This window comes from Clavibacter michiganensis, from assembly GCF_002151125.1.
GTDB classification, from domain to species: Bacteria; Actinomycetota; Actinomycetes; order Actinomycetales; family Microbacteriaceae; genus Clavibacter; species Clavibacter michiganensis_C.
The window spans coordinates 1-56,768 of sequence record NZ_MDJZ01000018.1; the positions used below are offsets into that span (position 1 = coordinate 1).

General features: G+C 74.0%; 53 protein-coding genes (1 of these 53 running past the window's edge). 35 read left to right on the top strand and 18 right to left on the bottom strand.

All coding sequences use genetic code 11. The features are described from left to right. From BFL37_RS14195 to BFL37_RS14205, 3 genes are all read left to right on the top strand, one after another. Positions 1-808: trypsin-like serine peptidase (locus BFL37_RS14195; RefSeq protein WP_143331617.1), on the top strand; the 808-nt coding region annotated here is incomplete at its 5' end. Positions 809-918: 110 nt separating this feature from the next. Next, positions 919-3,000, top strand: a complete 2,082-nt coding sequence (glgX, locus tag BFL37_RS14200; protein WP_086515754.1) for a glycogen debranching protein GlgX — start codon at positions 919-921, stop codon at positions 2,998-3,000. Between the two features lie 126 nt (positions 3,001-3,126). After that, a complete protein-coding gene (locus BFL37_RS14205) occupies positions 3,127-4,185 on the top strand; it encodes an FUSC family protein (protein ID WP_086515755.1) in 1,059 nt (352 codons plus the stop codon). Here BFL37_RS14205 and BFL37_RS14210 read toward each other — a convergent pair. Further along, positions 4,182-4,580, bottom strand: coding sequence for a hypothetical protein (locus tag BFL37_RS14210; RefSeq protein WP_086515756.1), 399 nt, complete (start codon positions 4,578-4,580; stop codon positions 4,182-4,184). The genes BFL37_RS14205 and BFL37_RS14210 overlap by 4 nt on opposite strands. 17 nt (positions 4,581-4,597) lie before the next feature. Further along, complete coding sequence (locus BFL37_RS14215; RefSeq protein WP_086515757.1) at positions 4,598-4,996, bottom strand: DUF2256 and DUF3253 domain-containing protein; 399 nt, start codon at positions 4,994-4,996, stop codon at positions 4,598-4,600. Positions 4,997-5,184: 188 nt separating this feature from the next. Between BFL37_RS14215 and BFL37_RS14220 the strand changes: the two genes are divergently transcribed. The 8 genes from BFL37_RS14220 (at position 5,185) to BFL37_RS14255 (ending at position 14,885) form a co-directional block, all read left to right on the top strand. Continuing rightward, complete coding sequence (locus BFL37_RS14220; protein ID WP_086515799.1) at positions 5,185-8,439, top strand: efflux RND transporter permease subunit; 3,255 nt, start codon at positions 5,185-5,187, stop codon at positions 8,437-8,439. 319 nt (positions 8,440-8,758) lie between these two features. Then, complete coding sequence (locus tag BFL37_RS14225) at positions 8,759-10,981, top strand: DEAD/DEAH box helicase (RefSeq protein WP_086515758.1); 2,223 nt, start codon at positions 8,759-8,761, stop codon at positions 10,979-10,981. Between the two features lie 89 nt (positions 10,982-11,070). Continuing rightward, complete coding sequence (locus BFL37_RS14230; RefSeq protein ID WP_241534103.1) at positions 11,071-11,601, top strand: GNAT family N-acetyltransferase; 531 nt, start codon at positions 11,071-11,073, stop codon at positions 11,599-11,601. A 30-nt stretch (positions 11,602-11,631) separates the two neighbouring features. Beyond that, a complete protein-coding gene (locus BFL37_RS14235) occupies positions 11,632-12,123 on the top strand; it encodes a GNAT family N-acetyltransferase (RefSeq protein WP_086515759.1) in 492 nt (163 codons plus the stop codon). A 94-nt stretch (positions 12,124-12,217) separates the two neighbouring features. After that, positions 12,218-13,195 carry a sugar phosphate isomerase/epimerase family protein gene (locus BFL37_RS14240; RefSeq protein ID WP_086515760.1) on the top strand — a complete coding sequence of 326 codons (978 nt, stop codon included), beginning with the start codon at positions 12,218-12,220 and terminating at the stop codon, positions 13,193-13,195. Then, the gene (locus BFL37_RS14245) at positions 13,192-14,142 is read left to right on the top strand and encodes a 3-hydroxyacyl-CoA dehydrogenase family protein (RefSeq protein ID WP_086515761.1); all 951 of its coding nucleotides are present in this window, start codon (positions 13,192-13,194) and stop codon (positions 14,140-14,142) included. The genes BFL37_RS14240 and BFL37_RS14245 overlap by 4 nt, the downstream gene beginning before the upstream one ends. Before the next feature lie 78 nt (positions 14,143-14,220). Beyond that, the gene (locus BFL37_RS14250; RefSeq protein WP_086515762.1) at positions 14,221-14,574 is read left to right on the top strand and encodes a hypothetical protein; all 354 of its coding nucleotides are present in this window, start codon (positions 14,221-14,223) and stop codon (positions 14,572-14,574) included. Positions 14,575-14,576: 2 nt separating this feature from the next. Next, entirely contained in the window at positions 14,577-14,885 is a 309-nt protein-coding gene (locus BFL37_RS14255; RefSeq protein WP_086515763.1) for an ATP-dependent DNA ligase, read from the top strand. Positions 14,886-14,938: 53 nt separating this feature from the next. On the opposite strand, the gene BFL37_RS14260 is transcribed toward BFL37_RS14255, so the two are convergent. Beyond that, complete coding sequence (locus BFL37_RS14260) at positions 14,939-15,313, bottom strand: hypothetical protein (protein WP_086515764.1); 375 nt, start codon at positions 15,311-15,313, stop codon at positions 14,939-14,941. A gap of 631 nt (positions 15,314-15,944) precedes the next feature. Here BFL37_RS14260 and BFL37_RS14265 point away from each other — a divergent pair. Continuing rightward, positions 15,945-16,649, top strand: a complete 705-nt coding sequence (locus BFL37_RS14265; RefSeq protein WP_086515765.1) for a GAF and ANTAR domain-containing protein — start codon at positions 15,945-15,947, stop codon at positions 16,647-16,649. A 37-nt stretch (positions 16,650-16,686) separates the two neighbouring features. Continuing rightward, complete coding sequence (locus BFL37_RS14270) at positions 16,687-17,427, top strand: GAF and ANTAR domain-containing protein (RefSeq protein WP_086515766.1); 741 nt, start codon at positions 16,687-16,689, stop codon at positions 17,425-17,427. Here the strand turns inward: BFL37_RS14270 and BFL37_RS14275 are convergent. Then, complete coding sequence (locus tag BFL37_RS14275; RefSeq protein ID WP_086515767.1) at positions 17,424-17,840, bottom strand: hypothetical protein; 417 nt, start codon at positions 17,838-17,840, stop codon at positions 17,424-17,426. The genes BFL37_RS14270 and BFL37_RS14275 overlap by 4 nt on opposite strands. Further along, positions 17,837-18,169, bottom strand: coding sequence for an ATP-dependent DNA ligase (locus BFL37_RS14280; RefSeq protein WP_086515768.1), 333 nt, complete (start codon positions 18,167-18,169; stop codon positions 17,837-17,839). Before BFL37_RS14280 ends, BFL37_RS14275 begins: the two co-directional genes overlap by 4 nt. Before the next feature lie 239 nt (positions 18,170-18,408). Between BFL37_RS14280 and BFL37_RS14285 the strand changes: the two genes are divergently transcribed. Then, on the top strand, positions 18,409-18,738 hold the full coding sequence (locus BFL37_RS14285; protein WP_143331618.1) for a hypothetical protein: 330 nt from the start codon (positions 18,409-18,411) through the stop codon (positions 18,736-18,738). Between the two features lie 220 nt (positions 18,739-18,958). Further along, complete coding sequence (locus tag BFL37_RS14290; RefSeq protein ID WP_086515770.1) at positions 18,959-19,234, top strand: hypothetical protein; 276 nt, start codon at positions 18,959-18,961, stop codon at positions 19,232-19,234. A 454-nt stretch (positions 19,235-19,688) separates the two neighbouring features. Here BFL37_RS14290 and BFL37_RS14295 read toward each other — a convergent pair whose 3' ends face one another. The 9 genes from BFL37_RS14295 to BFL37_RS14335 all read right to left on the bottom strand — a co-directional run bounded on the left by BFL37_RS14295 (position 19,689) and on the right by BFL37_RS14335 (position 28,067). Continuing rightward, complete coding sequence (locus BFL37_RS14295) at positions 19,689-20,372, bottom strand: DUF4166 domain-containing protein (RefSeq protein ID WP_086515771.1); 684 nt, start codon at positions 20,370-20,372, stop codon at positions 19,689-19,691. Beyond that, the gene (locus BFL37_RS14300) at positions 20,369-21,001 is read right to left on the bottom strand and encodes an SRPBCC family protein (RefSeq protein ID WP_086515772.1); all 633 of its coding nucleotides are present in this window, start codon (positions 20,999-21,001) and stop codon (positions 20,369-20,371) included. The genes BFL37_RS14295 and BFL37_RS14300 overlap by 4 nt, the downstream gene beginning before the upstream one ends. Further along, the gene (locus BFL37_RS14305) at positions 20,998-21,717 is read right to left on the bottom strand and encodes a GntR family transcriptional regulator (RefSeq protein ID WP_241534104.1); all 720 of its coding nucleotides are present in this window, start codon (positions 21,715-21,717) and stop codon (positions 20,998-21,000) included. The genes BFL37_RS14300 and BFL37_RS14305 overlap by 4 nt, the downstream gene beginning before the upstream one ends. Positions 21,718-21,732: 15 nt before the next feature. Beyond that, positions 21,733-22,542, bottom strand: a complete 810-nt coding sequence (locus BFL37_RS14310) for a triose-phosphate isomerase family protein (RefSeq protein WP_277620515.1) — start codon at positions 22,540-22,542, stop codon at positions 21,733-21,735. 4 nt (positions 22,543-22,546) lie between these two features. Continuing rightward, positions 22,547-23,008, bottom strand: a complete 462-nt coding sequence (locus BFL37_RS14315; RefSeq protein WP_086515773.1) for a ribose-5-phosphate isomerase — start codon at positions 23,006-23,008, stop codon at positions 22,547-22,549. Positions 23,009-23,068: 60 nt separating this feature from the next. Continuing rightward, positions 23,069-24,805: a dihydroxyacetone kinase family protein gene (locus tag BFL37_RS14320; protein ID WP_086515774.1), complete on the bottom strand. Its 1,737-nt coding sequence runs from the start codon at positions 24,803-24,805 to the stop codon at positions 23,069-23,071. 355 nt (positions 24,806-25,160) lie between these two features. After that, positions 25,161-25,979 carry an ATP-binding cassette domain-containing protein gene (locus BFL37_RS14325; protein ID WP_086515775.1) on the bottom strand — a complete coding sequence of 273 codons (819 nt, stop codon included), beginning with the start codon at positions 25,977-25,979 and terminating at the stop codon, positions 25,161-25,163. After that, positions 25,976-27,016, bottom strand: a complete 1,041-nt coding sequence (locus tag BFL37_RS14330) for an ABC transporter permease (protein ID WP_086515776.1) — start codon at positions 27,014-27,016, stop codon at positions 25,976-25,978. Before BFL37_RS14330 ends, BFL37_RS14325 begins: the two co-directional genes overlap by 4 nt. Positions 27,017-27,095: 79 nt before the next feature. Then, positions 27,096-28,067, bottom strand: coding sequence for a sugar ABC transporter substrate-binding protein (locus BFL37_RS14335; protein ID WP_086515777.1), 972 nt, complete (start codon positions 28,065-28,067; stop codon positions 27,096-27,098). 275 nt (positions 28,068-28,342) lie between these two features. Here BFL37_RS14335 and BFL37_RS14340 point away from each other — a divergent pair, with 275 nt between their 5' ends. The 19 genes from BFL37_RS14340 to BFL37_RS14430 all read left to right on the top strand — a co-directional run bounded on the left by BFL37_RS14340 (position 28,343) and on the right by BFL37_RS14430 (position 53,749). Further along, the gene (locus BFL37_RS14340; RefSeq protein ID WP_086515778.1) at positions 28,343-30,484 is read left to right on the top strand and encodes an ExeM/NucH family extracellular endonuclease; all 2,142 of its coding nucleotides are present in this window, start codon (positions 28,343-28,345) and stop codon (positions 30,482-30,484) included. An 86-nt stretch (positions 30,485-30,570) separates the two neighbouring features. Continuing rightward, positions 30,571-30,972 (top strand): thioredoxin, encoded by a 402-nt coding sequence (gene trxA / locus BFL37_RS14345; RefSeq protein WP_012037481.1) that lies wholly within the window; start codon positions 30,571-30,573, stop codon positions 30,970-30,972. 112 nt (positions 30,973-31,084) lie between these two features. After that, entirely contained in the window at positions 31,085-32,965 is a 1,881-nt protein-coding gene (recQ, locus tag BFL37_RS14350; RefSeq protein WP_086515779.1) for a DNA helicase RecQ, read from the top strand. 408 nt (positions 32,966-33,373) lie between these two features. Further along, positions 33,374-35,380, top strand: a complete 2,007-nt coding sequence (locus tag BFL37_RS14355) for a glycoside hydrolase family 127 protein (RefSeq protein WP_086515780.1) — start codon at positions 33,374-33,376, stop codon at positions 35,378-35,380. Between the two features lie 138 nt (positions 35,381-35,518). Continuing rightward, a complete protein-coding gene (locus BFL37_RS14360) occupies positions 35,519-37,204 on the top strand; it encodes an ABC transporter substrate-binding protein (protein WP_086515781.1) in 1,686 nt (561 codons plus the stop codon). 3 nt (positions 37,205-37,207) lie between these two features. After that, on the top strand, positions 37,208-38,170 hold the full coding sequence (locus BFL37_RS14365) for an ABC transporter permease (protein ID WP_086515782.1): 963 nt from the start codon (positions 37,208-37,210) through the stop codon (positions 38,168-38,170). After that, positions 38,167-39,159 carry an ABC transporter permease gene (locus BFL37_RS14370; protein WP_086515783.1) on the top strand — a complete coding sequence of 331 codons (993 nt, stop codon included), beginning with the start codon at positions 38,167-38,169 and terminating at the stop codon, positions 39,157-39,159. The genes BFL37_RS14365 and BFL37_RS14370 overlap by 4 nt, the downstream gene beginning before the upstream one ends. Continuing rightward, positions 39,156-40,022 carry an ABC transporter ATP-binding protein gene (locus tag BFL37_RS14375; RefSeq protein WP_086515784.1) on the top strand — a complete coding sequence of 289 codons (867 nt, stop codon included), beginning with the start codon at positions 39,156-39,158 and terminating at the stop codon, positions 40,020-40,022. Before BFL37_RS14370 ends, BFL37_RS14375 begins: the two co-directional genes overlap by 4 nt. Beyond that, the gene (locus tag BFL37_RS14380; protein ID WP_086515785.1) at positions 40,019-40,966 is read left to right on the top strand and encodes an ATP-binding cassette domain-containing protein; all 948 of its coding nucleotides are present in this window, start codon (positions 40,019-40,021) and stop codon (positions 40,964-40,966) included. The genes BFL37_RS14375 and BFL37_RS14380 overlap by 4 nt, the downstream gene beginning before the upstream one ends. Beyond that, positions 40,963-42,270 carry an alpha/beta fold hydrolase gene (locus BFL37_RS14385; protein ID WP_086515803.1) on the top strand — a complete coding sequence of 436 codons (1,308 nt, stop codon included), beginning with the start codon at positions 40,963-40,965 and terminating at the stop codon, positions 42,268-42,270. The genes BFL37_RS14380 and BFL37_RS14385 overlap by 4 nt, the downstream gene beginning before the upstream one ends. Next, the gene (locus tag BFL37_RS14390) at positions 42,267-43,724 is read left to right on the top strand and encodes an aminopeptidase P family protein (RefSeq protein ID WP_086515786.1); all 1,458 of its coding nucleotides are present in this window, start codon (positions 42,267-42,269) and stop codon (positions 43,722-43,724) included. Before BFL37_RS14385 ends, BFL37_RS14390 begins: the two co-directional genes overlap by 4 nt. A gap of 19 nt (positions 43,725-43,743) precedes the next feature. Beyond that, positions 43,744-44,469: a GntR family transcriptional regulator gene (locus tag BFL37_RS14395; RefSeq protein ID WP_206601282.1), complete on the top strand. Its 726-nt coding sequence runs from the start codon at positions 43,744-43,746 to the stop codon at positions 44,467-44,469. Between the two features lie 114 nt (positions 44,470-44,583). Next, the gene (locus tag BFL37_RS14400; protein ID WP_086515787.1) at positions 44,584-45,798 is read left to right on the top strand and encodes an NAD(P)/FAD-dependent oxidoreductase; all 1,215 of its coding nucleotides are present in this window, start codon (positions 44,584-44,586) and stop codon (positions 45,796-45,798) included. Continuing rightward, on the top strand, positions 45,795-46,166 hold the full coding sequence (locus BFL37_RS14405) for a (2Fe-2S)-binding protein (RefSeq protein WP_086515788.1): 372 nt from the start codon (positions 45,795-45,797) through the stop codon (positions 46,164-46,166). Before BFL37_RS14400 ends, BFL37_RS14405 begins: the two co-directional genes overlap by 4 nt. Beyond that, the gene (locus BFL37_RS14410; RefSeq protein WP_086515789.1) at positions 46,163-47,815 is read left to right on the top strand and encodes an NAD(P)/FAD-dependent oxidoreductase; all 1,653 of its coding nucleotides are present in this window, start codon (positions 46,163-46,165) and stop codon (positions 47,813-47,815) included. Before BFL37_RS14405 ends, BFL37_RS14410 begins: the two co-directional genes overlap by 4 nt. Next, a complete protein-coding gene (locus tag BFL37_RS14415; RefSeq protein WP_086515790.1) occupies positions 47,812-48,729 on the top strand; it encodes a dihydrodipicolinate synthase family protein in 918 nt (305 codons plus the stop codon). Before BFL37_RS14410 ends, BFL37_RS14415 begins: the two co-directional genes overlap by 4 nt. A gap of 7 nt (positions 48,730-48,736) precedes the next feature. Then, positions 48,737-49,738 carry a proline racemase family protein gene (locus BFL37_RS14420; RefSeq protein ID WP_086515791.1) on the top strand — a complete coding sequence of 334 codons (1,002 nt, stop codon included), beginning with the start codon at positions 48,737-48,739 and terminating at the stop codon, positions 49,736-49,738. 28 nt (positions 49,739-49,766) lie between these two features. After that, positions 49,767-51,275 carry an aldehyde dehydrogenase (NADP(+)) gene (locus BFL37_RS14425; RefSeq protein ID WP_086515792.1) on the top strand — a complete coding sequence of 503 codons (1,509 nt, stop codon included), beginning with the start codon at positions 49,767-49,769 and terminating at the stop codon, positions 51,273-51,275. Positions 51,276-51,490: 215 nt separating this feature from the next. Further along, positions 51,491-53,749: an acyl-CoA dehydrogenase gene (locus tag BFL37_RS14430; protein ID WP_086515793.1), complete on the top strand. Its 2,259-nt coding sequence runs from the start codon at positions 51,491-51,493 to the stop codon at positions 53,747-53,749. 13 nt (positions 53,750-53,762) lie between these two features. On the opposite strand, the gene BFL37_RS14435 is transcribed toward BFL37_RS14430, so the two are convergent. From BFL37_RS14435 to BFL37_RS14450, 4 genes are all read right to left on the bottom strand, one after another. Beyond that, positions 53,763-54,374, bottom strand: coding sequence for a DUF1349 domain-containing protein (locus tag BFL37_RS14435; protein ID WP_086515794.1), 612 nt, complete (start codon positions 54,372-54,374; stop codon positions 53,763-53,765). Positions 54,375-54,403: 29 nt separating this feature from the next. Further along, a complete protein-coding gene (locus BFL37_RS14440) occupies positions 54,404-54,751 on the bottom strand; it encodes a type II toxin-antitoxin system PemK/MazF family toxin (protein WP_241534105.1) in 348 nt (115 codons plus the stop codon). A gap of 97 nt (positions 54,752-54,848) precedes the next feature. After that, on the bottom strand, positions 54,849-55,007 hold the full coding sequence (locus BFL37_RS14795; protein ID WP_241534106.1) for a hypothetical protein: 159 nt from the start codon (positions 55,005-55,007) through the stop codon (positions 54,849-54,851). A gap of 68 nt (positions 55,008-55,075) precedes the next feature. Continuing rightward, complete coding sequence (locus BFL37_RS14450; RefSeq protein WP_241534107.1) at positions 55,076-55,852, bottom strand: esterase; 777 nt, start codon at positions 55,850-55,852, stop codon at positions 55,076-55,078. A gap of 169 nt (positions 55,853-56,021) precedes the next feature. On the opposite strand from BFL37_RS14450, the gene pip reads away from it, so the two are divergent. Further along, positions 56,022-56,768: the 5' portion of a prolyl aminopeptidase gene (pip, locus tag BFL37_RS14455; RefSeq protein ID WP_086515796.1), read on the top strand. It continues 222 nt past the right edge of the window; the window shows 747 of its 969 coding nt (coding positions 1-747); it begins with the start codon at positions 56,022-56,024; its stop codon lies beyond the right edge, outside the window.

A 56,768-nucleotide genomic window follows, 5' to 3' on the forward strand; every position in this document is an offset into this window, starting at 1 on the left:
GAATATGCCCGGCCCCGCGGACCGCACCCGGGCCGCCGCGCACTGGACCGCCGAGCGCCGCGCCGCCGCCCTGGCGGCCAGCCCCGCGACGGCGTCGGCGGTCGCCTCGTCCGCGGTCGCCTCCCCGCAGTCCACCGGCGACGGCTCCCCGGCCTCGTCGCCCGTCCCGCACCCCGACCAGCCGTTCGTCGGCGTCCTCTTCTACGTCGACGGGGGACGCGACCGCGCCTGCACGGCGAGCGTCGTGTCCACGCCCGACGGCGACGCCATCGCGACCGCCGCCCACTGCCTGGTCGACCGGCGGACGCACGCCGCCTCCACCCTCGCGACCTTCGTGCCCGGCGCGCAGGGTGCGACCGCCCCGCACGACATCTGGCCGGTCCGGATCTCGGCGGTCTCCGCCGCGTGGACGGCCACCGGCCGCGCCTCCGACGACGCCGGCTTCGCGCGCGTGAGCGGTCCGGCCGGCGAGGTGCTCGGCGCGGAGGTCGGCGCCGCGGAGCCCGTGTTCGGCAGCACCCTGGTGCCGGTGACCGGGCCCGCGCCGCGGCTGGCCATCCTCGGGTACCCGGCCGCCGGATCCGCGACCGCCGCGCTCGAGGCTTGCGCGGGCCGTCCGCAGCACGACACGGGCGGCCAGACGTCCCTGCCGTGCGCGCTGGGCACGGGCGCCGCGGGATCCCCGGTCGTCACGGCCGCGGGCGAGCAGCGGGCGGTCGTCGCGCGTCCCTCCGCGGGGCGCGGCGTGCTCCTCGCGACGTGGGGCGCCGACGCCGAGCGCGCGCTCGCCTCGCTGCACGGGCGGTAGCGGTCGCCCGGGCGGCGGTCCGGTGTCCGGCGGGCGCCGGTCTCGGACCGTTGCCTGGGGATCGCCTTTCGTGCACGAAGGAGTTGCGCGGGCGCGAGCATACTGAACCGGTGACCATCGACCTCCCTCCCATCAGCCGCTCCTACATCAGCCGCCCGTACCCGCTCGGCGCGACCGTCGTCGCCCGCGACGGCGGCCTGCCCAGCGGCCTCAACGTCGCCGTGTACTCCGAGACCGCCGAGGCGGTGGAGGTGTGCGTCTTCGACGACGACGGCACCGAGTCCCGCACGCGCCTCTCCGAGCGCACCGGCCACGTGTTCCACGGCCTCGTAGAGGGCGCCGGCATCGGCACCCGCTACGGCCTCCGCGTCCACGGCGAGTGGGATCCCGCCCGCGGCCTCCGCCACAACCCCGCCAAGCTCCTCCTCGACCCCTACGCGATCGCCATCGAGGGCCACCCCACCTGGGGCGAGGACGTCTTCGCGCACACCTTCGCGGATCCGTCCGCCATCAACGAGGCCGACTCCGCCGCCTCCATGCCCCGCTCCGTCGTCGCGGACCGCCGCTTCGACTGGGAGGACGACGAGGCCCCGCGCACGGCGTCGGACGAGACCGTCATCTACGAGGTCCACGTCAAGGGCTTCACCGAGCGGATGGAGTCCGTGCCCGAGGAGATCCGCGGCACGTACGCGGGCCTCGCGCACCCCAGCGCCATCGAGTACCTCACCGACCTCGGCATCACGAGCGTCGAGCTCCTGCCGGTGCACCACTTCATGCAGGACTCGCACCTCGAGGAGAAGGGCCTCCGCAACTACTGGGGCTACAACTCCATCGGCTTCCTCGCGCCGTACTCCGACTACAGCTCCGCGGGCGACGGCGGGCAGCAGGTCGCCGAGTTCAAGGAGATGGTGAAGGCGCTGCACGCCGCCGGCCTCGAGGTGATCCTCGACGTGGTCTACAACCACACCGCCGAAGGCAACCACATGGGCCCGTCGCTGTCGCTCAAGGGCATCGACAACGCCTCCTACTACCGGCTCGTCGAGGGCGACGAGGCGTCGTACTTCGACACCACCGGCACCGGCAACAGCCTGAACGTCGGCCACCCGGCCGCGCTCGCGCTGATCATGGACTCGCTCCGCTACTGGGTCGAGGAGATGCACGTCGACGGCTTCCGCTTCGACCTCGCCACGACGCTCACGCGCCAGGACGGCGACGCGGAGATCCACAGCGCGTTCCTCACCCTCATCCACCAGGACCCGGTGCTCGCGCCCGTGAAGATGATCGCCGAGCCGTGGGACACCGCCGGGTACCAGGTCGGCGGCTTCCCCGCGGACTGGTCGGAGTGGAACGGGAAGTTCCGCGACGACGTGCGCGACTTCTGGCACAGCGGGCAGAACGTGCTCGGGGCGCTGGCCCAGCGGATCACCGGCAGCCCGGACGTGTACGAGTCCGGCCGCCGCTCGCCGCTGTGCAGCGTGAACTTCATCACGGCGCACGACGGCTTCACGCTCGCGGACCTCACCTCGTACGACGAGAAGCACAACGAGGCCAACGGCGAGGACAACAACGACGGCGAGAGCGACAACCGCTCCTCCAACGCCGGAGTCGAGGGCCCGACGGACGACCCCGAGGTCAACGCGATCCGCGACCGCCAGCGCCGCAACATGCTCGGCACGCTGCTGCTGTCGTCGGGCATCCCGATGGTGCTCGGCGGCGACGAGATCGCGCGCACGCAGGGCGGCAACAACAACGCCTACTGCCAGGACGACGAGATCTCCTGGTTCGACTGGGAGAACGCGGACCGCGAGCTGCAGGACTTCACGCGGAAGCTGATCCGCCTGCGCCGCGGCAACCGGGCGCTGCGTCCCATCTGGTTCCGCGGCGACGACGTCGAGGGCGCCGAGGAGGCCGTGCGCTTCATCCGTGCCGACGGCGCGACGCTGGCGCCGGAGGACTGGACGGACCCGAACGCGTTCAGCATCGGCGTGATCATGAAGGGGGCGGACAGCGACGCGTTCTTCGTCGCGTTCAACGCGGCCGAGGGTCCCGTGGAGTTCCAGCTGCCCGAGGGGCTCGGCGTCTCGTGGCACCTCGCCATCTCGTCCGACTCCGAGCAGAACGTGACCGAGGACGCGACGAGCATCCTCGTTCGCGACCGCTCGTTCACCGTGCTGCGGGCCGCGCGCTCCTAGCCGCACGGCGAGATCGACCGACGCGCCCCCGGGAGACCGGGGGCGCGTCGTCGCGTCCGGGGGTGCGGCCGGGCGGGCGTACCGTGGGAACGCCCCGTTTCCGCTCGCGGGGAGATCGGACCCCGTGTGACGTCATCGCCCTCCCCGCGGCCGCCGTCGACCCGGAGCCTCGACCTCGAGGCCGCGATGCGCGCGAGCGTCGGGCTGCTCGTGCCGCTGGTGGTGCTGCTCGCGATCGACCGCCTGGACCTCGCGCTCTACGCGTCGTTCGGCGCGTTCACCGGGCTCTACGGACGGAACGAGCGGTACCGGCTCCGGCTCGCGAGCGTCGGCGCGGGAGCGGCGATGATGCTCGTCGCGATCTCGACCGGCGTGCTGCTGTCGCTCGCCGACGCGCCGCTCGCGTTCGAGGCCGTGGGGCTCGTCGTGGTGCTGGGCGGGGCGTCGCTCGTGTCGACGGCGATGAGCCTGGTGCCGCCGCATCCGCTGTTCCCCGTGTTCGGGCTGGTGGTGTGCGCGGCCGTGCCGGTGGATCCGGCGCAGGCGCGCGACGCGCTCGTGACCGCCGTTGCCGCGATCCTGTTCTCGGCGGGCGTCTGCATGTCGGGCTGGCTGCTCCGCCGCTGGACGCCCGACGCGCACGCGCACCGCTTCCGCGCGCTCCCGCGGATCCCCGTGCGCGACGCCGCCGTGCACCGCGACCCCGCCGCGTGGACGGCCGTGGTCGCGAACGTCGTCGGGGCGCTCGTCGCCGGCGCGATCGCGGTGGCGCTCGGGCTCGGGCACCACTACTGGGCGGTCGTGACGCTCGTCGCCGTGCTGCCGGTGGTGCGCGGGCCGCTGTCGTTCACGCGCGTGGCGCACCGGGTGCTGGGGACGCTGGCCGGGTCGGTGGTGGCCGCGGGGATCCTCGCGCTGCACCTGCCCGCGGCGGCCGTGATCGCGGTGGCCGTGGCCTGCCAGTTCGCGGCCGAGCTCGCGGTCGGGAGGCACTACGGGCTGGCGCTCGTCTTCATCACGCCGCTCGCGCTCGTGATGGGGAGCCTCGGCCGGGCGCTGCCCGTGCTGCCGCTCGTGACGGACCGGGTGGTCGACACGGTCGTGGGCGCAGGCGTCGGCGTGGTCGTGATCCTCGTGCTGCGGGCGCGCGCGGCCGGGCGTCGGCGGAGGCCCGTCGCGGACTAGCCGAGGGGCGTGGCGCTCCAGCCGTAGATGCGGCCGTTCGCGCCGAAGACGTTCCAGCCGTCGGCGCAGGTGACCGTCGCGGGGTCGATCTCCGGCGGCCACCAGGTGTCCTCGATGGTCGGCATCTGCAGGTCGGTGCACCCGCCGGGGGCGGGCGCGGCCTGCCCGGTCTGGACGGCGACGATGGCGCCCTCCTTCGCCTCCGACTTGGTGCGGATGAGGGTGCCGTCCTCCGGGATCCACGTCGGCATCGACCCGCCGAGCGCCTCCTGGGCCTCCGCCGTGGTGGCGTAGATGGCGGTCGAGGGCGTCTCGAACTGCGACTGGACCCCGCATCCGGACAGGAGCACCGCGCTCGCGATGGCGGCCAGGACGGTCAGGGTCGGTCGATGCATCCCCCTAGTGTGCCTCGTCAGCGACGACGGCGGATGCGGATGGGCCCGCGGGCGGTGGAGGGATCGACGACCGACCCCTTCTGGGTGATCTCCACCTCGCCCGCGTCCACGAGCCGCCGGGCCGCGCGGCGGGCCGGCTCCATGAGCTCGCGCCAGCCGTCGGGCGACTCGGCGCGCGCCGCCTCGGACGGGCAGATGGTGGCGCCGCCCGCACGGTGGGCGAGGAGGTCGAGGATCCGCCGCTCGAGCGCCGCGTCGACGTCGGTGACGCCACGGCGCCGGCACGCGTCGCTGCAGTAGCGGACCTGGTCCCAGTCCCGCTCCCACTTGCGCCGCCACTCGATGGTGCGACCGCACGAGACGCAGGTCTTGGGCTCGGGGACCCGATCGCTCGTCGTCGATGCCCGGTGCGCCATCCCTCCAGCATGCTCCGCGGGGCCGGGCATCGGGCGGGCGCACGGCGCGCCGTTCGAAAACCCGTCGCGAGCGGGGATTTCCCGACGGCGGGTGCGATACTGCCCCCACGGGGCGGGTTCCCGGTGCGGGCGATCAGCGGTCCGAGCGACCGCCGCCCCCGCGGCCCGCATCTCCCAAGGAGCACCCCCTGCATCTCCTCTCCGTCTTCAGCCTCCGCAACCGGGCGCTGATCGCGCTCATCACGATCGTCATCGGGGTGTTCGGCGGCATCGCGCTGACGACGCTCAAGCAGGAGCTCATCCCGTCGGTGTCGTTCCCGCAGCTCGCGGTCGTCACGGCCTACCCGGGGGCGTCGCCCACGGTCGTCGACTCCGACGTGTCGACGCCCATCGAGCGCGCGATCCAGGCGGTGCCGGGACTGGAGTCCTCCACCGCGACCTCGCGCACCGACTCGTCCGTCATCTCCGCGTCGTTCACGTACGGCACCGACCTCGCGACGGCCGAGCAGAAGATCGACCAGGCCATCAACCGGATCCGCACCACTCTGCCCGACGGCATCGACCCCGTGGTGATCGCGGGCAGCATCGACGACCTGCCGGTGATCCAGATCGCCGTCACGAGCGACCTCAGCCCCGAGGAGCTCACGGCCGCGCTCGAGCGCTCGGCGCTGTCGGACATCCGCCAGCTCGAGGGCGTGCGCGACGCGAGCCTGCTCGGGACCGTGGGGCAGCGCGTGGTCATCACGCCGGATCCCGCCGAGGTGCAGGCCGCCGGCCTCAGCAACCAGGCGATCCGCGACGCGCTCGACGCCAACGGCTCGCTGCTGCCCGCGGGCTCGGTGACCGAGGACGGCACCACGCTGTCCGTCCAGTCGGGCACGCGCCTCGGATCCACCGACGACCTCGCCGCTCTGCCGCTCCTGGGCGCGGCGGGCGGGCGCGAGCTGACCATCGGCGACGTCGCCACGGTCGAGCTCGGCCAGGACCCGACCACCGGCATCTCGCGCGTCGACGGCCAGCCGTCGCTCACCATCGCCGTCACCAAGACGCCGGCGGGCAACACGGTCGACGTGTCGCAGCTCGTCACCCAGCTCCTGCCGCAGCTGTCGGAGGACCTCGGGAACGGCACGGAGTTCACCGTCGTCTTCGACCAGGCGCCCTTCATCGAGCAGTCGATCTCGAGCCTCACCACCGAGGGCCTGCTCGGCCTCGTCTTCGCGGTGCTCGTGATCCTCGTGTTCCTGCTGTCGATCCGGTCCACCATCGTGACCGCGATCTCGATCCCCGCGTCCGTGCTCATCACCTTCATCGGCATGCTCGCCTCGGGCTACTCGCTCAACATCATCACGCTCGGCGCGCTCACGATCTCCGTCGGGCGCGTGGTCGACGACTCGATCGTGGTGATCGAGAACATCAAGCGGCACCTGTCGTTCACGGCGGACCGGATGACGGCGATCCAGGCGGCCGTGCGCGAGGTCGCGGGCGCCGTCACCGCGTCGACCGCCACGACCGTCGCCGTGTTCGTGCCGATCGCGCTCGTCGGCGACATCACGGGGGAGCTGTTCCGGCCCTTCGCGCTCACGGTGACCATCGCGCTCGCCGCGTCGCTGTTCGTCTCGCTGACGATCGTGCCCGTGCTCGCGTACTGGTTCCTGCGGCCGGAGGGGGAGTCGCGCCGGGCCCGCCGCAAGGCCGCCGCGTCCGCGTCGGCCGAGACCGAGCGGGCGCGCACGGGCGCGCACGCCGCGGGCGCCGGACCCGTCGACGACCGGAAGGTCACCGGCCGCCGGGCCCGCGGATCCCACGCGGCCCACGACGGGGGCGAGGGGATCGGCACGCCCACGGGCCTCCAGCGCGGCTACCTGCCCGTCCTCGCCTGGACCCTGAAGCACTCGGCGGTCACGCTGATCCTCGCGATCCTCGTGCTCGGCGGCACGGTCGCGCTCATCCCGAGCATGAAGACCAACTTCCTGGGCGACAGCGGGCAGAACACGCTCACCGTCTCGCAGCAGCTGCCGAGCGACACGAGCCTCGAGGCGCAGGACACGGCCGCGACGCAGGTCGAGCAGGCGCTCATCGGCGTCGAGGGCGTCGACACGGTGCAGACCTCGATCGGCTCCGACAGCACGTCGCTCACCTCGGCCTTCGGGGGCGGCGGCGGGATCACGTTCGCGCTCACCACCGACGCGGACGCCGACCAGGACGCCATCCGCGAGCGCGTGCGCTCCGCGGTCGACGGCCTCACCGACGTGGGCGAGGTGTCGCTCGCGGCGGCGTCCGGCGGGTTCTCCTCGAGCGACATCGAGGTGCAGATCACCGCGAACGACGCCGACGACCTGAAGGCCTCGGCCGACGCGATCCTCGCCGCCGTGCAGGACATCCCGTCCATCGAGCAGGCCACGAGCAACCTCTCCGAGACGCAGCCGTACATCGCGGTGAACGTCGACCGGGCGAGGGCCGCGGCCGCGGGGCTCAGCGAGCAGGCCGTGGGCGGCATCGTGACCGCGAGCCGGCTGCCGGCCGCGGTCGGCCAGGTCGTCATCGACGAGAAGACGCTGTCCATCTACATCCAGGACCCCGACGCCGCGCAGAGCCTGCAGGGGCTGCGCGACTTCCGGATCCCGACCGCGCGCGGCCTCGTGCCGCTCAGCGACCTCGCGACCGTCGAGGTCACCGAAGGCCCCGCCAGCGTCACGACCACGGGCGGCTTCCGCAGCGCCACCGTGAGCGCGACGCCGGGCAGCGACGACGTGGGCTTCGCGTCGTCCGAGGTGTCGCAGGCGGTCGCCGACGTGCAGCTCCCGGCCGGCGCGCAGGCGTCGCTCGGCGGCGTCGCGTCGCAGCAGTCCGACGCGTTCGGGCAGCTCGGGCTCGCGGTGCTGGCGGCGATCCTGATCGTCTACATCATCATGGTGGCGACGTTCCGCAGCCTCATCCAGCCGCTCGTGCTGCTCGTCTCGGTGCCGTTCGCGGCGACCGGCGCGGTGCTGCTGCAGGTCGTGACGGGGATCCCGCTGGGCGTCGCCTCGATCATCGGCCTGCTGATGCTCGTGGGCATCGTGGTGACCAACGCGATCGTGCTCATCGACCTCGTGAACCAGTACCGGACGCGCGGGATGGAGCTGCGCGACGCGATCCTGCAGGGCGCGGGGCGCAGGCTCCGGCCCATCCTCATGACGGCGCTCGCGACGATCTTCGCGCTGCTGCCGCTCGCGGTCGGGCTCACGGGGCACGGCGGGTTCATCTCGCAGCCGCTCGCCATCGTCGTGATCGGCGGCCTGCTGTCGTCGACGGTGCTCACGCTGCTCGTGCTGCCGTCGCTGTACTCGCTCGTGGAGCGCGCCGGGCTGCGGATCCGGGCGCGGGGCGAGCGGCGCCGGGCCGAGCGCGGGCTGCCGACGGGCGAGTCCGCGCCGACGTCGGAGGCCGGCACGGCGGGCTGATCCCGTCTCCCGACCCCGCCCGGGGGCGCCGCGTGGCGCGCCCGGGCGAGGTCGTGCCCTGGTGCCCGGGGGCGTCGTCCGGTAGTGTTCTCCAGTCGGCTCTTGACACCGCTACCGGACCATCCATCCGGGCGGATGGATTTGTCAGTCAGGTGGGCCGGTTTCCCCCTCTCGTTCCGCAGAGGGGTACGTCACGCGATGACACGGCCCCCGGTCGACGACTGCCCGGGTTGAGAGCAGCTCTGCGCACCCTGATCCTGTAGCGCGCTGCTTCGCACATGAGCATTGTCATGCACTCGAGCAGAACGAGGAATCCCTCATGCCCTACAACAACGACTCCCCGCGCGGCGCCAAGCGCGCCCCCGCGGGATCCCGCAGCCCGAACCACCGCGGCTACAACTCCGAGCCCGCGCCCAAGAAGCAGCGCTGGAACGCCGACGAGCGCGCCCAGCGCTCCGGCCAGGACGACCGCCCCCAGCGCGGCGGCGCAGCGCGCCCCGCGCGCGGCGGCGACCGCCCCAACTGGGAGCCCCGCGCCGAGCGCCCCGCCGGTCGCGGCGAGCGTCCCGCGTACGGCGACCGTCCCAACCGCGCCGGCCAGCGCCCTGAGCGCGGCGATGCCCGCCCGCAGCGCGGCGAGCGCCCCTCCTACGGCGGCGGGAACGACCGCGGCCAGCGCAGCGAGCGTCCCTCGTACGGTGCCGAGCGCGGCCAGCGCTCCGAGCGCCCGTCCTACGGCAACGCGCGTCCCGACCGAGGCGGCGAGCGCTCCGAGCGCCCCGCGTACAACGACCGCGCGCCGCGCAACGACCGGCCGTCGTACGGGAACGACCGTCCGCAGCGGTCGGAGCGTCCGTCGTACAACGACCGTCCGGCCCGTTCGGAGCGTCCGTCGTACAACGACCGCGCCGAGCGTCCGTCGTACGGCGACCGCGGCCAGCGAGCCGAGCGTCCCGCGTACAACGACCGCCCGGCTCGCACCGAGCGCCCGGCATACAACGACCGTCCCGCTCGCACCGAGCGCCCGTCGTACAACGACCGGAACGCCCGCACGGAGCGCCCGTCGTACACCGACCGGAGCGCTCGCACCGAGCGTCCCTCGTACAACGACCGCCCGGCTCGCGCCGAGCGTCCGTCCTACGGCGACCGCCCGCAGCGGTCCGAGCGTCCGTCGTACGGCGACCGCCCGCAGCGCTCGGAGCGTCCGTCCTACGGTGACCGCCCCCAGCGCAACGAGCGCCCGTCCTACGACGACGCCCGCCCCAAGCGCGACAGCGACTTCTACCCGAGCAAGGAGGGCGCCCCACGTCACGCTCCCGCCGAGGACGTCGTGCTCGAGCGCCTCGAGGCCCAGGCCACCACGGCCAAGGACGTCGACGGCGTGACCTTCGCGGCCCTCGGCCTCGGCCAGAACATCGTCCGCGTGCTCGAGGAGCTGGGCGCGGCGAGCCCGTTCCCGATCCAGGCCGCCACGATCCCCGACGTGCTCGCGGGTCGCGACGTGCTCGGCCGCGGCCGCACCGGATCCGGCAAGACCATCGCCTTCGGCGCGCCCCTCGTGGAGCGCCTGCTCGAGAACGACGGCGCGAAGAACCGCAAGATGGGCCGCAAGCCCCGCGCGCTGATCCTCGCCCCGACGCGCGAGCTCGCCATGCAGATCGACCGCACGGTGCAGCCCATCGCCCGCTCGGTCGGCCTGTTCACCACCACGATCTTCGGCGGCGTGCCGCAGTTCAAGCAGGTGGGTGCGCTGCAGCGCGGCGTCGACATCCTCATCGCGACCCCCGGCCGCCTCGAGGACCTCATCGACCAGGGCCGCCTCGACCTCTCCGAGATCGTCGTGACCGTCCTCGACGAGGCCGATCACATGTGCGACCTCGGCTTCCTCGAGCCCGTGCAGCGGATCCTCCGCCAGGTGAAGAAGGACGGCCAGCGCCTGCTCTTCTCCGCCACGCTCGACAAGGGCGTCGCGACGCTCGTCAACGAGTTCCTGCCGTCGCCCAGCGTCCACGAGGTCGCGGGCGAGGACCAGGCGTCGTCGACCATCGACCACCGCGTGCTCCTCATCGAGCAGCGGGACAAGGCCGCGATCATCGAGCAGCTCAGCTCGGGCGAGGGCAAGACGCTGATCTTCGCCCGCACCCGCGCGTTCGCCGAGCAGCTCGCCGACCAGCTCGAGGACGCCGGCATCCCCGCCACGTCGCTGCACGGCGACCTCAACCAGGCGCGCCGCACGCGCAACCTGCAGCTCCTCACGAGCGGCAAGGTCCGCGTCCTCGTCGCGACCGACGTCGCCGCCCGCGGCATCCACGTCGACGACATCGGGCTGGTCATCCAGGCCGACGCGCCGGACGAGTACAAGAGCTACCTCCACCGCGCCGGCCGCACGGGCCGCGCGGGCAAGCAGGGCACCGTCGTGACGCTGATCACGAAGGCCCGCCGCCGTCGCATGGACGACCTCCTGGGTCGCGCCGAGATCAAGGCGACCACGGTCATGGCCGCCGCCGGCGACCGCGTCATCGCGGACCTCGCGCGCGCCTAGCGCCCACGCACGACCCGACGGCCGTCCCACCCCTCGCGGGTGGGGCCGCCGTCGTCGTACCGGCCGGCCGGGCTGGCATCCTCGATGCCGTGCCCGACCGGATCCGCCTGCTGAGGCTCGACGACGCCCCCGCCCTCTCCGACCTGCGCCTCCGGAGCCGTGCGTCCCTCGCGCCGTGGGAGCCGATCCGGGACGCGGACCACGACACCCCGGCCGGCCAGCGCGCCGACCTCGAGGCGGCGCTCGCGCAGCACGCACGCGGGCTGGGCGTGCCGCTCGCCATCCTCGACGACGACGGAGGCGTGGCCGGCCGGATCAACCTGAACACCATCGTCCGGGGCGCGGCGCAGTCGTGCTCCGTGGGGTACTGGCTCGCGGCGGACCGCACCGGCCGCGGGCTCGCCACCCAGGCCGTGCGCCAGACGGTGGATCTCGCGTTCGGCGACCTCGGGCTGCACCGGGTGGAGGCCGGCACGCTCCTCCACAACGCCGCGTCGCAGGCCGTCCTCGCCCGCGCGGGCTTCACCCGCTACGGGCTCGCGCCCCGCTACCTGCGCATCGCGGGGGAGTGGCAGGACCATGCGCTGTTCCAGCGGCTGGCGGACGACCCGGTCGGCTGAGCGCGGCCGTCCCTCGATACGCTCGACCGCATGCTGATCCGCCCCGCCGTCGATGCCGACTGGCCCCTGATCCACCCCTTCTATCGCGCGATCGTCGACGCCGGCCGCACCTACGCGCTCCCGGCCGGGCAGTCGCTCGAGGAGGCGCGGCTGGACTGGATGGCGGAGGCGCCGGGTCGCACCTTCGTGGCGGTGGACGACGACGGCACGGTCCTCGGATCCGCGAAGGCCGGGCCCAACCGCCCCGGCCGCGGGGCGCACGTCGCCACCGGATCCTTCCTCGTGGATCCCGCGCACGCCGGCCGCGGCATCGGCCGCGCGCTGGGCGAGCACGTGATCGCGTGGGCGCGCGCGGAGGGCTACCGCGCGATCCAGTTCAACGCCGTCGTCGAGACGAACCGCGCCGCCGTGCACCTGTGGGAGTCGCTCGGGTTCCGGATCATCGGCACGGTGCCCGAGGCCTTCGACGACGCGGAGGAGGGGCTCGTCGGGCTGCACGTGATGCACCTGCCGCTGCGCTGATCCGCGACCGCCGCTCCCCATCGCGGCCCAGACCCTATTTCCTATAGGATCTGGATCCCGGGCATCCGGGACCCGACGACCGCGATGGAGCAGCATGCCGGACACACCCGCGACCCACCCCGCCCCGGCGTTCACTGCCGAGGACTGGCCCATCGCCACCTGCCTGCACTCCTTCGCCACCGTCGGCCGCGACGGGACCGCGCTGCACGACGCGGATCCGGCCGTCTGGGACCGCATGTTCGCCGACATCGCGCGCGAGGGCTTCACGCTCGCCGAGCTCGCCGACAGCCACGTCCGCCCGGCCGACCTCGAGCCCTCCCGCCGCGACGAGCTCGTCTCCATCGCGCGGGGCCACGGCGTGGGGATCCCGTCGGTGCACCTGCAGCGGCAGAGCGTGATCATGCCGGGCCACGAGGAGAAGAACCTCGCCTACGCGCACCGCACCATCGACGCGATCGCCGAGATGGGCATGGACGTCTTCTCCACCGGGCTGCACCAGCCGTTCAGCGACGCGCAGCGGAAGGCGCTGTGGTTCTGGACCGCCGAGGGCCCGAAGGACCCCGACGACCCCGAGGTGTGGGACGCCGCCGTCACGCGCCTCCGCGAGCTCGGCCGGCACGCCGCCCAGCTCGGCCTGCGCATGGCGCTCGAGATGTACGAGGACACCTACCTCGGCACCGCGGACAGCGCCGTGCGGCTCGTGGAGGAGATCGGCCTCGACAACGTCGGCCTCAACCCGGACGTCGCGAACCTCATCCGCCTGCACCGCCCGGTCGAGAGCTGGCGCGAGCTGTACGCGAAGACGCTGCCGTACGCGAACTACTGGCACGTGAAGAACTACATGCGCGACGAGGCCGCCGACGGCAGCTGGGCGACCAGCGTGCCCACGACCATGAGGGCCGGCCTCATCGACTACCGGCAGGTGATCCGCGACGCGGTCGAGCTCGGCTTCGACGGGATCATCCTCACCGAGCAGTACGGCGGCGACAGCCTCGGCGTCTGCGCGGAGAACCGCGACTACATCCGCACGCTGCTGCCGCAGACGCGCGACGCACAGGGAGAGGCATCATGAACGCACGCAGCATCGCCATCGTCGGATCCGGCTACATGGGCGGCGGCATCGCGCAGGTGCTCGCGCTCGCGGGCGCGCGCGTGCGCATCGCCGACATCTCGGAGGAGATCGCCGTCCAGAACCACGCGCGCCTCATCGCCGAGGCCGAGCGGTTCGTCGCGGACGGGCTGTTCCCCGCCGACGCCGTGGAGCGGATCCGCGCGGCCGTGACGCCCGCCGCGTCCATCGAGGAGGCCGTCGCCGACGCCGACTTCATCGAGGAGGCAGTGCCCGAGAAGCTCGAGATCAAGCACGCGACGCTCGCGCGGATCTCGGCGGCAGCGCGTCCCGACGCGGTCATCGGATCCAACACCTCCACCATCCTCATCGGCTCGCTCGCCGAGGCCGTCACGAACCCCGAGCGGTTCCTCGGCGTGCACTTCTCGAACCCGGCGCCGTTCATCCCGGGCGTGGAGCTGATCCCGCACGCCGGCACCCAGGAGTCCGCGATCGCGATGGCCGAGGAGATCGTCGCGGCTACGGGCAAGGAGACCGCGCGCGTCACGGACTCCACCGGCTTCGTGCTCAACCGCCTGCAGTACGCGCTCTTCCACGAGGCGACGCAGATCGTGGAGGAGGGCATCGCGACCCCCGAGGACATCGACACGATCGTCCGCACCACGTTCGGCTTCCGCCTCCCGGTGTTCGGCCCGTTCGCGATCGCCGACATGGCCGGCCTCGACGTCTACGCCTTCTGCTACGCATCGCTGCAGACCCGCTGGCCCGAGCGCTTCGCGACCCCGGCGTCGCTCCAGGCGCACGTGGACGCGGGGGAGTACGGCACCAAGACCGGATCCGGCTACCTCGACGTGCCGGCCGAGCGCACCGAGGCGCTCGTCGCGTACCGCAACAAGGCGTACGTGGCGATCAAGCAGCTGATGGACGATCTGGGGCCGGCGCCGATCTAGGCCGCGGCGCCCACCTGACGGCGCCCGCCCCGCAGGGCCAGGGCGTCGGCCGTCCGCCGATGAGCCTAGGGTCGACGCATGAAGCGCATCACGTTCAGCGGCGGGTCCATCGTGACCAGCGACGCCATCACCAAGGCGCTCCTCGACTACACGACCTCGGTCGCCGACGCGGAGAACAGCGTCACCGTCGACATCACCGTCCTCGAGATGAACGGGGACACGTCCGTCCACACCCTCCTGCTCAGCCCCGCCAGCCAGTTCGACGTGGCCGACGTCGGCGGCATCTCGGACAAGGAGTCCGACCGGTTCCCCGTGCCGGACCTCCCCCCGGTCGGCATCTCCGCAGGGGTCGAGGTCGGGCCCGAGGCCGCCGACCGCGCCGCGGAGATCGACAGGATCATGGCCGACATCGACGAGGCGGAGCGGGACTGACCATGGGCAAGCTCATCTACGGCACCCCGTCGATCGCCGTCGACTTCGACGACCGCGTGCTCGCGCACCTCAAGGTCGTCATCCTCGCCAAGCTCCGTCGCGCGGAGAGCTTCGCGTTCTCCTGGGACTACACGGTCGCCGCGGGGAGCGGCAACACCACCGTCTGGATGCACCCGACGATCCCGCTGCAGTTCGACTTCCTCGGCGGGCGGCCGCCGGAGCTCAACCGGCTCTGGGTGGAGGCGCTCGTCACGCTCGCGAACTCCCCGTCGGGGCTGCGCGTCATCCCGGAGCCCCGCCCCGGCGGCTGACCCCGTCCCCCTCCCCTCCGACGTCGAGCGGGAACGCGCGGGGATCCGGGCCCTCAGACCGAGCGGGCCCCCGGCTCGGGCGCCGGCGGGCTCGCGTCGGGGTAGTGGAACTCGACCCCGATGCCGCCCACGTCCCCGGACCAGACCATGTCCTGCCCGCGCCGCCGCAGCGGATCGCTGAGGAGCTGCACGTCGTCGGCCAGCCCGATGTCGGCGATCCAGGCCTCCACGATCTCCTGGCGGCGCTCCACGGCGTACCCGTCGGCGTCGCCGAGGAAGTGGAGGTATTCGCCCTCGCCGATGTGCCAGGCGAGGGGCAGCAGCCCGCGTCGGGCGCCCTCGTCGTTCCAGGCGACGGCGACGATGAGCTCCACGTCGAGCCGGGTCATCGACCGGCGGCGGATGTGGCGTTCGGGGCCTGCGGGCATGTCGTCCCCTGACAGGTGCGGTGACGGGCGGAGGGCCGTCGCCGCGGTGGCGGCGACGGGGCGTTCGATGGGAACCCGGCACGCGCACGGGGGATGGGGGGTCACCGCGTGCCGGGTCCCGCTCCACGCGGGCCTCTTCGGGTCGGCCGAACGGGAGATCCAGGGCATCAGCGCCTCTCCGGATGCCGACGGTGCGCCCGCGTGGCGGCCGTCGCCGACACGAGCGGGGCATCCGTGGATGCCGCGCGCCGGGGCGGGGGAGGTCGTCGAGTGCATGCGGTCCGTCTTCCGAGGCGGCCGCATCGGGAGACGGCATGCGATGGCATGCGCGTCGGGTCGATGCGGCGTCTTCCCCGGGCCGTGTCGGAACCCGGGGCAGGCCGACCGGCGACTCGTGGTCGTGGTCTGGCCATGCGCTGCGGGGACTGGGCAGTGGAGCTGTGCTGATGTTCGGGGACAACCTATTACATGGACCTGACAAGCGCCAGGGGCAATCTCGAGGCGCTCCGGTGCGATACGGTCGGCGTCATACGGCGGGCACCTGGACCTCGCGCTCCCGTCTCCCCATCGACGCACATCAGAGGATCCACGCACATGCCCCGAACACCATCCCCGCGGATCAGGAGCGCTCGTGCCTGAGCGGCGCCGCTACCGCGACGCGCTGCTCGCCCTCGAGGAGGCGACCGGGAGGGACGCCGACTTGTGCTCGCCGTTCGTGGTCGCCCTCGGGATGACCGGCGCCGCGGTCTCCACCCTCGGGCCGCCGCTCGGGTCGGAGACGATCTGCGCATCGGACGCCGACGCCGCGCGCCTCGACGAGATCCAGCTGGACCTCGGCGAGGGCCCCTGCTGGGAGGCGCTCGCCTCCGGGCAGCCGGTCCTCGAGCCCGACGTGCAGGGGTCCGCGAGCACATCGTGGCCGCTCGCCCGCCAGGCCATGCACGAGACGGGGCTCGGCGCGGTCTTCGCCTTCCCCCTCGTCGTCGCGGGCGTCGACGTGGGCGCCGTCGACCTGTACTCGGACACCCCCCGCGACCTCTCGACCCAGCAGATCGACGACGCCACGAGCCTGTCCCGCGTCCTCGCCCGCCAGGTCCTCCGGCGTGCGCTCCTGTCGCTCACGTCGCCGGCGGAGGAGGATGCTGGGGCGTGGGACGGACGGTACTCCCGCAGGGAGCTGCACCAGGCGACGGGTATGGTCATCGCGCAGATGGGACTCTCGGCCGCCGATGCGCTGCTGGTCCTGCGCGGGCACGCCTTCGCCACCAACCGGCCCGTCCGCGACGTCGCGAACGACGTCGTCGAGCGGCGACTCGACTTCACCACCGCGCACTGACCATCGCCCACCCGGACATGAGGACCGAGGAACACACATGACGAACACCCGAGAGGAGCTCCTCGTCCGTGCCTTCGTCACGCTCGCGGACTCCATGGTCTCCGACTACGACATGATCGACCTGCTCCAGACGCTCGTCGACCAGGCCACCGATCTCTTCGACGCCGCGGCCTCCGGGATCATCCTGGGCCCGGATGCCGAGCGCCTCGAGGTGGTGGTCTCGACCAGCGAGCGGAGCCGCTTCGTCGGCCTCATGCAGCTGCGCGCCGGCGAGGGGCCCTGCGTCGAGGCCGTCACGTCGGGCGAGGTCGTGTCCGTCGTCAACACGGGCGAGATCGCGGACAGGTGGCCGGCGTTCGCCGCCGCCGCCGCCGGCGAGGGCTACGTGTCCGTGCACGCGATCCCCCTGCGGCTGCGCGGCCAGATGCTCGGCTCGCTCAACCTCTTCCGCAACCACGAGGGAGCGCTCAACGAGGCGGACGCCACCGCGGCGCAGGCCCTCGCCGACGTGGCGACGATCAGCGTGCTGCAGGAGCGCACCATCCGCGACAGCAACATGGTGCGCGACCAGCTGCACCGAGCCCTGGACAGCCGCGTGGTCATCGAGCAGGCGAAGGGCATCATCGCGCAGCTGCACGGCGTGGACATGGACGAGGCGTTCCAGATGCTCCGCGGCCACGCCCGCGAGCGACGCGTGACCCTCGCCGTCGTCTCGACGGAGGTCGTGCAGGGCCGCGACACGCGCACCCTCGTGAGGTCCGCCCGCGCCAGCCGCTAGGCCGTCGAGGCGATCAGCCGTCGCAGCAGGGCGCGATCCTCGGACGTCGTGCCGCTCTGCTCGCGGACCCGGTCGCCGATCTCCCGCAGGCGCGGGAGGTGGGTCCGTCCCCGGTCGGTCAGGTCGAGGACGCCCCATGCGGCGCCGCGTCCGTCGTGCTCCTCCTGCACGAGTCCGGAGGCGAGCGAGGGGACGAGCGCGTCCTCCATCGTGCGCGCCGAGAGCAGGAGCCGCGCACGGAGGGCGGAGCGCCGTGTCGCCCCGGCCTCGAGCGCGACCAGGACGAGCTGCTGGCAGTAGGTCAGGCCGAGCGGCTCGAGCAGCCGCTCGTGCAGGGTGACGACGGCCCGTCTGCTCAGCGCGGAGGCCCCGAGCCGGGACGGTGGCGGCGTCGTGAGGCCGGGCGCGATCACAGCCGAGCCGCGCGATCGAGGGCCGGCTCCGAGGACGAGGGCTCGTGGACCAGGTGCAGCCCCGCGGTCGTGTTCGCCGTCGCGACCAGGAGCTCCACCCACTGCGGGTTGAGCGTCGGCTTCCGGTTGCCGGCGAAGCGGAAGCGCAGGGGCAGCTCGGGGGCGAGCCACACGGAGCTCCGGCCGCTGCCGTCGGCGCGATCCTCGATCCAGGAGAACGGGAAGCTCTCCTTGCGCCGGAGCTTGCTGAAGATGACCACCTGCAGGTGCGCGAGCGGTCGGTCGTCGATGTCGATGTGCGTCGTGGTGTCGTAGATCAGCTGTCCCATGATGGGCCCCTCATGCGTCGTGTGCAGCGGGGTGGCCCCGCCGCGTGGTCGCGAGATCACGATGCGGTGCGGGGGCGGACCCCCGGCGGACGCATGATGCGATCGAGCAGCTCGGGGATCTGGGAGCTCATTACGAGTGTATGGGTGCCGCGTCGCCGACGCGACCCCGGCTTCGCGTCCCTCGACCGCCCGATGTCAATGCCACCCCCCGGAGCGGTGGGCGCGCCTACGTTCGAGGCATGAAGCATGTGACGTACGCGGCGAGGACCCTGCTGGTGGGCGACGAGATGGCGGACGTCATGATGGAGTGGTCGGCCGCGTTGGCGGCGGACGGCGCCGCGGAGGCGCTGACCGTCGTCGCGATCGGCCGTGACGGCGACGACGTCGTCGCCACGTTCCAGCTGGGCGCCGGCTCCCCGGTCATGGTCGGGACGAGCGCGACCACGCTGCCCGAGCCCGACAACGCCGGGGTCGTGGCTCGGCTGCGCGCGCTCCTCGACCGCCGGGCGACGCCGCGTCCCATCGTCTCGGAGCCGCCGAGGGCCGACGCCGACGAGATGCCGGAGTGACGCGGACCGCTCGGCGGGCGGCGGGCGGCGGGCGGTGGGACCCCCGCATCCTGCAGATCGGTCGCGAGGGTCGCGCCCGCGACACCGCTCCTCCGGCCCGGAGTCAACCCCCACGGCATATTTAGGGCACAATTCGTTAGCGCGCGAATTAGCGCCTAGCGTGAGCCTCGGCACAGCGCATGGCACCCCACGTCGCGGCCCCATCCCTGAGGAGGAGCACATGAGCAACACGACCCCCACCCGCACGACCCGCCTGTCCACCGAGACCAAGGCGTCGTTCAAGACCACCGAGTTCTTCGCCTACATCGCGATCCTCATCGGCATCTTCGTCGCGTCCGCGATGGTCGACAACGGCGACGACGGCCAGGGCTTCGGCGCGGACCACGCGTGGCTCTACGCCACGATCCTCACCGTCGGCTACATGGTCAGCCGCGGCATCGCCAAGTCCGGCAGCCGCGAGCACTACGACCGCGACGTCGACGGCGACCGTCGCTAGGACGTCCGCACCGCGCCTCCCCGGCGCGGACAGCACGAAGGCCCCCCGCGTCGCGGGGGGCCTTCGTGCGTCCGAGGCGTCAGCCGGAGGGGTTCTCGACCGGCTTGTCCTCGGCGTCGGTGCCGGTCTCCGGGTCCACCTCCGCGGGATCCGTCGGCTCGTCGTGCTCGGGCGTGGGGGAGGGCAGCCGCTCATGGTGCTCCGATCGATGCCGCGTCGGCCCGGATGGTCGACGGAGGTGCGACCCTACTCGCGGACCTCGGGGACGGACGGGTCGCCCGCCTCGTCGTCCGTCGCGTCCCGACGCGACCGCTCGCGCACCCGCTCGATGTGCGAGCGCACCGAGAGCCTCGTCGCGTACCGCGACACGGCGTACGTGGCGATCGAGCAGCTGAGGGACGATCTGGGGCCGGCGCCGATCCAGGCGGCGGAACCGGCCCGACCGGCCGCCGCGTCAGGTGCGGCGCTCGGTGCGGACGGGCTTCAGCCGGGTCGGGGCGTCCGCCGCCGGGATCCACGTGCAGGTGAAGGTGCCGGAGTAGCCGAAGAGGAAGCCGAAGCGGTCGTTGCGCACCTCGAGGTCGACGTGGAAGGCGCGGTCCTCCTCGGACCAGCGCTCGCGGAGCTCCGCCCGGCCGCTGAGGAGCATCGGGAAGCGGAACGACACGGGACCCTCGTGGAAGCGCTGGGCGTCGGAGCGGAGCACGAGCCCGCCCGCGTCGTCCACCTCCAGGTCGAGGTCGACCGCGAGGTGCTGGTGCGTCCCGAGGTAGTCGAGCACGCGCCCGTCGTCGAGCACCATCGTCGCGTCGAACCGCACCGGCCGCCCGCCGGCTCGGCGCCGCGGCACCTCGTAGGAGCGCACGAAGGTCACCGTCTCCCGGCCGAGGCCGTCCCGGTAGGGGTAGTTCTCGATCACGAAGGGGACGTCGCGGCCGACATCGGGCACGAGGACGTTCCGGAGCCGGCCGATCTGCAGGAAGGGGACCGTCCACCAGGGGCCCCGGCGGATCACCGACATCACGCCCGTGCCGATGCACGCCTCGCCCGCGTCGAGGCCCACGCCGAAGCGCCGCTGCATCATCGGGTGGAGGCGCGCGAAGTCGGCACCGAGGGCCTCCTCGAAGATCGACGTCACCGGGTCCCCGTCCCGGGCTCGGGCAAGGCGGCCAGCGACTCCGGCGCGGCCCGCAGGTGGTCGGCGTCGCGGCGCCCTCCCGCCGGCGCTCGGCGGCAGCGGCCCGCGCGCGGGCGGTCCCGGCGCCAGACGGCGAGGACGTGGAGGAGCGTCCACCGCTCCGGCTCCACGCCGGTCTCCAGCCAGATCCGGAGCCGGTCGAAGCTCCACGCGGTCGCCCAGCCGAGCAGCGGGCGCACGACGAGGTCGAGCGGTCCCCAGCCGGGGTCGTAGTCGTAGCCGGTCACGAAGCGCGTGCGCCCGTCGCCGAGCGGCACGTAGCGCCAGTAGCCGCGGCCGGCGCGGATGGGGGAGAGGCGGTCGTCGGTGGAGAAGCGGAGGGCGGAGGTGCGGGTGCCGTCGCGGCCGCGGCGGTCGCCGATGCTGATCCCCGTTCCGTGCACGTCGTGCACCGGCGTCCGGCGCACGTAGGCGAAGCGCACGGCACCGGTCGGGTCCGGATCCGTCGGCGTGATGGAGGAGAAGCGCACGTCCCAGCGCACGTGCTGGGTGGGGTCCTGGGTCGCGGCCCACACGCGGTCGACGTCCGCGGCGATGGTGGTCTCGACGTGGATCTGCCGGCGCGTCACCCCGGGAGCCCTTCCGCGTCCCGGCGCGACCGCTCGCGCACCCGCTCGATGTGCGCGCGCATCGCGGCGGCCGCGGCCTCCGGGCCCTCGGCGACCGCGTCGATGATCGCGCGGTGCTCGTGCACGGCGTCGTCGGCGTCGTGCACGCCGGTGCGCATCGTCTGGCGCATGCGGTGGACGCGGGTGGAGATCGCCTCGGACATGTCGAGGAGGAACGGGTTGCCCGTGGCCTCGAAGATCCGGTGGTGGAAGTCCCAGTCGACGACGAAGTAGTCGCGGATGAGGCCGACCGGCATCTCGGCGCCGTCGCCGGCCGCGCGGATCCGCCGGGTCGTCTCCTCGTGCGCGGCGAGCGCGTCCTCGAGCGCGGGGACGAGGCGCGCGGGATCCGCGGCCGCCAGCGCCGTCGCCCCGCCCTCGAGCACGACGCGAGCGTCGAAGAGCGCCTCGAGCTGCTCGCCGGCGATGGGCGGCGCGACCCGGTAGCCCTTGTGCGCCTCGCGCGCGACGAGCCCGGTGCGCTCCAGCTGCACCAGCGCCTCGCGGACGGGCGTGGGGGAGACGTGGAGGTCGCGGGCGATCTGGTCGATGGCGAGGCGGGAGCCGGGCTCCATCGCGGATCCCATGAGCATGTCGAGCACGAGGTCGTAGACGCGGTCGCGCAGCCCCTGCCGCGCGGGCATCGCGGTCGCGTCGAACGGGAGGCCGGTGGTCACCAGGACAGTCTGCCGTCAGCGGGAGGCGTCGGGCGCCGGGCGGGCCGCGGCGCGCGCGTGCACCTCGTCGAGGATGGCGGCGACCGCCCGCGGGTCGTGCGCGAACCGGCCGAGGAACAGGCCGTCGACGTCGTCCCCGATGCGCGTGAGGAGGCCGGGTCCCGCGCTGCCGCCGTAGATGACGGCGGATCCGGGGTGCGCGTCGAGCGACCCCACGTGCGCGCGCAGCTCCCGGCACACGTCGCGGATGTGCGCGTCCGACGCGGGCTCGGCCGCGCCGATCGCCCACTGCGGCTCGTAGGCCACGACGATCCGGCCGCCGTGCCCGTGCTCCGCCGCCAGCGCGAGCGCGTCGGCGAGCTGCCGGACGCACTCCCGGGCGGCGTCCGCCGGATCCTGCCTGGCCTCCTCGCCGAGGCAGACGATCGGCACGAGCCCCGCCCGCAGCGCGGCGTCCGCCTTCCGCCGCACGACCTCGTCCGTCTCGCCGAAGAGCCGCCGCCGCTCGGCGTGCCCGACCTCGACGTGCGTGCCGCCGATCTCCCGGATCTGGCCGCCCGAGACCTCGCCCGTGAAGGCGCCGGCGTCCTCGGCCGCGAGGTCCTGCGCGCCCACCGAGGCGAGGCCGTCGAGGATCCCCACCGCGGCCGGCACCGACAGGTACGACGGCAGCACCACGAGCTCGGCCTCGCCGCCCGTCGTGGCGGGGTGCGTCCGCACGATCGACGCCACCGCGTCGCACCACGCGACTGTCTCGGCATGGCCCAGGTACATCTTCAGGCTCACGCCGATCACGACGGGCGGCGCGGCCGCGGGAGCGGTCACGCGCCTACTTCGCCTCGTACGCGCGGATCTCGTCGACCTTCTCGGCCGACGCGCTCGACGTGTCGAACTCGTACGTCAGCCACTCGCGCACGTTCCGCCGCGCGAGCTCCAAGCCCACGACCCGCTGGCCCATGCAGAGCACCTGCGCGTCGTTGGAGAGCACGCTGCGCTCGACGGAGTACGAGTCGTGGGCGGTGACGGCGCGGATCCCCGGGACCTTGTTCGCCGCGATCGCGACGCCGAGCCCCGTGCCGCACACGAGCAGGGCCCGGTCCGCCTCGCCGCGGGCCACCATCTCGGCTGCCGTGGTCGCGACGGTCGGGTAGGCCGTGTGCCCGTCTGCGTCGACGCCGACGTCGACCACCGAGACCACGAGGTCGCTCGCCTCGAGGTCGGCCTTGAGGGCCTCCTTGTGCTGGTATCCGGCGTCGTCCGAGCCGACGACGATGCGCCATGTCCTGGTCATGCTGTCCTCCTCCATGCCGTGCTGCTGCCGGTGCCGGTGGATGTCACCGGTCGGCGAGGCTCACCTGTCGACGAGCACGCGGCCGACGGCCGCGGTGATGAGCGCGAGCGAGATCGCGCCCGGGTCGGCGGTGCCGACGGAGCGCTCGCCGTGCGAGCGGGCGCGTCCGATGCCGGGCTTCAGGGCGGCGGTCGCGTCGGCGGCCTCCTGGGCGGCGTCGCTCGCGGCGGTCCAGGCGTCGGCCAGCGATGCGCCGGATCCCACCCGCTCGGCGAGCGCGTCCGCGAACGGCACCAGCGCGTCGACCATCGTCTTGTCGCCGAGCGCGGCCTTGCCGTGGCCCATGACGGCGTCGCGCGCGGCCGCGACGCCGGCGGCCACGGCCTCGGCGGTGACGGGATCCGCGTCCTCGTCGTCGAGCGCGTCGCCCACGGCCTGCAGGATGAGCCCCCACAGCGCGCCCGAGGTGCCGCCGCCCTTGTCCGACCAGGCGTCGCCCGCGAGCCGGAGCGCGGTGCGCGCGCCGGCGCCCTGCTCGACGGCCGCGGCGCAGCGCTCGGCGGCGGCGCGGGATCCGCGCAGCATGCCGATGCCGTGGTCGCCGTCGCCCGCGACCGCGTCGAGGCGGCCGAGCTCGTCGGCGTGCTCGGCGACGACCGCGTGCACGGCGTCGAGGGCTCCGGAGATGCGCGTGGCGGCCTCCCGCGAGGCGTCGGTCGCGTCGGGGATCGCGGCGTCGACCTCGTCGTCCTCGCGCGCGTCGACCTGCTGGAGGGCGGATCCGTCGAACGCGCCGCTGCGGAACGCCGGGGTGTCCGCGGGCGCGGTCCAGAGCCGCTCCAGCTCCTCGTCGAGCCAGAACAGCGTGAGGGACGCGCCCGCCATGTCGAAGCTGGTGCAGAACTCGCCGACCTGCGGATCCACGAGCGTGACGCCCGCCTCCTCGAGCAGGTCCGCGACGCGCGTGAACACGACGAACAGCTCCTCGTTCTTCACGGATCCGAGCCCGTTGAGCACGGGCACGACGCGCGCGCCGCGCACCTCGACCCCGTCCGGGACCTCGGCGTCCGCGAGCAGCTTCGACACGAACAGCTCGGCCAGGCCGTCGGCGGACGGGATGTCGGTCTCGTCGATGCCGGGCTCGCCGTGGATCCCGAGCCCGATGGCCATGCGCCCCTCGGGCACGGAGAACAGCGGCTCGTCCGCGCCGGGCAGCGTGCAGCCGGTGAAGGCGACGCCCATCGAACGGGTGCGCGCGTTGGCGTGCCGGGCGACGCGCTCGGTGTCGTCGAGGTCGTAGCCCGCGGCGGACGCGGCGCCTGCCGCCTTGAAGACGGTGAGGTCGCCCGCGATCCCGCGGCGCTTGGCCTGCTCGTCGGGCGATGCGCTGAAGATGTCGTCCGTCACGACCACGGTGCGGCAGTCGATGCCGTCGCCCCGCACGCGCTCCTGCGCGTCGTCGAAGTGCAGCACGTCGCCGGCGTAGTTGCCGTAGAGGAGGAGCGCGCCGCGGCCCTGCTCGCTGGAGCGGATCACCGACTCCACCTGGTGCGCCGACGGCGAGGCGAACAGGTTGCCCATAGCGGCGCCGTGCGCGAGGCCCGGACCGACGAGCCCGCCGAACGCGGGGTAGTGGCCGGAGCCGCCGCCGATGACGACCGCCACCTCGGGCTCGGCCGAGCGGGTGGAGCGGGAGACGCCGCCGTGCACCCGCCGGACCCATCGCCCGCTGGCGCGCACGAAGCCCGCCGTCATGTCGTCGGCGAAGTCCGCGGGGTCGTTCCAGAGCCGGGTCATCCGTCAAGTCCTCCTCGTCGAGCACGCGATCGTGATGAGGAGATCCTATAGGATATTGGATCCTTCGCCTACGGCCCGGCGCGGCCGGACCCCGGGCTCCTCTCGCGGCGTCATCCGGGTCCGTCGCGAGCGGGATCGCCCGGCCGCGCCCCACGGGGGAGGGGGGGACCAGGGTCTCCTTCAGGTACGTGCGGGTACACGATCCTTCCTGCGAACGTAATGAGGATCACGTGATCCTGCATGATCCGGCCAGGCCATTGACCTCTCGCGGCGCGACCCGCTACAAGGGCCCCCGCCGCGACCCGCGGGCCGCCCCGCGGGCGCCGGCTCGACGCCGCACCCGGCAGGCGGAGGCTCAGCGGCTCGCGGCCGGCCGGGAACCGTCCGCGCCCGGGTCGCGCTCGAGCTCGTGCGCCAGCGCGTCGAGCTCCGCGCCGCCGGCCATGAGGTGCGTGAGCTCGCCGAGCGTGATCTCGTCCTTCTCGAACGTGCCGAGGCTGGATCCGCGGGCGAGCAGCAGGAACCGGTCGCCCACCGGGAACGCGTGGTGCGGGTCGTGGGTGATGAGGACCACGCCGAGCCCCCGGTCGCGCGCCCGGGCGATGTACCGCAGCACGACGCCCGACTGCTTCACGCCGAGCGCGGCGGTCGGCTCGTCGAGGATCAGCACGCGCGCGCCGAAGTGCACGGCCCGGGCGATCGCGACGCACTGGCGCTCGCCGCCGGACAGCGTGCCGATGGGCTGGTCCACGTCGCGGAGGTCGATGCCCATCCGCGCGAGCTGCTCGTGCGCGATCGCCTTCATGGCCGTCACGTCGAGCCGGCGGAACGGGCCCTTCCCCTTCGTCATCTCGGAGCCGAGGAAGAAGTTCCGCCAGACGGGCATGAGCGGCACGACGGCGAGGTCCTGGTAGACGGTGGCGATGCCGGCCTGGAGCGCCTGGCGCGGGGATCCGAGCACGACCGGCTCGCCGTCGAGGAGCATCGTGCCCGCGCTCGGCGCGTGGACGCCCGCGAGCAGCTTGATCAGGGTGGACTTGCCGGCGCCGTTGTCGCCGAGCACGCACGTGACCTGGCCGGCCTTCACGACGGTCGAGACGCCCGTGAGCGCGGTGACGGCTCCGTAGTCCCGGCCGACGTCGCGCACCTCGAGGATCGTCGTGCCGGCGGTCATCGCCCGCCTCCCGCGCGTCGGCGCACCTGGTCGTTGAGGAGCACGGCGGCCAGGAGCATCCCGCCGAGGATCGTGCGCAGCCAGTTCGTGTCCCACTGGGCGAACGTGATGCCCTGGAAGACCATGCCGTAGATGAGCGCGCCGAGCGCCGCGCCGATGGCGGAGCCGAAGCCGCCCGTGAGCAGGCACCCGCCGACGACGGCGCAGATGATGTAGATGAACTCCTGGCCGACGCCCGTGTTCGCCTGCACCGTGGAGGTGCGGAACAGCGAGATCATGCCGACGAGCCAGGCGGCCCCCGCGGTGCCCATGAAGAGGCCGACCTTGGTCCGGAGGACGGGGACGCCCACCTGCCGGGCGGACTCCTTCGCGCCGCCGACCGCGAGGATCCAGTTGCCGGCGCGGGTGCGCAGGAGGATCCAGGTGGCGACCGCCGTCACGAGGAACCACCACGCGACCGAGACGTAGAAGCCGCCGCCGCCGATCTGGATGGACGAGCCGAAGATCGGCTGGATGTCGTCGTAGGAGGGCACCTTCGTCATGCCCTGGATCGCGACCTGGCCCGTGATGGCCTTCGTGACGGCGAGGTCGACGCCCGCGAGCGCGAAGAACGTGCCGAGCGTCACGATGAAGCTCGGCAGCCCCGTCTTGACCACGAGGAACCCGTTGAGGGCGCCGATCGCGAGGGCCGCCGCGAGCGAGACGAGGACGGCGACCCAGATGCTGAGGCCGTAGTGCGAGGTGAGGATCCCGACGACGAGGGCCGAGAAGCCCGTCATCACGCCGGCGGAGAGGTCGAACTCGCCGCCGATCATGAGCATCGCGACGGCCACCGCCATGATCCCGAAGGTCGAGGCCGACTCGAGCCACACGCCCGCGCCGGCGAGGGTGAGGAACTGCGGCGTGTAGAGGGAGAAGAACACCAGCACGGCGAGCGCGGCGACGAGGGCGCCGATCTCCGGCCGGGCGAGGATCCTGCGGATGGGCCTCCTCTCGAGGCGCGGCCTCGTGGGCGTCGTCGCGGCGGGGGTCGTCATCGGCGGTGCTCCTGGTCGGGGTGGGGCGGTCGGCGGGCGGCGGTCAGCGCGGGGGTGAGGTCGGTGCGGCGGCCGCGGGTCAGCGCGTGCCGTCGGCCGCGTGGACCGCGACCTCGGCCGCGTTCTCGCGGGTCACGAACGCGGGGCCCGAGTAGACGGGCTGGCCGCCGCCGATCACGGTGCCGTTCGTCGCGTCCAGCTGCAGCGCGGTGATCCCGAGGAACCCCTGCACGTAGGGCTGCTGGTCGACCGCGAACAGGATCGCGCCGGACTCGACGTCGGCGACGACGTCCTCGCCGATGTCGAAGGTCGCGACCTGCGCCCGGCTGCCGGACTCGGCGACGGCGCCGACCGCGTCGATCGCGTACTGCCCGCCGAGCGTGAGCACGCCGTCGAGCGAGGGATCCGCCTGCAGCTTCGACTTGATCGTCGCCTTCACCTCGGCGTCGTTGGTGCCGTCGACCTGCAGGTTCGTCATGCGGCCCCCGAAGGCGCCGGCGGCGGAGCGGCAGCGCTCCTCGTGGCCCACGTTGCCGGCCTCGTGGATCACGCACAGCACGTTCCCGAGGCCCGCCTGGCCGAGGCGCTCGCCGACGGCCTCGCCCGCGACGGTCTCGCTCTGGCCGATGTGCGCGATGGCGCCGAACTCGGCGGAGCGCTCCATCCCGGAGTTGATGGTGACGACCGGGATTCCCGCGGCGACCGCCTTCTCGACGCTGTCGCGGAGGCCGTCGGGGTTCGCCATCGACACGACGATGCCGTCGGTGCCCTGCGCGACGGCGCTGTCGATCAGCTGCGACTGGCGCGCGGGATCCGGGTCGCCCGTGTACGTGACGGTGGCGCCGTAGTCGCCGCCCGCCGCCTCCGCGCCGGACTTCACGCGGTCCCAGAAGGTGTCGCCGGGGCCCGAGTGCGTGACGACCGCGAAGGAGAGGTCGCCGTCGCCGGACGCCGGCGCGGGGGCGGGATCCTGTCCCGTGCCCGCGCAGGAGGTGAGGAGGAGGCCGGCCGCGATGGCGAGGCCGAGCGGGGCGAGGGACCTGGTCTTCATCGAGCGCTCCTTGTCGGGCGGGCACCCGTCCGGACGCGCGCATGCCGCGCGTCGCCGTCGGGGGAGCCGGTCGACCGACCCGAAGGACAAGTCTGCGCCCTCCGCGGGCCCGCTCGCGCCGCGGGCGTCCCGGGACCGCGCCGCGACTCGAACGGGACGGCGCATGACGACCCGGTGACGATCCGGTGACGAGCCCCCGTCCGGGGCGTCCTCCGGCCTACGCTCGACCGGGATCCCCCGGGCGGGGGAACCGCGACGCCGAGGGGGACGACGCCATGACCGACACCGAGACCGCACCCGCATCCGCACCGGGGGAGCCCCGCTCGACGGCGGCCCGCCGCCTCGCCCGGCCGCTCGCCGTCGCGACCGCCCTGGCCCTCGGCCTCTCCGCGCTCGTCGCGTCGCCCGCCGAGGCGGCGACCGTGTCCATCGCCGACGTGCAGGGCACCGGCGCCGCGACCCCGTTCGCCGGCCGGGTCGTCACGCTCGAGGGCGTCGTCACCGCCGACTACCGCGGCACGAGCGGATACGCGGGGCTGGTGATCCAGACCCAGGGCTCCGGCGGCGCCGTCGACGCGACGCCCGGCGCCTCCGACGGGATCTTCGTCTACCTCGCGAGCGCCGACCCGGCCGTCCGGATCGGCGACCTCGTGCGCGTCACGGGCACCGCGTCCGAGCGGCAGGGCCAGACCCAGGTCGCCGCGACCGCGACGGACCTCGTGCAGGCCGGCGTCGGCGTGCCCGCCGCGACCCCGCTGCCCGACACGCTCCGCGGCGCCGACCGCGAGTCGCTCGAGAGCATGCTCGTGACGCCGACAGGCGACTACCGCGTCGGATCCGCGCACCAGCTCGAGAACTTCGGCACGCTCTGGCTGAGCGCCGGCGCCGACCTCCCCGTCAAGGCGACCGACGTCGTGCGGCCGGGCGCCGAGGCCGACCGCATCGCCGCCGACAACCGCGCGCGCCGGCTCCTCCTCGACGACGGGTACAACATCCAGCTGTCGAATGCGGCGTACCCCGCGGGCGCGACGCAGCCGTACTACACGGCCGACCGCGTGGTCCGCAACGGCGACGTGCCCGTGTTCCCGGCCACTCCCTACGTGCTCGCGTACGGCTTCGACGACTGGCGCCTCCAGCCCACGACCCCGATCACCTCGCTCGACGCGGCCGGTCGCGTGCCGACCTTCACGAGCGGGAACCCGCGGCCCGCGTCCTCGCCCGAGGTGGGCGGCGACGTCCGCATCGCCGGGTTCAACGTCCTCAACTACTTCACGACGCTCGGGGAGCGCGGCGCCGCCACGGCGGAGGAGTTCCAGCGGCAGCGGGCGAAGATCGTCACCGCCATCACCGGGCTCGACGCGCAGGTCGTGACCCTGATGGAGATCGAGAACAGCACCCGCTTCGGCGAGCCCGCGGACACCGCGACGGCCGACCTCGTGCGCGGCCTCAACGACGCGGCCGGATCCCGCGTGTGGGACTACGTGCGCACGCCGGCCGCGCTCGCGAGCACGCCCACCGACGAGATCCAGAACGCGATCATCTACCGCACGGACGCGGTGACGCCCGTCGGCGCCGCCGCCACCCAGATCGACGAGACCGTCTGGGGCAACGCCCGCGAGCCGATCGCGCAGTCCTTCCGCGGCGACGACCAGACCTTCACGGTCGTCGCGAACCACTTCAAGTCGAAGTCCGGCTCGGGCACGCAGCCCGCCGACGGCCAGGGCTTCTTCAACGCCGACCGGGTCGCGCAGGCGAAGGCCGTCGCGCGCCTCGCGGCCGAGCGGCAGGCGTCGAGCGGATCCGACCTCCTCTACCTGCTCGGCGACTTCAACGCGTACTCCGAGGAGGACCCGATCCAGGCCCTCCGCGACGCCGGCTTCGTCGACCTGGTGCCCGCGAAGGCCCCCGGCGAGCGCACCTACTCCTTCGACGGCGAGGTCGGATCCCTCGACCACGTCCTCGCCACGCGCGTCGGCGCCGAGCGCGTCACGGGCGTCGGCGTCTGGGACGTCAACGCGCCCGAGTGGGCGGCGCGCGAGTACGGCGGGGCCGCGACCGACGGATCCAGCGCGTTCCGCTCCAGCGACCACGACCCGGTGAAGGTGGGCCTCGACACGGTCCGCGACGCGTCGACCCTCGTCGGGTACGCCGACCGGCTGCTCGTGCGCAGCGGTCAGCCGGTGAGGTACTCCGTGCAGCTCCAGGCCGGCGGGGCTCCCGTGGCCGGCCGCGTGCACGTCCTCGACCGGGGCCGCGCGATCGCCTCCGTCGACGTCACGGCCGACGACGCGGGCCGCGCGACCGTCACGCTGCCGCGGCTCTCCCGCGGGATCCACCTCATCACCGCGAGCTACGCGGGCGATGGCGCGGCGAAGGGGTCGAGCACCGTCTGGCCGTCGATCGTCCTCGTCTGGTAGCCCGCGGCCCCCGCGTGGAATGCGCGGGGGATGCGGCCGGTTGGACCCCGAGACCGCACGAACCGAGCACGAGAAGAGGACGCACCATGGCCACCACCGAGCTGACCGCCGAGAACTTCGAGAGCATCGTCGACTCCAACGGCATCGTCGTCGTCGACTTCTGGGCCGACTGGTGCGGCCCCTGCAAGCAGTTCGCGCCCGTCTTCGACAAGTCGAGCGAGAAGCACGCCGACATCGTCCACGGCAAGGTCGACACCGAGGCGCAGCAGTTCCTCGCGCAGCAGGCGAACATCTCCGCCATCCCGACGCTCATGATCTTCAAGGACCAGACGCTGATCTTCAGCCAGGCCGGCGCCCTGCCCGCCCCGGCCCTCGAGTCGCTCATCGAGGAGGTGCGCGCCGTCGACGTGGCCGCCCTCAAGGAGCAGGCCGCCGCCGAGGCCGCGCAGGCGACCCCCGGCGCCAGCGCCGACCCCACCGCGATCTGATCCGCGCCTGATCCGCGCCCCGCGGCCCCTCCCCATCGGGGAGGGGCCGTCCGCGTCCCCACGGCCCGCACCGCCGCCGTCCGCCGAGCACCCCACGGATACGATTGCCCCGATGACCTCCACGCCTTCCGCTCCCGCCGGATCCGCCGCTCCCGCGCTCGCCCCCGCCCTCGAGCGCCTCGGCACGGTCTTCGGGTACGACGCCTTCCGCGGCGACCAGCAGGAGATCGTCGAGCACGTCATCGGCGGCGGCGACGCGCTCGTGCTCATGCCCACGGGCGGCGGCAAGTCGCTCTGCTACCAGATCCCGAGCCTCGTCCGCGAGGGCACGGGCGTCGTCATCTCGCCGCTCATCGCGCTCATGCAGGACCAGGTCGACGCCCTCCGGGCCGTCGGCGTCCGCGCGGCATTCCTCAACTCCACGCAGGATCTCGAGACCAGCCGCGAGGTCGAGCGCGCCCTGCTCGACGGCCAGCTCGACCTGCTGTACCTCGCCCCCGAGCGTCTCATCCTCGACCGCATGGGCCGCCTGCTCGACGAGGCGCCCATCGCCCTGTTCGCCATCGACGAGGCGCACTGCGTCTCCCAGTGGGGCCACGACTTCCGCAAGGACTACCTGGCGCTGTCCATGCTCCAGGAGCGCTGGCCGGAGGTGCCGCGCATCGCGCTCACCGCCACGGCCAACGAGGCCACCCACGCCGACATCACCGCGCGCCTCGGCCTCCAGGACGCGCGTCACTTCGTCTCCTCGTTCGACCGGCCGAACATCCGCTACCGCATCGTGCCCAAGGCCGAGCCGCGCAAGCAGCTGATCGACCTCATCCGAACCGAGCACGCGGGCGACGCCGGCATCGTCTACTGCCTGTCGCGGAAGACCGTGGAGCAGACGGCCGAGGCGCTGAACAAGCAGGGGATCACGGCGCTGCCGTACCACGCGGGCCTCGACGCGGCCGTCCGCCAGCGCAACCAGGCGCGCTTCCTCCGCGAGGACGGCATCGTCATGTGCGCCACCATCGCCTTCGGCATGGGCATCGACAAGCCCGACGTGCGCTTCGTCGCCCACGTCGACTTGCCGAAGTCCATCGAGGGCTACTACCAGGAGACCGGCCGCGCGGGCCGCGACGGCCTGCCCTCCACCGCCTGGCTCGCCTACGGCCTGCAGGACGTGGTGCAGCAGCGCCGCATGATCGACCAGTCCGAGGGCGACGCGCAGCATCGCCGCCGGCTCTCGCAGCACCTCGACGCGATGCTCGCGCTGTGCGAGACCGTCGGCTGCCGCCGCGTGCAGCTCCTGCGCTACTTCGGCGAGGAGACGGGTCCGTGCGGCAACTGCGACACGTGCCTCGAGCCCGTCGAGACGTGGGACGCCACGGTGCCCTCGCAGAAGCTGCTGTCCACGATCGTCCGGCTGCAGCGCGAGCGGAACCAGCGCTTCGGCGCCGCGCACCTCATCGACATCCTGCTCGGCAACGAGACCGACCGCGTCCGCCAGCAGGGGCACGACCAGCTCGCCACCTTCGGCATCGGCGGGGAGCTCACCGACGTGCAGTGGCGCGGCGTCGTGCGCCAGCTGCTCGCGCAGGGCCTCCTCGGCGTGAGCGACGACGGCTACGGCACGCTCGTCATCACCCCGGGCAGCGGCGACGTGCTCACCGGATCCCGCCAGGTGCCCATGCGCCAGGAGCCGGAGCGCATCGTGCGCGGCCGCGGCACCCGCACCACGCGCGCCAAGGGCGGCCAGGTGGTCGACCTCCCCGAGGAGGCCCAGGGCCTGTTCGAGGCGCTCCGCGCGTGGCGGTCGGAGCAGGCGAAGGAGCAGGGGGTGCCCGCGTACGTGGTGTTCGCCGACGTGACCCTGCGCGAGGTCGCGACGGTGCGCCCGGAGGATCTGGGGCAGCTCTCGGGGATCACGGGCGTCGGCCAGAAGAAGCTCGACACCTACGGCGAGGGGCTGCTCGCGGTCGTCGCGGCGGGATCCGCGACGGCCGACTAGGGAGCGCGGGCGGCGGCTGGAGCGGCGGGTCCGGCGGGGATCCCGCGGCGGATCACCGGCGTCCGACGGGGAGGGACCCGGTCCCGAGCCTCGAGGGCTGCGGGACCGAGCCGCGCACACGGCCGACTTTTACCCGAAGACCGGCCCGGCGCTGGCGGGACAGCTCACCCGAAGAGCTGTCGCCGTTGCCCACGATCGTACTGGTCCGGCCAGGCGGTCCACGCGAGCTGTGGGGAGCCGCCGCCGCGCGGTGCCGTGTCGACCGGCACGGGGCCGGGCGATCGCCTCCGGATGTAAACAGCGTGTAACGGGAGGCCGCAAACGCTTCATCGCCATTGCCAACACCGCATGGCGTATTTGTAATATGTCACCTACCACCGGCCACCCGAGGCTGGACGAGGGAGCGCCATGGCAGTGAGACGAGCGGATGCGGACGACATCCGCACGGGCGGGCGCCGCCCCGCGGTCCTCCCCACCACCGGCCCCCGCCGTCCGCTGGGCGCCGCCGAGGTCGCGCTCGAGGGCGGACTGCTGGCGCACTGGCAGGAGCGCAACCGGTCCCGCACCATCCCCCACGCCATCGCGTCGATCGCCGCCGCCGGCAACCTCGACGACCTCCGCGCCGCCGTCGACGGCCCGGGCGAGCGGCCCGTCCCGCGCTACCCGTTCCTCGACACCGACGTCTACAAGACGCTCGAGGGCATCGCGTACGAGGTCGGACGCGGCGCCGCGAGCCCGGAGATGCGCGCCTTCGTCGACGAGGCCACCGACGTGCTCGAGCGCGTGCAGGCCGACGACGGCTACATCGGCTCGTACGTGCAGCGGCCCGGATCCGACCGCGAGCCCTGGTCCGACCTCGCCTGGGGCCACGAGCTCTACAACCTCGGCCACCTGATCCAGGCCGCGGTGGCCGACTCCCGGCAGGGCGGCGACGGCCGGCTCCTCGCCGTGGCCCGCCGCTTCGCCGACGCCGCCGTCCGCGCGTTCGGCCCCGGCGGACGCGTCGAGGTCTGCGGGCATCCCGAGGTCGAGATGGCGCTCGTCGAGCTCCACCGCGAGACGGGGGAGCGCGCGTACCTCGACCTCGCCTCGGCGTTCGTCGACCGGCGCGGCCACGGCACCGTGGCGACGCGGATCTTCCCGGCCGAGTACTTCCAGGACGCGCACCCCTTCCGCGAGATGCCCGCCGTCACGGGTCACGCCGTGCGCATGGCCTACCTCGCCGCCGGGGCGACGGACGTGGCCGTGGAGACGGGCGACGCGGAGCTGCTCGCCGCCTCCGTCCGCCTGTTCGACGACGCCGTGCGCACGCGCCTCTACGTGACCGGCGGCCTCGGCAGCCGCCACTCCGACGAGGCCATCGGCGACGCGTTCGAGCTGCCGAGCGAGCGCTCCTACAGCGAGACCTGCGCGGCCATCGCCGTGATGCAGTGGGCGTGGCGCCTCTTCCTCGCCACCGGCGAGCCCCGGTTCCTCGACACCTACGAGACCGTGCTGCTGAACGCCTACGCGGTGGGCCTCTCCGCCGACGGCACGGGCTTCTTCTACGACAACCCGCTCCAGCGCCGCCCCGACCACCACGCGCGGTCGGGCGCCGAGACCGAGGGCGAGCTGATGCGCCGCCCGTGGTTCACCTGCCCGTGCTGCCCGCCGAACATCGTCCGCTGGATGAGCGAGCTGCAGGACCACGTGGCGGTGCAGGACGGCGACGACCTCGTGATCGCGCACGCGACCGCGTGCGTGATCCGCACGGACGCGCTCGACGTGCGCGTGACGACGGCCTACCCCTGGGACGGCGCCGTCCGGGTCGAGGTGCTGCGCGCATCCGGCGCCCAGGCCGGCATCGTGCTCCGCCGGCCGGGATGGTGCCGCTCCGCGACCGCCTCCGTGCAGGGCGCCGACGGCGCGGCCGCGGCGGTGGACGCGCTGTCGTCCGACCGGTGGATCCGCGCCACCCGTGCCTGGGCCGCCGGCGACGCGCTCGTGGTCGAGCTCGACATGCCCGTCCGCGCGCTCGGATCCCACCCCCACCTCGACGCGACCCGCGGCAGCCTCGCGGTGGCGCGGGGCCCGATCGTGTTCGCGGTCGAGCAGGAGGACGCCGGCGCACCCGTCGACGACCTGCTCCTCGACCCGCGCGACCTGGCGGCGGCGCGGACCGTGCCGCTGCCGCTCGCCGCGCCGTGGGGCGCCGTCGCGGATCCGGCCGACCCCGCGCCGGGCATCGCGCTCGCCGTGCGCCTCCGCCGCGCGCTCCCGGCGCCGGACGAGCTCTACCCCGAGGTCGTCCCCGGCACCACCGCCCCCGCCGCGTCGGCCGATCCCGTCGACGCCGTGCTCGTGCCGTACGCCCTGTGGGGCAACCGGTCGCCGGGCGCCATGCGGGTCTGGATCCGCGCGGCCGACCCCGGCTGACGCGTCCTCCGTCCGCGCTCCCGGATCCATCCGATCGGGGGCGATCGCGCGCACCCGCATCCCCCTTCCCACCCATCGCACGACCCCGTCACTCCCCACCCGGTGCGCCTCGGCCGCCATCCACGAAACGAGAGTCCGATGAACAGACGAATCACCGCAGTCGGGCTGGCCCTCGCCGCCAGCCTCGCCCTCACGTCCTGCGCCGGTGCCGGAGGCGGCGCCGCGGCAGGCGACGTCACCGGCCCGGCCGACACGGGCGGCACCATGCAGGTGCTGCAGAGCACCGACTTCTCGCACCTCGATCCGGAGATGGGCTACGACACGGGCGTCCAGAACCTGTACCGGCTCATCTACCGCACCCTGACGACGTCGTCGGGGAAGGACGGCGCGACGATCGCGCCCGACCTCGCGACCGACACCGGCACGCCGAACGAGGACGCGACCGTCTGGACCTTCACGCTCAAGGACGGCCTGAAGTTCGAGGACGGCTCGCCCATCACGAGCGAGTCCGTCAAGTTCGGCGTCGAGCGCTCCTTCGACCCGGCGCTCGCCATCGGCACGCCCTACACGCGCCTCTACCTCGCGGGCGCCGAGGGCTACAAGGGCCCGTACGAGTCGGGCGACCTCTCCTCCATCGAGACGCCGGACGAGAAGACGATCGTCTTCCACCTGAACCGCTCCGTGCCGGAGTTCGCGAGCGTCACGGCGCAGAGCACGTTCACGCCGTTCCCGGCCGACAAGGAGAAGGTGACGGTCACGAGCATCGACCAGCAGCCCATCGCGTCCGGCCCGTACCGGGTCACGGCCCGCACCGCCGGATCCTCCCTCACCCTCGAGCGCAACCCGGAGTGGGACCAGGCGACCGACGACGTCCGCACGGCGAAGCCCGACGCATGGCAGTTCACCATCGGCCTCGACCAGGCGACCATCGACGAGCGCATGCTCGCCGGCCAGGGCGACGACAAGGACGCGATCACGGGCGTGTCCATCACGCCCGCCTCGATCTCCCGGATCCAGACGCCCGCGCTGAAGGCGCGCACCGTCTCCGGCGACTTCGGCTGCACCACCTACCTCGGCCTCAACACCACGAAGCCGCACCTCGACGACGTCCGCGTCCGCCAGGCGATCGCGTACGCGGTCGACAAGAAGTCCCTCGCCGACGTCGCCGGGGGATCCATGCTCGCCGAGCCGGCCTCGACGATGCTGACCCCGTCGATCCCGGGCCACAAGGACTTCGACCTCTACCCGAGCGCCGACAGCGCGGGCGACGTGGACAAGGCCAAGGCGCTGCTCGCCGAGGCCGGGCTCCCCGACGGCTTCACCATGACGCTCGACGTGCGCAACCTGCCGACCGCCCAGAAGCAGGCCGAGGCGCTGCAGCAGTCGCTCGCGAAGGCGGGCATCACGCTCGAGCTCAACATCATCGACACCGCCACGTACTACGAGACCATCGGCACCCCCTCGCAGCAGCACGACGCCGCCGTCACCGGCTGGTGCCCCGACTGGCGCTCCGCCAGCACGGTGCTGCCGACGCTCTTCGACGGGCGCCAGATCAGCGAGAAGGGCAACAACGACCTGTCGCAGCTGAACGACCCGGCGGTGAACGCGAAGATCGACGAGGTCTCCGCGATGACCGACCTCGAGGCGGCGAAGACCGCGTGGGGCGACCTGGACGAGCAGATCCAGGAGCTCGCGCCGACCGTGCCGCTCCTGTTCGGGCAGACGGTCATGGTGGTGGGCGAGGACGTGCGCAACGCGTACTCGAACCCGCTCTGGGCCGGCGGGATCGACTTCGCCACCATCGGCCTCCACACGGGGAAGTAGGCGGTGACCGCCACCCTGCAGGGCGCATCCGCGCCCGACCCGGCCCCCGCCTACCCGACGGGACGGCCGCCCGCCGTCACCCCGGCGAAGCGCGTGGTCGCGGCCCTCCGGTCGAAGCCCTCCGTGATCGCCAGCACCGCGTTCATGGTGCTGGTCCTGGTCCTCGCGGTGTTCGCGCCGCTGCTGTCCGGGATCACCGGCTGGGGTCCGACGACCTTCGACCCGACGGCCGTGGACCCCGTCCTCGGCGGCCTGCCGATCGGCCCGTTCGGCGGCGTGAGCGCGCAGCACTGGTTCGGCGTCGAGCCGCAGAACGGGCGCGACATCTTCGCCCGCATCGCGTACGGCGCCCGGGTGTCCCTGCTCATCGCGGTCTCCGCCACGGTCGTCACCACGACGATCGGCGTGATCGCGGGCATGGTCGCCGGCTACTTCGGCGGGATCGTCGACCAGGTCGTGTCGCGGGTCATGGACTTCCTCATGGCCTTCCCGGCGCTGATCTTCATGATCGCGATCCTGTCCGCGCTGCCCGCGGGCAACCGGCCGGCGCTGCTCGTCCTGGTGCTCAGCGTCTTCGGCTGGCCGTACACGGCGCGCATCGTGCGCGGCCAGACCATGACGATCCGCACGCGCGACTTCGTCGAGGCGGCCCGGGCGTCCGGCGCCTCCTCGATGGGCGTGATCTTCCGGGAGGTGCTGCCGAACCTCCGCGGCACCGTCATCGTGCTGGCCACGCTCGCGGTGCCGAGCTACATCGGCACCGAGGCGAGCCTGTCGTTCCTCGGGGTCGGCGTGCTGCCGCCGACGCCGTCGTGGGGCCAGATGATCGCCGACTCGGTGGCCTGGTACACGGTCGACCCCGCGTACTTCATCGTGCCGGGCTCGTTCCTCTTCCTCACGGTGCTGTCGTTCACGGTCTTCGGCGACCACCTCCGCACCGCGCTCGAGCAGGGGGAGGCGGCATGATCGGCTACCTCGTCCGCCGCGCCGGATCCGCGCTGATCGTGCTCGCGCTCATCAGCCTGTTCACCTACATGATCTTCTTCCTGCTCCAGCCGGACCCCGCCGTCACCATCTGCGGCAAGACCTGCACGCCGGACAAGATCGACTCCATCCGCCAGCTCCTCGGGCTCGACCGGCCGTTCTGGGCGCAGTACGGCGACTTCGTCGCGGGGATCTTCACGGGCCGCACCTACGGCGACGGCGCCACGGCGATCCAGTGCGCCGCGCCCTGCCTGGGATTCAGCTTCCAGACGCAGCAGTCCGTGCTCGACCTGATGCTGTCCCGCCTGCCCGTGAGCGTCACGGTCGCGGTCGGCGCGGCGGTCCTCTGGGTCGTCTTCGGCGTGGCGGGCGGCCTCGTCAGCGCGATCAAGCAGGGCACCGGATGGGACCGGGCCGCCATGGCCGCGGCGCTCGCGGGGATCAGCGTGCCGATGACCTTCGCGGCGCTGCTCCTGCAGTACGTGCTCGTCGTGCAGCTGCAGGTCCTGCCGTTCCCGCAGTCCGTGGCGTTCGGCGACGACCCCGTCCTGTGGTTCGAGTCGTACCTCATGCCGTGGGTCGTGGTCGCGCTCGGCTACGCCTCCGTGTACGCGCGGATCGTGCGGGCCAACGTGCTCGACACGCTCCAGGAGGACTACCTGCGCACCGCGCGGGCCAAGGGCCTGTCGGCGGCGCTCGTGATCCGGCGGCACGCCCTCCGGCCGTCGCTCACACCCGTCGTCACCCTGTTCGGCATGGACTTCGCCGGCCTGCTCGGCGGCGCCCTGATCGCCGAGAGCATCTTCGGCCTCAACGGCGTCGGCAAGCTCGCCGCCGACTCCATCGCCAAGAACGACCAGCCCGTCATCATGGGCGTCACGCTCCTCGCCGCGGCCTTCGTGGTCGTCGGGAACGTGGTCGTCGAAGTGCTGTACACCGTGCTCGACCCCCGAGTGAGGATCACCGCGTGACCGCCACCGCACCGCACCAGCCGCCCGCCCGCGCCGTCCCCGGGACGCCGCTGCTCGAGGTCGAGCACCTCACCATCGCGTTCCCCACCTCGCGGGGGCCGGTGGAGGTGGTGAAGGACCTCTCCTTCCGCGTGGAGCCGGACAGCACCCTCGGCATCGTGGGGGAGTCCGGGTCCGGCAAGTCGATGACCTCGCTCGCCGTGATGGGCCTCGTGCCCCGCGGCGGGACGGTCACCGGCAGCATCCGGCTCGCGGGCGAGGAGCTCGTCGGCCGCACCGACCGGGAGCTCCGGGCCATGCGCGGCGACCGCATGGCGATGGTGTTCCAGGATCCGCTCTCCTCGCTCAACCCCTACTTCACGGTGGGGCTGCAGATCGAGGAGGCGTACCGGGCCCACCGCGCAGGCTCCCGGAAGGCCGTGCGGTCGACCGTGGTCGCCGCGCTCGAACGGGTGGGCATCAAGGAGGCGGGCACGCGCGTCGACCACTACCCGCACCAGTTCTCGGGCGGCATGCGGCAGCGCATCATGATCGCGATGGCGCTGTGCCTCGAGCCCGAGCTGCTCATCGCCGACGAGCCGACCACCGCGCTCGACGTGACGGTGCAGGCGCAGATCCTCGACCTCCTGCGCTCCATCCGCCAGGAGACGGGGATGGGCATGCTCGTCATCACCCACGACCTCGCCGTCGTGTCCTCCCTCGCCGACGAGGTGCTCGTCATGCAGGGCGGGCACCGCGTCGAGAGCGGGACCACCGAGCGCGTGTTCACCGCGCCGGAGGATCCGTACACGCACGCGCTGCTCGAGGCGATCCCCCGCATCGACGCCGCCTACGACCGCCAGACGACGGGATCCGCCTCATGAGCATCCACGACACCCGCCCCGACGTCCCGGCCGCGCCCGCCGCGGCCACGCCGGAGCCGTTCCTCTCCGCGCGCGACCTCACCAAGGAGTACGTGACGCGCGGCGGCCGCGGGCTCCGGCCGCCCGTGCGCCGGTTCCTCGCGGTCGACGGCGTGAGCCTCGACGTGCCGACCGGGCAGACGCTCTCCATCGTGGGGGAGTCCGGATCCGGCAAGTCGACGACCGCGCGCATCGTCGCGCACCTGCTCGAGCCCACGTCCGGCACCTTCGCGCTGAAGGGCGAGGACATGACGCACGCGACGGGAGCGGCGCTGCGCGAGTTCCGGCGGCAGGTGCAGGTGGTGTTCCAGGATCCGGCGTCGTCGCTCAATCCGCGGCACACGGTGGAGCAGATCATCAGCGCGCCGCTGCGGTACCAGGGCATCACGACGCCGGGCGGGCACGGGAGGCTCGTGCGCGACCTGCTCGACCGCGTGGGGCTCGACCCGGACCACGCGCAGCGCTACCCGGCGCAGTTCTCCGGCGGGCAGTGCCAGCGGATCGGGATCGCCCGGGCGCTCGCCGTGAGCCCGGGACTCATCGTGTGCGACGAGGCGGTCTCCGCGCTCGACGTGACGGTGCAGGCGCGGGTCATCGCGCTGCTGCGCGACCTCCAGCGGGAGCGCGGGCTGAGCTACGTCTTCATCGCGCACGACCTCGCCGTCGTGCGGCAGCTCTCCGACCGCGTCGCCGTGATGAGCTCGGGGAAGGTCGTCGAGGAGGGCACGCGCGACGACGTGTTCGAGCGGCCGCAGCACCCGTACACGCGCGCGCTGCTCGACGCGGTGCCGCGCATCGACCCCGGGTGGGATCGGCGGCGGAACGCCGCGCGCGCCGCCGCCGGGCTCGACGCGGGCTCCCTCGGCACGGGCGCGGTCCGCACGGCGGACGGGTCGGCCGCGTGATCGTCGGATCCGCGACCGTCCCCGGCGTGCACGTCACCGACCACGAGATCGAGGTCCCGCTCGACTGGGCGGCGGCGCGCGCCGGCGAGCCCACCGCGACGATCACCGTGTTCGCCCGCGAGCTCGTCGCCCCGGACCGCCGCGGCGACGACCTGCCCGCCCTCCTCTACCTCCAGGGCGGCCCCGGCGGGAAGTCGCCGCGGGTGATCGACGACGGGGGATGGATCGGCCACGCCCTCCGCACCCACCGCGTCGTGCTGCTCGACCAGCGCGGCACCGGGCGCAGCGCTCCCGTCGCGGCGCGCACGATGACGCGGTTCGGCGACGACCACGACTCCGCCGCCCGGTACCTCGCGCTCTTCCGGGCCGACTCGATCGTGCAGGACGCGGAGGCGCTGCGGCAGCACCTCGAGGGCGGGCGCCGCTGGTCGACGCTCGGCCAGAGCTACGGCGGGTTCCTCACGCTGACCTACCTGTCGCTCGCGCCCGAGGCGCTGTCGGCCTGCTACGTGACGGGCGGGCTCGCGTCCCTGGATCCGGACGCGGAGGAGGTCTACCGCCGTACCTACCCGCGCACGGTCCGGAAGAACGCCGGCCACCACGCGCGCTACCCGGCCGACGTGGGGATCCTCTCGCGCCTCGCCGACCGGCTCCAGGTCGGCGACGTGACGCTGCCCGACGGCGACGTGCTCACGGTCCGGCGCCTGCAGACGATCGGCATCGACCTCGGCATGGCGCCTGGACGCGAGCGGATCCACGCCCTCCTCGACGAGGCCCTCGACGACCGCGGCGAGCCCACCGACGTGCTGCTCGCCGAGGCCCTGCGCCTCACCTCGTACGCGGCGAACCCGCTGTTCGCGGCGATGCAGGAGAGCATCTACGCCTCCGGCACCCGGCGCGCGACCGCGTGGGCCGCCGAGCGGGAGCGCGGCCGGCACCCGGCGTTCGCGCCCAGCGCCCGGCCGCTGCTGCTCACCGGCGAGATGATGTACCCCTGGATGTTCGAGGAGATCCGCCTGCTGCGCCCGTTCCGCGGCGCGGTCGAGGTGATGGCGCGCCGCGACGACTGGCCGGAGCTCTACGACCCGGCCCGGCTCGCCGCCAACGAGGTGCCTCTCGCCGCCGCGGTCTACCACGACGACATGTACGTCGACGCGGACCTGCAGCAGGACACGGTCGCGCGGGTGGGGAACGCCCGCGCGTGGATCACGAACGAGCACGAGCACGACGGCCTCGGGGCGCCCGGCGTCCTCGGTCGGCTGATGGACACGATCGCCCGCGACGGAGGAGGCCTGCCCCGATGACCGACACGACCCACGACACGACGCCCGCCGCCGCGAGCGCAGACGGCCCCGGCGACCGGCGACCGCCGCGGCTCGCCGAGGTGCCCGCGTTCCGCGACCTCATGGCCGGCGGGTGGATCACGCCCGACCGCACCCCGGCCACCGTGCCCGGCGCGGTCGAGGCGGCCGCCGCGCACCGCGACCGGCTGAGCGCCGCGATGCCCGGCGTCACGACGGCCGTCGTGAGCGGCTACGCGCCGACGCGCAACGACGACTGCCGCTACGCCTTCCGTGCCGACAGCGACTTCGTGTGGCTCACCGGCGTGCAGATCGAGGGCGCGGTGCTCGTGATGCACGCGGTGCCGGGCGGCCACGACGCCGTCCTGCACGTGCCCGCGCCCGCAGACCCCGGCGACCCGCGCTTCTTCTCCGACGCCGACCACGGCGAGCTCTGGGTGGGGCCCGCTCCCGCGCACGCCGACTGGCAGCGCGTGCTCGGGATCCCCGTGCGGGGCCCCGACCGCATCGCGCCGGACCTCGCGGGCGTCCGCGACGTGCGCCGCGCGGGCGCCGTCACCGGCGTCCCCTCCGCGCTCGCCGACGTGCCCCGCGACCCGGGGCTCGTGGCGGCGCTCGGCGAGCTGCGCGTGATCAAGGACGCGTGGGAGATCGAGGAGCTGCGCCGCGCGGTCGACGACACGGTCGAGGGCTTCGCGGAGGTCGTGCGGGCGATCCCGCGGGCGCGCGCGCACGGCGGCGAGCGCTGGCTGCAGGGCACGTTCGACCGGCACGCGCGCACGGTCGGCAACGGCCCCGGCTACGCCACCATCGTGGGCGGCGGCGGGCACGCGACGATCCTGCACTGGGTGCGCTGCGACGGGCCGCTCCGCGACGGCGAGCTCGTCCTCCTCGACATGGGGGTGGAGGCGCGCAGCCTCTACACGGCCGACGTGACCCGCACGATCCCCGTCGACGGCGCCTTCGCTCCCGAGCAGCGGCTCGTGCACGACGTCGTGGAGCGCGCCCACCGCGCGGGCCTCGACGCCGTCGCGCCCGGGCGCCCGCTCGTGGACTTCCACCACGCGTCCATGGAGGTCATCGCGCAGGGCCTGCACGACCTCGGGATCCTCCCGGTGTCGGTCGACGAGGCGCTCTCGCCAGCCGGGCAGCACCACCGGCGCTGGCTGGTGTGCGGGATCGGGCACCACCTCGGGCTCGACGTGCACGACTGCTCGGGCGCCGGGGTCGCCGGATACGACCGCGCGGTCGAGCCGGGCATGGTGCTGACGGTCGAGCCCGGCCTGTACTTCCCGCCGGACGACGCGATGGTACCGCCGGAGCTGCGGGGCATCGGGGTGCGGATCGAAGACGATATCGTGGTGACGCAGACGGGGTCCGACGTGCTGTCGGACGCGCTGCCGATCGACGCCCGGGGCCTGGAGTCCTGGATGCGGGAGCAGCGGTCCCCGTCCTGACCCCAGGAGGAGGACCCGCGTGAGCCTCTCCGCACTGCGTCCCGCACCCCCGCGCGAGAGCCTGCGCGAGCACGTGCACCAGGCGCTGTCCGCGGCCATCGTCTCCGGCGAGCTCGAGCCGGGCACGCTGATCACCGTCCCGACGCTCGCCGTGCGCTTCGACGTGTCCGCGACGCCGGTGCGCGAGGCCGTGCTCGAGCTGGAGAAGCGCGGGTTCGTCGAGACCGTCCGCAACAAGGGCTTCCGCGTCACCGCGGTGAGCGACGAGGAGCTGGGGCACCTGGTGCAGGTGCGCCAGCTCCTCGAGGCGCCCGCCATGGAGCGCCTCGCCGGGCGGCTGCCCGAGGGCGCGCTCCCCGGTCTCGAGGCGCTCGCCGACCGCATCGAGCAGGGCGCGCGCGACGGCGACCTCCGCGCGTACCTCGAGGCCGACCAGGAGCTGCACCTGTCCCTCACGCGCATGCTCGGCAATCCCGTGCTGACCGACGCCATCGCCGACCTCCGCTCGCGCACGCGCCTCGTCGGCCTCGCGTCGATGAAGGAGAGTCGCCTGCTGGACGCGTCGGCGGCCGAGCACCACGAGCTGCTGCGGGCGCTGGTCGCCGGCGACGGTGCCGCGGCGCACGAGCTGATGGTGCGGCACATCCGGCACGCCAGCGGCTGGTGGGCGGGGCGCGGGGAGGGCGAGGACGCGGCGGTCGTCGACGCGGACGATGCCGTGGCCGTCCCCGATCCCGCGAGCTGAGCGGCCGCCCACGCGCGGCCGCTTCCCCTCCGAGGCGATGTGTGACATATTACTGTCACCGCCGACCACCGCCGCCTCCTCGAGAGGCGCACACACCCGTGAGATGAGGCCCGCATGACGCGTCACGTGGTCGTCGTGGGCGGGGGCATCGTCGGGGCCGCGTGCGCCCGGTCGCTCGCCCGGGCGGGGATCTGCGTCACGGTCGTCGAGCGCGCCGCCGTCGCCTCCGGCACGAGCGCGCAGGGCGAGGGCAACATCCTCGTCTCCGACAAGGGCCCGGGCGCGGAGCTCGAGCTCGCGCAGCTGGCCGCCCGCCGCTGGCCCGAGGTCGCCGCGGAGCTCGCGGACGAGCTGGGCGGCGCGCTCCCGTCCATCGAGTACGAGCCCAAGGGCGGGCTCGTCGTCACGACCACCGACGAGGGCGCGGATCCGCTCCTCGCCTTCGCGGCCACGCAGCGCTCCGCGGGCGTCGCCGCGATCGCGGTGGACGTGCGCCGGGCGCTCGAGCTCGAGCCGTGGCTGAACCCGGCGATCACCGCGGCCGTGCACTACCCCGAGGACGCGCAGGTGCAGCCCGCCATCGCGACCGAGGCGCTCGCCGCGTCGGCCCGACGCGCGGGGGCGGTCGTGCGGACGGGCGTCGAGGTGATCGGGCCGCTGCTCGACGCGGACGGCGCGCTCCGCGGCGTGCGGACGACGGCGGGCGACATCCCCGCCGACGACGTGCTGGTCGCGGCGGGCCCCTGGTCGGGCGAGGTGGCGCGCGCGCTCGGCGTCGAGCTGCCGGTGCTGCCGCGGCGCGGGGTGGTGCTCGTGACCACGCGCATGCCGCACCGCATCCGGCACAAGGTCTACGACGGCGACTACGTGGGCGCGGTCGGATCCGGGGACGGCGCCCTGCAGACCTCGGGCGTCGTGGAGTCCACGCCGTCGGGGACGGTGCTCATCGGATCCAGCCGCGAGCGCGTGGGCTTCGACGCGTCGCTGCGCGTGGCCGTGCTCGAGGAGCTCGCCGCGAAGGCCGTGCGGCTCTTCCCCTTCCTCGTCGACGCGAACGCGATGCGCTCCTACGGCGGCTTCCGGCCCTACCTGCCCGACCACCTCCCGGTCGTCGGCCCGGATCCGCGGCTGCCCGGCCTCTGGCACGCGAGCGGGCACGAGGGCGCGGGCATCGGCCTGTCCGTCGCGACCGCCGACCTCGTCGCGGACCTCATGAGCGGATCCGCGCCCGCGCTCGACGTGCGGCCCTTCTCGGTCGCGCGCGCCTCGCTCGGGCTCGCGATGCCGGGTGCCGCGCTGCCGACGGACGCCCGCGGGGTGCGGGCATGACGCCGCGCCGCGTGGATCCGGCGCGCGACCCGATCCGCCCGGGACCCGCGGAGGCCGTGCGGTTCACCGTCGACGGGGATCCCGTCGAGGGCGTGCGGGGACAGACGATCGCGGGCGCGCTGCTCGCCTCCGGCACGCTCGCCTGGCGCACGACCGCGAGCGCCGGCCGACCGCGCGGCGTCTTCTGCGGGATCGGCGTGTGCTTCGACTGCACCGTCACCGTCAACGGGCTGCCCGACGTGCGCGCCTGCCAGCGGCGCGCGGTCGAGGGCGACGTGGTGGAGACCGGGCCGGGGGCGACCGTGCCGGACGCCGGGGCCGCATCCGCCGACGCCGCGGACCCCGACCGGGCCGGGAGCGCCTCGTGAGCGGCGCGGACGACCGGCGGCACGTCGTCGTGGTCGGCGCGGGACCGGCCGGGCTCGCCGCCGCCGTCGCCGCGCGCGGTCGCGGGGCGCGGGTCACGCTGCTCGACGCGTCCGACGAGCTGGGCGGCCAGTACTGGCGGCACCTGCCGGCGTCCCGGCCCGCGGCGCGCGAGCGGATCCTGCACCACGGCTGGGACGCGTTCACCGCGCTCCGGGGGCGTCTCGCGGCCGACGCGGGCTGCGAGATCGTGACGGGCGCGCAGGTGTGGGCGATCGAGCGGCCGGCGCCGGACGCGGCTGGCGATGCCGCCGCCGCCGATGACGCCGCGCCGCCCGCCGCCGTCGTCCACGTGCTCGTCGGCCAGGTCGACGGATCCCAGCGCGCGCCGCTGACCCTCCGCCCGCACGCGCTCGTGCTCGCGACCGGCGCGCACGACCGCACGCTGCCCTTCCCCGGCTGGGACCTGCCGGGCGTCTTCACCGCGGGCGCCGCGCAGGCCCTCGCGAAGGGCGAGCGCGTGGCGATCGGCGACCGCGTCATCGTCGCGGGCGCCGGCCCCTTCCTCCTCCCCGTCGCCGTGTCGCTCGTGCAGGCGGGCGCGCGCGTCGTCGGGATCCACGAGGCCGCGCGCGTGCCGGGGCTCGGCCGCGGCTGGCTGCGGGATCCGCTCGGCCTCGCCCGCGCGCCGCACAAGGCCGCCGAGCTCGCGGGCTACGTCTCCGTGCTGGCGCGCGAGCGCATCGGCTACTCGACCGGCAGCGCGGTCGTCGCCGCGCACGGGACCGACCGCGTCGAGGCCGTGACCGTGCAGCGCCTCGACGCGTCGTGGGCGCCGATCCCGGGCACCGAGCGGCGGATCGCCGTGGACGCCGTGTGCGTCGGCCACGGGTTCACGCCCCGGCTCGAGCTGCCCATCGCGGCGGGCTGCCGCATCGGGTCAGACCGGTTCGTCGAGGTCGACGCCGACCAGGGCGCCGGGCCCGCGGGTGTCTACGCCGCCGGCGAGATCACGGGCATCGGGGGAGTGGACCAGGCGCTCGCCGAGGGCGAGGTCGCGGGGCACTGCGCGGCCGGCGGAACCCCGTCCGACGCCGCCATCGCCCCCGCCGTCCGCCGCCGGGCCGTCGCGCACGACGTGGCCGGTCGCATCGAGGCGGCGCACGGGATCCGCCCCGGCTGGACCGGCTGGCTCCGCGACGACACGCTCGCCTGCCGCTGCGAGGAGGTGCCGGTCGGCCGGATCCGCGCCACCGCCCGCGCCGCGCGCTCCACCGACCTCCGCTCCATGAAGCTCGCCACGCGCGCCGGCCTCGGCATCTGCCAGGGCCGCGTCTGCGGGCGCACCGTCGAGGAGCTGCTCGACGCGGAGTCGCCGGCCTGCGGATCGCCCGCCGCCTCCCCGACGCCCGCCGCGCCCGGCCCCGGTTCCGACCGCCGCCCCCTCGCCTCGCCCGTGCGCCTCGGCGAGCTCGCCGCCGCGTACGACCGCCGTGACGCCGGACCCCCGTCGCTCGCCGCGGCCGCCCCGGGCGTCGACGACCCGCCCGGCGTCGACGACCCGGCGCCCGCCGCCGAGCCCCCGCGCGACCCCGCGGCCCCGACCACCCCCGCACCGCCCCGCACCACCGACCGGAAGGACACGCCATGACCGCACCCGCCCTGGACCTCGGAGGCGTCGTCGTCGCCACCACGCTGCCGTTCCGCGAGGACGCGTCGGCCCCCGCCGGCCTCGCCGTCGACTACGACGCGTACGCCCGCCACTGCGACTGGCTCATGTCGAACGGCTGCCGCGGCGTCGGACCGAACGGATCCCTCGGCGAGTACTCGTCGCTCACCGACGAGGAGCGCCGGAAGGTCGTGCAGGTCGCGGTCGAGACCGTCGGCGACCGCGGGATCGTCGTGGCCGGCGTGCACGGCGTCGGCTGGCACCAGGCGAGGAAGTGGGCCGAGATCGCGGCAGAGGACGGCGCCGACGGCGTGCTGCTCCTCCCGCCCACCATCTACCGGGCGAGCGACGACGAGGTCGTCGAGCACTACGCGCGCGTCGACGAGGTGGGCCTGCCGATCATGGCCTACAACAACCCCTTCGACACCAAGGTCGACCTCACGCCGCAGCTCCTCCAGCGCCTCGACGCGCTCGAGAACGTCGTGGCGATCAAGGAGTTCTCGGGCGACATCCGGCGCGTGACGGAGATCCAGGACCTCACGGGCCTCGACGTCATCGCGGGCGCCGACGACCTGCTGCTCGAGTCGCTCATCATGGGCGCCGTCGGCTGGTTCGCGGGCTACCCGAACGCGTTCCCGCGCGAGGCCGTGGAGCTGTACGGGCTCGCGACCAGCGGCCGCATCGAGGAGGCGAAGGAGCTGTACCGCCACCTCGTGCCGGTCTTCCGCTGGGACTCGCGCACCGAGTTCGTGCAGGCCATCAAGCTGTCGATCGACGTGGCCGGCGAGAGCACGGGCGGTCCGACCCGTCCGCCGCGCGCGCCGCTGCCCGCCGCGGTCGCCGCCGAGGTCACGCGCGACACCCGCCGTGCGCTCGACCACCTCGCCGGGCGATGATCGACGGATGAGGTCCTCCCGCGTCTTCCACGCCGTCGACTCGCACACCGAGGGCATGCCGACCCGCGTCGTCACGAGCGGCTTCGGCGTCATCCCCGGTGCGACCATGAACGAGCGCCGCCTGCACCTCATCGAGCACCTCGACCACCTGCGGCTCCTGCTCATGACCGAGCCGCGCGGGCACGCGGCGATGAGCGGCGCGATCCTGCAGCCGCCCACGCGCGACGACTGCGACTGGGGCGTCCTCTACATCGAGGTGTCCGGCTGCCTGCCGATGTGCGGCCACGGCACCATCGGGGTCGCGACCGTGCTCGTGGAGACCGGGCTCGTGGAGGTGCAGGAGCCGGTCACGACGATCCGGCTCGACACCCCCGCGGGGCTCGTGATCGCGCGGGTCGACGTGGAGGACGGGCGTGCGGCCTCGGTCACGATCGAGAACGTGCCCTCCTACGTGGAGCGCCTCGACGCGCAGATCGAGGTGCCGGGCTACGGCACCGTCCCGTACAGCCTCGCGTTCGGCGGCAACTTCTACGCGGTCGTCGAGCTCGACGCGCTGGGGCTGCCGTTCGACCGGGAGCGGCAGCAGGAGATCCTCCAGGCCGGGCTCGCGATCATGGGCGCGATCGACGACCAGGACGCGCCCTCGCACCCCGAGATCTCCGGGGTCGACCACTGCCACCACGTGGAGTTCCTCGCGCCCGGATCCGACGCGCGGCTGTCGCGGCACGCCATGGCGATCCACCCCGGCTGGTTCGACCGGTCGCCGTGCGGCACCGGCACGTCCGCGCGCATGGCGGAGCTGTGGGCGCGCGGCGAGCTGGCCGTGGGCGACGAGTTCGTCAACGAGTCGTTCATCGGCAGCCGCTTCACCGGGCGGATCCTCCGGGAGACGACCGTCGCCGGCCGGCCCGCCATCGTCCCCGCCATCACCGGGCGCGCCTGGATCACCGGCATGGGACAGTACCTGCTGGATCCCACCGACCCGTTCCCGAGCGGCTTCCGGTTCTGAACCGCGCGAGCCCCCACCGAGGAGAGACATGACCCCGCACGAGACCGATCCGACCACCGACCCGACCGTCGCGGCGACCGTGGGCGCCGTCGCCGCGCGTGCCGCGGACGCCGCCGCGCCGCTCGCCGCCCTCGCGCCGGCCGTGCGCGCCGACGCGCTCGAGGCGGTGGCCGACGCGCTCGAGGCCATCCGCCCCGAGCTGCTGCCCGTCGCCGAGCGGGAGACCGCGCTCGCACCCGGGCGCCTCGCCGGCGAGCTGACGCGGACGACCGTGCAGCTGCGGATCCTCGCCGCAGCCACCCGCGACGGCCGCTACCTCGACGCGCGCATCGACCACGCGGATCCCGACGCGGCGCCCGCCCCGCGCCCCGACATCCGCCGGTACCTCGTGCCCGTCGGGCCCGTGCTCAACTTCGCGGCGTCGAACTTCCCGTTCGCGTTCTCGGTCGCGGGCGGCGACACGGCGTCGGCGCTCGCGGTGGGCTGCCCGGTGGTCGTGAAGGCGCACCCGGGGCACCCGGAGCTGTCGCGCCGGGTGGCCGAGGCCGCGTCCGCCGCGCTCGTCGCCGCGGGCCTGCCCGAGGGCACGCTGCAGCTCGTCGAGGGCGAGGAGGCGGGGCTCGCCATGCTGCGCGACCCGCGGATCCGCGCCGCCACCTTCACCGGATCGCTCCGCGCCGGCCGCTTCCTCGCCGACGTCGCCGCGGCCCGCCCCGACCCGATCCCGTTCTTCGGCGAGCTGGGCAGCGTCAACCCGGTCGTCATCACCGAGCGCGCCGCCGCCGAGCGCGGCGCCGACATCGCGCGGGCCCTCGTGGCGAGCGCCGCCGGATCCGCCGGGCAGCTCTGCACCGCGCCCGGCATCGTGCTGATCCCCGCGGGCCACGGCCTCGACCGGGTGCTCGCGGAGGAGGCCGGCGCCGTCGCCCCGCACGGGATGCTGAACCCGAAGATCGCCGAGGGCTACGCCGGCGGCCGCGCCGCCGCGATCGCGGTCGACGGCGTGCGCCTCGTCGCGGAGGGCCGCGCACCCGCGGGCGACGACGGATCCGTGACCCCCACGGTCGCCGCCGTCTCGCTCGCCGACTTCGAGGCCGCGGGCGATGCGCTCCGGCACGAGGTGTTCGGGCCGTTCGCGCTCCTCGTCGAGTACCCCGCGGGCACCGACCTCGCCGCCCTCGCCGCGCGCACCTTCACGGGGGAGCTGACCGCGAGCGTCCACCTCGGCGCCGACGAGGCCGACGCCGCCGACCCGACGACCGCCGAGCTGATCCGCGTGCTCGCCGCCCGCGCCGGCCGCGTGCTCGTCGACGCCTGGCCCACGGGCGTCTCCGTCACCGACGCGCAGCAGCACGGCGGACCCTGGCCCGCCACCACGCTCGACCGCGGCACGAGCGTCGGCACCGCGTCGCTCGACCGGCTGCTCCGCGGCGTCGCCTTCCAGGGCGTGCCCGACGCGCTGCTGCCGGAGCCGCTGCGCACGGCGAACCCGTGGGGCGTGCCGCAGCGCGTGAGCGAGCGCGGCGCTCGCGCCTGACGCGCGCCGTCCCCGTCCGCCGCGCCTCCTGCCCGCCGCCGCGGGGAGGGCGGCGGCGGGGACCCGCCCGCCGCTGAGGGTTCCCACAACCCGCGACCGCCCACCGCGGGAGCGCGTTGGAGGCCCGCGACGTGATATTCGGCAGGTGGAGGATCCGTGCATAGCGTGGCCGGTGCCGGCAGGGACGCCGGCGCAGACGACGGCACGGAGGATCCATGGTCGACACGGCGGCACGAGGACGCACCACCCGCGGCACGAGGGGACGAGGCCCCGCCGCGGGTCCGCAGGGGGGCGGCGCCGCCAGCGAGGACTCCGTCCATGGGGGTCCGCAGGACGGGGTTGCCCACGAGGGCGCGCTCCGCGAGGCGGGCGTCCCGGTCGCGGGGGATGTCGACGCCGAGGTGGCGCGCGACCTCGACCGCACCGACGGCCAGGCGGACACGGGGACCGGTCCGCGCGTCGACGTGGAGGCGCTCGGGCGCCTCCTCCTCGGCCGCTGGGCGGACGTCCGCACGTCGTCGCGCGAGCTGACCAGCCGTCCCGAGCTGCACCGCGTCGAGGGGCTCGACATGCACCAGCACCGGGCGCGCGTCACCGAGCAGCTGAGGATCCTGGTCGAGCACGGCGGTGTGCACCGCGCGTTCCCCAAGATCGTCGGCGGGCTCGAGGACCACGGCGGCAACATCGCGGGCTTCGAGGAGCTCGTGGCCGCGGATCCGTCGCTGCAGATCAAGGCCGGCGTGCAGTGGGGCCTGTTCGGATCCGCCGTGATGCACCTCGGCACCGAGCGGCACCACCGCGAGCTGCTGCCCGGGATCATGTCGCTGGAGACGCCCGGCGCGTTCGCGATGACGGAGACGGGGCACGGCTCCGACGTCGCGAGCATCGGCACCACCGCGACCTACGACCCCGAGACCGGCGACTTCGTCCTGCACACGCCGTTCCGCGCCGCTTGGAAGGACTACCTCGGCAACGCGGCGGTCGACGGCCGCGCCGCCACGGTGTTCGCGCAGCTCGTCACGCAGGGCGTGAACCACGGCGTGCACTGCTTCTTCGTGCCGCTCCGCGACGGGACCGGCGCGTTCCTGCCCGGCATCGGCGGCGAGGACGACGGCCTGAAGGGCGGGCTCAACGGGATCGACAACGGCCGGCTCCACTTCGACCACGTGCGCGTGCCGCGCGCGAACCTCCTCAACCGCTACGGCGACGTCGCCGAGGACGGCACCTACACGTCCGACATCCAGAGTCCCGGCCGCCGCTTCTTCACGATGCTCGGCACGCTCGTGCAGGGTCGCGTCTCGCTCGACGGCGCGGCGACCAGCGCCGCCAAGATCGCGCTGCAGATCGCGATCACGTACGGCAACGAGCGCCGCCAGTTCGTCGCCGGCGGCACCGACGAGGAGGTGCTGCTCGACTACCAGCGGCACCAGCGCCGGCTGATCCCGCGCATCGCCACGACCTACGCCGCGTCCTTCGCGCACGAGAAGCTGCTCGGCCAGTTCGACTCGGTGTTCTCGGGCGCCACCGACACCGACGAGGACCGCCAGGACCTCGAGACCCTCGCCGCCGCGCTCAAGCCGCTCAGCACCTGGCACGCGCTCGACACCATCCAGGAGGCGCGCGAGGCGTGCGGCGGCCAGGGCTTCCTCGCCGAGAACCGGCTCGTCGGGCTCCGCGCCGACCTCGACGTCTACGCGACCTTCGAGGGCGACAACACCGTCCTCCTGCAGCTGGTCGCCAAGCGCCTGCTCACCGACGTGAACAAGCGCTTCGCGAAGGCCGACTTCGGGGTGCTCGCGCGCTACGCCGTCGAGCAGGCCGCGGATCGCACGCTGCACTCGACCGGCCTCCGCACGCTGGGGCAGGCGCTCGCGGACCGCGGATCCACCGCCCGCTCGGTCGGCCAGCTCCGCGAGACGGACACCCAGCGCGCGCTGCTGACGGGTCGTGTCGAGACGATGGTCGGCGAGGTCGCGACCGCGCTCCGCGCCACCCGGAAGATGCCGCCCGCGGAGGCCGCCGCGCTCTTCAACCGGCACCAGCACGCGCTCATCGAGGCGGCCCGCGCGCACGCGCAGCTGCTGCAGTGGGAGGCGTTCACCGAGGCGCTGGATCCCGCGTCGGAGACCGGGCGCGCGATGGACGACGGCACGCGCCGCATCCTCACCTGGACCCGCGACCTCTTCGGCCTCCGCCTCATCGAGGAGGACCTCGCCTGGTTCCTGATCCACGGCCGCATCAGCGCCCCGCGCGCCCGGGCCGTCACGGCCTACATCGACCGGCTCGTCGCCCGCCTGCGCCCGCACGCGCAGGACCTCGTGGACTCCTTCGGGTACACGCAGGCCCACGTGCGCGCGGCGGTCGCGTCGGGCGAGGAGAGGGACCGCCAGGACGAGGCGCGCGCGTACCGCGACGCCCGGATCGCCGACGGCACGGCGCCGCGCATGGAGAAGACCGAGAAGAAGAAGAGGTAGCAGCGCGGCGCGCCTACGGGTGCAGCGCCGCGTCCGCCGGGCCCGTGCGCCACGACGCGAAGCGGGTCGTGAAGCCCGCACGGGTCGGCGCGCAGCAGAAGGGGCCCGCGGTCACGGCGGCGGCGGGATCCAGCGGCGCCACCCGCACGAGCCGCCACGGCTCGTCGTCGACCCGGGCGCGCACGGTGAGGGCGTCGCCGGATCGGCTGGCGCGGATGGTCACGAGCCGGCCCGACCAGCCCGGGACCGGCGCGAGCGACCAGTCGGAGACGCCGCGCGTGACGACCGCGCCGAGGCCGTCCTCGCCATCGCTGCGCTCGACGCCCGCCTTGACCCAGGTCTCCGCGTCGACCCGCACGAAGACCCCGGCCTGGTCGAACTGCTCGCGGAGATCCAGCGTGAACGCGACCTCGACGGCCGACTCCTGGGGCAGCGGCGCGAGGAGCGCGTGCTCGGTGTCGTGCACGAAGCCGTAGGAGGTGGTCCGCCAGGCGTCGCTGCCCTCACGCGCGGTCACGTCCATGCCGTCGTCGTGGATCCGCACGGCCTCCGGCTCGGTCGTCCAGGTGCCGTCGGCCCAGGGGATGTCGACGAGGGCGGGGCCGGATGCGGGGGAGTCGCTCATGCGACGAGGCTACGGCCGCATGCGCCCCGTCACACCCCGAGCACGAGGCGGATGCCGGTGGAGATCTCGCCCATCACGTGGGGAGGGAGACGGCCCACGGGGTAGGGCTCCAGGCATTCACGGCTGACGGGGCCCACCTGGGACACCACGGCGACGGAGTCGTGCTCGAGGCCGGTAGCCGCGGCAGGGACGACGACGTTCCCCGGGAACGCGCCCAGCCGCAGGTTCGAGGTGAGCGGCACGATCACGACGGTCGCGATGTCGCTCGCGTTCAGCCAGTCCTCCTGGACCACGACCGCCGGACGCAGGACGGCGGGCGCGGAGCCGCGCGGAGTGCCGGGGTCGACCCAGACGACGTCCCCACGGGCGATCAGCACCCGGTTCCGGTTCGCGGTATGCGCTCGGACTCACCGAGGAACGGTGCGGTGTCGGAGGGCTGGGCGGCATCAGCCAGGGCGGCGTTCGCGAGCCGGGTCAGCTCCGCCTCGCCTCCGCCTCCCCTCCGCCTTCCCGCTCGTCGGCCAGCTTCTGGCCGGCCACGCGATGGGACTCCGAGCGCGTCATCCCGAAGCGCTTCGCGACGCGATCGAACCGGTCGGAGTCCCTGTCGGGGAGGCTGGTCGCTGTCTTCATGGCAGCGGGTACGACCGGTCATGCCGGCGAATGCGCAGCCTTCCTCGCAGGCGGCTCGCGCATCACCGTCAGTCGGGCGCCGGCCGCGGATCGCCCAGGAACGGCATGATCGCCTCGGCCCAGTGGGCGTGCATCACGCGGTAGGAGAAGCGGTCGCGGACGTGCAGGCGCGTGCCGGAGATGTCGGGGTAGGGCGCGTGGATCACGCCGTGCTCGGGGTCGTGCAGCCGGACGGTCGCGCGGTTCAGCCGGCCGACCTGCGACTGCAGGAGCTTGCGGGCGACCATCGGGATCGGCTGGAAGCGGTCCATGGCGGGGATCCCCGTGACGACGATGCGGCACCCGTCGCCCGCCTGCGCGCGGATGTCGCCGACGATGCCGGTGAGCCGGTCGATCCACTCCGCGACGGACGTCGCCACGAGCACGTCCGGGATGCCGAGCGCGACCACGGCGAGGTCGAGCGGACGCGGGGTGCGGGCGGCGACCGCGACGGCGGCCTTGCGCACCGTCATGTCGTACGCGGCGATGCTCTCCCACTCCACGCCGCGACCCGTGGCGGCCGCGCGCCGGGCGGCGATCTGCGCGGGCATCGCCATCCCCGCGAGGAGCACGCCGTACCCGGCGACGCCGATGTCGCCGAGGAACAGGACGCGCTCGGGATCCGGCCCCGGGACGGCCTGGACGTCGTCGTGCTGCGGGAAGATGCCGGCCTCCATCTCCCGCATGTAGAGGTGGAGGTGGAGGCGGAGAGTGGGCCGCGCGACCGCGACCGCGGCCCCGTGCGCCAGCGGCAGGAGCGGCCGCAGGGCCGCGCGCGGACCGGTCCGCGGTGACGGGCGCCTCACGGGCAGAGCGGGCAATGGGTCCTCGTCTCCGGACGGCGAAGCGGTCGTTCGCCCCCCGAGGCTACGCGGCGACGGCCGGAGCGCGCACCCCGGGCGGGGATCGAGGCCGCCGACGACGAGCGGACGCCCGCCCGGCCGGGCCCGCGTCGCCCGCCCGTAGGCTCGTCGCATGCAGAGCCTCTTCCCCGAGATCGACCCGCACGACACCGGCATGCTCGACGTGGGGGACGGCCAGCTCCTCTACTGGGAGGTCTCGGGGAACCCGGACGGGATCCCCGTCGTCTTCCTGCACGGCGGGCCCGGCGGCGGCACGAGCCCGACGCACCGGCGCCTCTTCGACCCGGCGCGCTACCGCATCGTGCTCGTCGACCAGCGCGGCTGCGGCCGGAGCACCCCGCACGTCTCGGACCCCTCGGCGGACCTGTCCGTGAACACGACCTGGCACCTCGTCGCCGACCTCGAGCGGCTGCGCGAGCACCTCGGCGTCGAGCGCTGGCTGGTCTTCGGCGGATCCTGGGGGTCGACCCTCGCGCTCGCCTACGCCGAGACGCACCCCGCCCGCGTGACCGGCCTCATCCTCCGCGGGATCTTCACGCTCCGCGCGACCGAGCTCGACTGGTTCTACGAGGGACCGGCGGGCATGGTCTACCCCGACGGCTGGGAGGCGTTCACGGCGCCCGTGCCCGGGGTCGCGCGCGGCGGGATCATCGACGCGTACGCGCGGCTGCTCGCGGATCCGGACCCCGAGGTGCACGGGCCGGCCGCGGTCGCGTGGAGCACGTGGGAGGCGTCCGGGATCACGCTGCTGCCGCGGCCCGATGTGGTCGCGCGCTTCGCGGAGCCGACGTACGCGCTCGCGTTCGCCCGCATCGAGAACCACTACTTCACCCACGGCGGGTGGATGGAGGACGGGCAG

Excerpts from the sequence above, each read along its gene's own strand:
- BFL37_RS14430 (WP_086515793.1), top strand. The coding sequence starts at position 51,491 with ATGGTCGACACGGCGGCACGAGGACGCACCACCCGCGGCACGAGGGGA.
- BFL37_RS14215 (WP_086515757.1), bottom strand. The coding sequence starts at position 4,996 with ATGGCGCACCGGGCATCGACGACGAGCGATCGGGTCCCCGAGCCCAAG.
- BFL37_RS14280 (WP_086515768.1), bottom strand. The coding sequence starts at position 18,169 with ATGGGACAGCTGATCTACGACACCACGACGCACATCGACATCGACGAC.
- BFL37_RS14320 (WP_086515774.1), bottom strand. The coding sequence starts at position 24,805 with ATGACCCGGCTCTGGAACGACCCCGCGGACTTCGCCGACGACATGACG.
- BFL37_RS14325 (WP_086515775.1), bottom strand. The coding sequence starts at position 25,979 with ATGACCGCCGGCACGACGATCCTCGAGGTGCGCGACGTCGGCCGGGAC.
- BFL37_RS14405 (WP_086515788.1), top strand. The coding sequence starts at position 45,795 with ATGACGCCGCGCCGCGTGGATCCGGCGCGCGACCCGATCCGCCCGGGA.
- BFL37_RS14340 (WP_086515778.1), top strand. The coding sequence starts at position 28,343 with ATGACCGACACCGAGACCGCACCCGCATCCGCACCGGGGGAGCCCCGC.
- BFL37_RS14245 (WP_086515761.1), top strand. The coding sequence starts at position 13,192 with ATGAACGCACGCAGCATCGCCATCGTCGGATCCGGCTACATGGGCGGC.
- BFL37_RS14370 (WP_086515783.1), top strand. The coding sequence starts at position 38,167 with ATGATCGGCTACCTCGTCCGCCGCGCCGGATCCGCGCTGATCGTGCTC.
- BFL37_RS14795 (WP_241534106.1), bottom strand. The coding sequence starts at position 55,007 with ATGAAGACAGCGACCAGCCTCCCCGACAGGGACTCCGACCGGTTCGAT.
- BFL37_RS14225 (WP_086515758.1), top strand. The coding sequence starts at position 8,759 with ATGCCCTACAACAACGACTCCCCGCGCGGCGCCAAGCGCGCCCCCGCG.
- BFL37_RS14270 (WP_086515766.1), top strand. The coding sequence starts at position 16,687 with ATGACGAACACCCGAGAGGAGCTCCTCGTCCGTGCCTTCGTCACGCTC.
- BFL37_RS14255 (WP_086515763.1), top strand. The coding sequence starts at position 14,577 with ATGGGCAAGCTCATCTACGGCACCCCGTCGATCGCCGTCGACTTCGAC.
- BFL37_RS14240 (WP_086515760.1), top strand. The coding sequence starts at position 12,218 with ATGCCGGACACACCCGCGACCCACCCCGCCCCGGCGTTCACTGCCGAG.
- BFL37_RS14425 (WP_086515792.1), top strand. The coding sequence starts at position 49,767 with ATGACCCCGCACGAGACCGATCCGACCACCGACCCGACCGTCGCGGCG.
- BFL37_RS14435 (WP_086515794.1), bottom strand. The coding sequence starts at position 54,374 with ATGAGCGACTCCCCCGCATCCGGCCCCGCCCTCGTCGACATCCCCTGG.
- BFL37_RS14355 (WP_086515780.1), top strand. The coding sequence starts at position 33,374 with ATGGCAGTGAGACGAGCGGATGCGGACGACATCCGCACGGGCGGGCGC.
- BFL37_RS14420 (WP_086515791.1), top strand. The coding sequence starts at position 48,737 with ATGAGGTCCTCCCGCGTCTTCCACGCCGTCGACTCGCACACCGAGGGC.
- BFL37_RS14400 (WP_086515787.1), top strand. The coding sequence starts at position 44,584 with ATGACGCGTCACGTGGTCGTCGTGGGCGGGGGCATCGTCGGGGCCGCG.
- BFL37_RS14415 (WP_086515790.1), top strand. The coding sequence starts at position 47,812 with ATGACCGCACCCGCCCTGGACCTCGGAGGCGTCGTCGTCGCCACCACG.
- BFL37_RS14360 (WP_086515781.1), top strand. The coding sequence starts at position 35,519 with ATGAACAGACGAATCACCGCAGTCGGGCTGGCCCTCGCCGCCAGCCTC.
- BFL37_RS14285 (WP_143331618.1), top strand. The coding sequence starts at position 18,409 with ATGAAGCATGTGACGTACGCGGCGAGGACCCTGCTGGTGGGCGACGAG.
- BFL37_RS14235 (WP_086515759.1), top strand. The coding sequence starts at position 11,632 with ATGCTGATCCGCCCCGCCGTCGATGCCGACTGGCCCCTGATCCACCCC.
- BFL37_RS14250 (WP_086515762.1), top strand. The coding sequence starts at position 14,221 with ATGAAGCGCATCACGTTCAGCGGCGGGTCCATCGTGACCAGCGACGCC.
- BFL37_RS14330 (WP_086515776.1), bottom strand. The coding sequence starts at position 27,016 with ATGACGACCCCCGCCGCGACGACGCCCACGAGGCCGCGCCTCGAGAGG.
- BFL37_RS14260 (WP_086515764.1), bottom strand. The coding sequence starts at position 15,313 with ATGCCCGCAGGCCCCGAACGCCACATCCGCCGCCGGTCGATGACCCGG.
- BFL37_RS14390 (WP_086515786.1), top strand. The coding sequence starts at position 42,267 with ATGACCGACACGACCCACGACACGACGCCCGCCGCCGCGAGCGCAGAC.
- recQ (WP_086515779.1), top strand. The coding sequence starts at position 31,085 with ATGACCTCCACGCCTTCCGCTCCCGCCGGATCCGCCGCTCCCGCGCTC.
- BFL37_RS14380 (WP_086515785.1), top strand. The coding sequence starts at position 40,019 with ATGAGCATCCACGACACCCGCCCCGACGTCCCGGCCGCGCCCGCCGCG.
- BFL37_RS14315 (WP_086515773.1), bottom strand. The coding sequence starts at position 23,008 with ATGACCAGGACATGGCGCATCGTCGTCGGCTCGGACGACGCCGGATAC.
- BFL37_RS14210 (WP_086515756.1), bottom strand. The coding sequence starts at position 4,580 with ATGCATCGACCGACCCTGACCGTCCTGGCCGCCATCGCGAGCGCGGTG.
- trxA (WP_012037481.1), top strand. The coding sequence starts at position 30,571 with ATGGCCACCACCGAGCTGACCGCCGAGAACTTCGAGAGCATCGTCGAC.
- BFL37_RS14335 (WP_086515777.1), bottom strand. The coding sequence starts at position 28,067 with ATGAAGACCAGGTCCCTCGCCCCGCTCGGCCTCGCCATCGCGGCCGGC.
- BFL37_RS14290 (WP_086515770.1), top strand. The coding sequence starts at position 18,959 with ATGAGCAACACGACCCCCACCCGCACGACCCGCCTGTCCACCGAGACC.